At 66.4% G+C, this 56,974-nt stretch carries 53 protein-coding genes and 1 tRNA gene (1 of these 54 cut by a window edge); 16 read left to right on the forward strand and 38 right to left on the reverse strand.

Annotation, left to right across the window (positions count from 1 at the left end; translation table 11 throughout):
- Positions 1-1,073, reverse strand: a 1,073-nt coding sequence (locus E3O28_RS05515) for a hypothetical protein (protein WP_198411540.1), incomplete at its 3' end; no start/stop codon positions are given.
- A 198-nt stretch (positions 1,074-1,271) separates the two neighbouring features.
- On the opposite strand from E3O28_RS05515, the gene E3O28_RS05520 reads away from it, so the two are divergent.
- Complete coding sequence (locus E3O28_RS05520) at positions 1,272-1,709, forward strand: DUF1801 domain-containing protein (RefSeq protein ID WP_134342306.1); 438 nt, start codon at positions 1,272-1,274, stop codon at positions 1,707-1,709.
- A 111-nt stretch (positions 1,710-1,820) separates the two neighbouring features.
- Here E3O28_RS05520 and nrdF read toward each other — a convergent pair whose 3' ends face one another.
- The 4 genes from nrdF to nrdH all read right to left on the reverse strand — a co-directional run bounded on the left by nrdF (position 1,821) and on the right by nrdH (position 5,737).
- A complete protein-coding gene (nrdF, locus tag E3O28_RS05525) occupies positions 1,821-2,795 on the reverse strand; it encodes a class 1b ribonucleoside-diphosphate reductase subunit beta (protein WP_104099273.1) in 975 nt (324 codons plus the stop codon).
- A 79-nt stretch (positions 2,796-2,874) separates the two neighbouring features.
- Positions 2,875-5,007 (reverse strand): class 1b ribonucleoside-diphosphate reductase subunit alpha, encoded by a 2,133-nt coding sequence (gene nrdE, locus E3O28_RS05530; protein WP_104099283.1) that lies wholly within the window; start codon positions 5,005-5,007, stop codon positions 2,875-2,877.
- Positions 5,008-5,012: 5 nt separating this feature from the next.
- Positions 5,013-5,417, reverse strand: coding sequence for a class Ib ribonucleoside-diphosphate reductase assembly flavoprotein NrdI (gene nrdI / locus E3O28_RS05535; RefSeq protein ID WP_104099274.1), 405 nt, complete (start codon positions 5,415-5,417; stop codon positions 5,013-5,015).
- A gap of 86 nt (positions 5,418-5,503) precedes the next feature.
- Positions 5,504-5,737, reverse strand: coding sequence for a glutaredoxin-like protein NrdH (gene nrdH, locus E3O28_RS05540; protein WP_104099275.1), 234 nt, complete (start codon positions 5,735-5,737; stop codon positions 5,504-5,506).
- Positions 5,738-6,045: 308 nt separating this feature from the next.
- On the opposite strand from nrdH, the gene E3O28_RS16895 reads away from it, so the two are divergent.
- Complete coding sequence (locus E3O28_RS16895; protein ID WP_241973025.1) at positions 6,046-6,327, forward strand: hypothetical protein; 282 nt, start codon at positions 6,046-6,048, stop codon at positions 6,325-6,327.
- Positions 6,328-6,517: 190 nt separating this feature from the next.
- On the opposite strand, the gene E3O28_RS05550 is transcribed toward E3O28_RS16895, so the two are convergent.
- The 8 genes from E3O28_RS05550 to E3O28_RS05585 form a co-directional block, all read right to left on the reverse strand.
- The gene (locus E3O28_RS05550; protein ID WP_104099277.1) at positions 6,518-7,609 is read right to left on the reverse strand and encodes a sugar-binding protein; all 1,092 of its coding nucleotides are present in this window, start codon (positions 7,607-7,609) and stop codon (positions 6,518-6,520) included.
- Positions 7,610-7,658: 49 nt separating this feature from the next.
- Positions 7,659-8,993, reverse strand: a complete 1,335-nt coding sequence (gene mmsB, locus E3O28_RS05555; protein ID WP_134371968.1) for a multiple monosaccharide ABC transporter permease — start codon at positions 8,991-8,993, stop codon at positions 7,659-7,661.
- On the reverse strand, positions 8,990-10,540 hold the full coding sequence (gene mmsA / locus E3O28_RS05560; protein ID WP_104099279.1) for a multiple monosaccharide ABC transporter ATP-binding protein: 1,551 nt from the start codon (positions 10,538-10,540) through the stop codon (positions 8,990-8,992). Before mmsA ends, mmsB begins: the two co-directional genes overlap by 4 nt.
- Positions 10,541-11,017: 477 nt before the next feature.
- Positions 11,018-12,034 carry a LacI family DNA-binding transcriptional regulator gene (locus tag E3O28_RS05565; protein ID WP_104170404.1) on the reverse strand — a complete coding sequence of 339 codons (1,017 nt, stop codon included), beginning with the start codon at positions 12,032-12,034 and terminating at the stop codon, positions 11,018-11,020.
- A 97-nt stretch (positions 12,035-12,131) separates the two neighbouring features.
- On the reverse strand, positions 12,132-13,145 hold the full coding sequence (locus E3O28_RS05570) for a LacI family DNA-binding transcriptional regulator (RefSeq protein ID WP_134371970.1): 1,014 nt from the start codon (positions 13,143-13,145) through the stop codon (positions 12,132-12,134).
- Positions 13,146-13,164: 19 nt separating this feature from the next.
- Entirely contained in the window at positions 13,165-14,070 is a 906-nt protein-coding gene (locus E3O28_RS05575) for a carbohydrate ABC transporter permease (protein WP_134415384.1), read from the reverse strand.
- 2 nt (positions 14,071-14,072) lie between these two features.
- A complete protein-coding gene (locus E3O28_RS05580; RefSeq protein WP_134372054.1) occupies positions 14,073-14,942 on the reverse strand; it encodes a sugar ABC transporter permease in 870 nt (289 codons plus the stop codon).
- A 187-nt stretch (positions 14,943-15,129) separates the two neighbouring features.
- Positions 15,130-16,431 (reverse strand): extracellular solute-binding protein, encoded by a 1,302-nt coding sequence (locus E3O28_RS05585; protein WP_134415385.1) that lies wholly within the window; start codon positions 16,429-16,431, stop codon positions 15,130-15,132.
- 195 nt (positions 16,432-16,626) lie between these two features.
- Here E3O28_RS05585 and E3O28_RS05590 point away from each other — a divergent pair, with 195 nt between their 5' ends.
- On the forward strand, positions 16,627-18,657 hold the full coding sequence (locus E3O28_RS05590) for a beta-galactosidase (protein ID WP_134415386.1): 2,031 nt from the start codon (positions 16,627-16,629) through the stop codon (positions 18,655-18,657).
- Here the strand turns inward: E3O28_RS05590 and E3O28_RS05595 are convergent.
- From E3O28_RS05595 to E3O28_RS05635, 9 genes are all read right to left on the reverse strand, one after another.
- Positions 18,629-18,847 (reverse strand): hypothetical protein, encoded by a 219-nt coding sequence (locus E3O28_RS05595; protein WP_134415387.1) that lies wholly within the window; start codon positions 18,845-18,847, stop codon positions 18,629-18,631. The two genes, E3O28_RS05590 and E3O28_RS05595, sit on opposite strands and share 29 nt — an antisense overlap.
- A complete protein-coding gene (locus E3O28_RS05600) occupies positions 18,835-19,038 on the reverse strand; it encodes a hypothetical protein (RefSeq protein WP_134415388.1) in 204 nt (67 codons plus the stop codon). Before E3O28_RS05600 ends, E3O28_RS05595 begins: the two co-directional genes overlap by 13 nt.
- A 111-nt stretch (positions 19,039-19,149) precedes the next feature.
- On the reverse strand, positions 19,150-19,746 hold the full coding sequence (locus E3O28_RS05605) for an amino acid permease (RefSeq protein WP_166784754.1): 597 nt from the start codon (positions 19,744-19,746) through the stop codon (positions 19,150-19,152).
- A 346-nt stretch (positions 19,747-20,092) separates the two neighbouring features.
- Complete coding sequence (locus E3O28_RS05610; RefSeq protein ID WP_104100779.1) at positions 20,093-21,247, reverse strand: cystathionine gamma-synthase; 1,155 nt, start codon at positions 21,245-21,247, stop codon at positions 20,093-20,095.
- A gap of 23 nt (positions 21,248-21,270) precedes the next feature.
- Positions 21,271-22,635 (reverse strand): cystathionine beta-synthase, encoded by a 1,365-nt coding sequence (locus E3O28_RS05615; RefSeq protein WP_104100778.1) that lies wholly within the window; start codon positions 22,633-22,635, stop codon positions 21,271-21,273.
- A 10-nt stretch (positions 22,636-22,645) separates the two neighbouring features.
- Positions 22,646-24,586 carry an ABC transporter ATP-binding protein gene (locus E3O28_RS05620; protein WP_104100777.1) on the reverse strand — a complete coding sequence of 647 codons (1,941 nt, stop codon included), beginning with the start codon at positions 24,584-24,586 and terminating at the stop codon, positions 22,646-22,648.
- Between the two features lie 102 nt (positions 24,587-24,688).
- Positions 24,689-25,663, reverse strand: coding sequence for a carbohydrate ABC transporter permease (locus tag E3O28_RS05625; RefSeq protein ID WP_104100776.1), 975 nt, complete (start codon positions 25,661-25,663; stop codon positions 24,689-24,691).
- The gene (locus E3O28_RS05630; RefSeq protein WP_134415390.1) at positions 25,660-26,793 is read right to left on the reverse strand and encodes a sugar ABC transporter permease; all 1,134 of its coding nucleotides are present in this window, start codon (positions 26,791-26,793) and stop codon (positions 25,660-25,662) included. Before E3O28_RS05630 ends, E3O28_RS05625 begins: the two co-directional genes overlap by 4 nt.
- A gap of 155 nt (positions 26,794-26,948) precedes the next feature.
- The gene (locus E3O28_RS05635) at positions 26,949-28,265 is read right to left on the reverse strand and encodes an ABC transporter substrate-binding protein (protein ID WP_104100774.1); all 1,317 of its coding nucleotides are present in this window, start codon (positions 28,263-28,265) and stop codon (positions 26,949-26,951) included.
- 313 nt (positions 28,266-28,578) lie between these two features.
- Here E3O28_RS05635 and E3O28_RS05640 point away from each other — a divergent pair, with 313 nt between their 5' ends.
- Entirely contained in the window at positions 28,579-29,613 is a 1,035-nt protein-coding gene (locus E3O28_RS05640; RefSeq protein WP_104100773.1) for a LacI family DNA-binding transcriptional regulator, read from the forward strand.
- A gap of 136 nt (positions 29,614-29,749) precedes the next feature.
- On the opposite strand, the gene rplL is transcribed toward E3O28_RS05640, so the two are convergent.
- The 4 genes from rplL to E3O28_RS05660 form a co-directional block, all read right to left on the reverse strand.
- The gene (gene rplL, locus E3O28_RS05645; RefSeq protein WP_104100772.1) at positions 29,750-30,133 is read right to left on the reverse strand and encodes a 50S ribosomal protein L7/L12; all 384 of its coding nucleotides are present in this window, start codon (positions 30,131-30,133) and stop codon (positions 29,750-29,752) included.
- Between the two features lie 52 nt (positions 30,134-30,185).
- A complete protein-coding gene (rplJ, locus tag E3O28_RS05650) occupies positions 30,186-30,701 on the reverse strand; it encodes a 50S ribosomal protein L10 (RefSeq protein ID WP_104100771.1) in 516 nt (171 codons plus the stop codon).
- A gap of 430 nt (positions 30,702-31,131) precedes the next feature.
- Positions 31,132-32,640 carry a HAMP domain-containing sensor histidine kinase gene (locus tag E3O28_RS05655; RefSeq protein WP_241973026.1) on the reverse strand — a complete coding sequence of 503 codons (1,509 nt, stop codon included), beginning with the start codon at positions 32,638-32,640 and terminating at the stop codon, positions 31,132-31,134.
- Positions 32,637-33,386, reverse strand: a complete 750-nt coding sequence (locus E3O28_RS05660; RefSeq protein WP_104100770.1) for a response regulator transcription factor — start codon at positions 33,384-33,386, stop codon at positions 32,637-32,639. Before E3O28_RS05660 ends, E3O28_RS05655 begins: the two co-directional genes overlap by 4 nt.
- A 235-nt stretch (positions 33,387-33,621) precedes the next feature.
- Between E3O28_RS05660 and E3O28_RS05665 the strand changes: the two genes are divergently transcribed.
- From E3O28_RS05665 to E3O28_RS05675, 3 genes are all read left to right on the forward strand, one after another.
- Positions 33,622-34,239 carry a YqaJ viral recombinase family protein gene (locus tag E3O28_RS05665; RefSeq protein ID WP_233191382.1) on the forward strand — a complete coding sequence of 206 codons (618 nt, stop codon included), beginning with the start codon at positions 33,622-33,624 and terminating at the stop codon, positions 34,237-34,239.
- Between the two features lie 418 nt (positions 34,240-34,657).
- Positions 34,658-35,695 carry an NADP-dependent oxidoreductase gene (locus E3O28_RS05670; RefSeq protein WP_241973027.1) on the forward strand — a complete coding sequence of 346 codons (1,038 nt, stop codon included), beginning with the start codon at positions 34,658-34,660 and terminating at the stop codon, positions 35,693-35,695.
- Positions 35,692-37,119, forward strand: coding sequence for a deoxyribodipyrimidine photo-lyase (locus E3O28_RS05675; protein ID WP_134342290.1), 1,428 nt, complete (start codon positions 35,692-35,694; stop codon positions 37,117-37,119). Before E3O28_RS05670 ends, E3O28_RS05675 begins: the two co-directional genes overlap by 4 nt.
- Here E3O28_RS05675 and E3O28_RS05680 read toward each other — a convergent pair.
- Entirely contained in the window at positions 37,116-37,670 is a 555-nt protein-coding gene (locus E3O28_RS05680; protein ID WP_134415391.1) for a GNAT family N-acetyltransferase, read from the reverse strand. The two genes, E3O28_RS05675 and E3O28_RS05680, sit on opposite strands and share 4 nt — an antisense overlap.
- Positions 37,671-37,779: 109 nt before the next feature.
- The gene (gene aceB / locus E3O28_RS05685; RefSeq protein ID WP_134415392.1) at positions 37,780-39,462 is read right to left on the reverse strand and encodes a malate synthase A; all 1,683 of its coding nucleotides are present in this window, start codon (positions 39,460-39,462) and stop codon (positions 37,780-37,782) included.
- 186 nt (positions 39,463-39,648) lie between these two features.
- On the opposite strand from aceB, the gene E3O28_RS05690 reads away from it, so the two are divergent.
- A complete protein-coding gene (locus E3O28_RS05690; protein WP_134415393.1) occupies positions 39,649-41,139 on the forward strand; it encodes a helix-turn-helix transcriptional regulator in 1,491 nt (496 codons plus the stop codon).
- Positions 41,140-41,222: 83 nt separating this feature from the next.
- Entirely contained in the window at positions 41,223-42,653 is a 1,431-nt protein-coding gene (locus E3O28_RS05695; RefSeq protein WP_134415394.1) for an FAD-dependent oxidoreductase, read from the forward strand.
- 223 nt (positions 42,654-42,876) lie between these two features.
- On the opposite strand, the gene E3O28_RS16255 is transcribed toward E3O28_RS05695, so the two are convergent.
- Complete coding sequence (locus E3O28_RS16255) at positions 42,877-43,032, reverse strand: hypothetical protein (RefSeq protein WP_166784755.1); 156 nt, start codon at positions 43,030-43,032, stop codon at positions 42,877-42,879.
- Between the two features lie 135 nt (positions 43,033-43,167).
- Between E3O28_RS16255 and E3O28_RS05700 the strand changes: the two genes are divergently transcribed.
- Positions 43,168-43,353: a hypothetical protein gene (locus E3O28_RS05700; protein ID WP_134401025.1), complete on the forward strand. Its 186-nt coding sequence runs from the start codon at positions 43,168-43,170 to the stop codon at positions 43,351-43,353.
- An 84-nt stretch (positions 43,354-43,437) separates the two neighbouring features.
- A complete protein-coding gene (locus tag E3O28_RS05705) occupies positions 43,438-44,211 on the forward strand; it encodes an ATP-binding cassette domain-containing protein (protein ID WP_134415395.1) in 774 nt (257 codons plus the stop codon).
- 10 nt (positions 44,212-44,221) lie between these two features.
- Here E3O28_RS05705 and E3O28_RS05710 read toward each other — a convergent pair whose 3' ends face one another.
- From E3O28_RS05710 to E3O28_RS05720, 3 genes are all read right to left on the reverse strand, one after another.
- Positions 44,222-44,881, reverse strand: coding sequence for a GntR family transcriptional regulator (locus E3O28_RS05710; RefSeq protein WP_134415396.1), 660 nt, complete (start codon positions 44,879-44,881; stop codon positions 44,222-44,224).
- Between the two features lie 70 nt (positions 44,882-44,951).
- On the reverse strand, positions 44,952-46,148 hold the full coding sequence (locus E3O28_RS05715) for an acyl-CoA dehydrogenase family protein (RefSeq protein ID WP_233191377.1): 1,197 nt from the start codon (positions 46,146-46,148) through the stop codon (positions 44,952-44,954).
- Positions 46,145-47,398 carry a CoA transferase gene (locus tag E3O28_RS05720; protein ID WP_255409031.1) on the reverse strand — a complete coding sequence of 418 codons (1,254 nt, stop codon included), beginning with the start codon at positions 47,396-47,398 and terminating at the stop codon, positions 46,145-46,147. The genes E3O28_RS05715 and E3O28_RS05720 overlap by 4 nt, the downstream gene beginning before the upstream one ends.
- A gap of 208 nt (positions 47,399-47,606) precedes the next feature.
- On the opposite strand from E3O28_RS05720, the gene E3O28_RS05725 reads away from it, so the two are divergent.
- Positions 47,607-49,166: an amino acid permease gene (locus E3O28_RS05725; RefSeq protein ID WP_104100760.1), complete on the forward strand. Its 1,560-nt coding sequence runs from the start codon at positions 47,607-47,609 to the stop codon at positions 49,164-49,166.
- A 74-nt stretch (positions 49,167-49,240) separates the two neighbouring features.
- Here E3O28_RS05725 and rplA read toward each other — a convergent pair whose 3' ends face one another.
- The 5 genes from rplA to E3O28_RS05750 form a co-directional block, all read right to left on the reverse strand.
- Positions 49,241-49,930 (reverse strand): 50S ribosomal protein L1, encoded by a 690-nt coding sequence (gene rplA, locus E3O28_RS05730; protein ID WP_104100759.1) that lies wholly within the window; start codon positions 49,928-49,930, stop codon positions 49,241-49,243.
- 93 nt (positions 49,931-50,023) lie between these two features.
- The gene (rplK, locus tag E3O28_RS05735) at positions 50,024-50,455 is read right to left on the reverse strand and encodes a 50S ribosomal protein L11 (protein ID WP_104100758.1); all 432 of its coding nucleotides are present in this window, start codon (positions 50,453-50,455) and stop codon (positions 50,024-50,026) included.
- A gap of 103 nt (positions 50,456-50,558) precedes the next feature.
- On the reverse strand, positions 50,559-51,542 hold the full coding sequence (gene nusG, locus E3O28_RS05740) for a transcription termination/antitermination protein NusG (RefSeq protein WP_104100757.1): 984 nt from the start codon (positions 51,540-51,542) through the stop codon (positions 50,559-50,561).
- A gap of 134 nt (positions 51,543-51,676) precedes the next feature.
- On the reverse strand, positions 51,677-51,952 hold the full coding sequence (secE, locus tag E3O28_RS05745) for a preprotein translocase subunit SecE (RefSeq protein ID WP_104100756.1): 276 nt from the start codon (positions 51,950-51,952) through the stop codon (positions 51,677-51,679).
- A 42-nt stretch (positions 51,953-51,994) separates the two neighbouring features.
- Positions 51,995-52,067: transfer RNA gene (locus tag E3O28_RS05750), tRNA-Trp, on the reverse strand.
- Positions 52,068-52,238: 171 nt separating this feature from the next.
- Here E3O28_RS05750 and E3O28_RS05755 point away from each other — a divergent pair.
- The 4 genes from E3O28_RS05755 to E3O28_RS05770 all read left to right on the forward strand — a co-directional run bounded on the left by E3O28_RS05755 (position 52,239) and on the right by E3O28_RS05770 (position 56,237).
- Entirely contained in the window at positions 52,239-53,441 is a 1,203-nt protein-coding gene (locus E3O28_RS05755) for a pyridoxal phosphate-dependent aminotransferase (RefSeq protein WP_104170384.1), read from the forward strand.
- Positions 53,442-53,668: 227 nt separating this feature from the next.
- A complete protein-coding gene (locus tag E3O28_RS05760) occupies positions 53,669-53,929 on the forward strand; it encodes an ABC transporter permease (RefSeq protein ID WP_134415397.1) in 261 nt (86 codons plus the stop codon).
- 404 nt (positions 53,930-54,333) lie between these two features.
- Positions 54,334-55,665, forward strand: coding sequence for a PspC domain-containing protein (locus tag E3O28_RS05765; RefSeq protein ID WP_104100753.1), 1,332 nt, complete (start codon positions 54,334-54,336; stop codon positions 55,663-55,665).
- Positions 55,665-56,237 carry a hypothetical protein gene (locus E3O28_RS05770; RefSeq protein ID WP_134415398.1) on the forward strand — a complete coding sequence of 191 codons (573 nt, stop codon included), beginning with the start codon at positions 55,665-55,667 and terminating at the stop codon, positions 56,235-56,237. The genes E3O28_RS05765 and E3O28_RS05770 overlap by 1 nt, the downstream gene beginning before the upstream one ends.
- 65 nt (positions 56,238-56,302) lie before the next feature.
- Here E3O28_RS05770 and E3O28_RS05775 read toward each other — a convergent pair whose 3' ends face one another.
- Positions 56,303-56,974, reverse strand: partial view of a UDP-N-acetylmuramate dehydrogenase gene (locus E3O28_RS05775; RefSeq protein WP_134415399.1) — the 3' portion only. It continues 507 nt past the right edge of the window; 672 of the gene's 1,179 nt are visible here — the last part of the coding sequence; its start codon lies off the right edge, out of view; the stop codon is at positions 56,303-56,305.

Raw genomic sequence — 56,974 nt, forward strand, 5'->3', positions numbered from 1 at the left:
ATGTCGGCCGGGCAGGCGGCGATGCCGGACCCGCCGACATCCGTGCAGGTGAAGTCGACTGTGACGAAGCTCGTGTACCAGCCGTTGGCGTTCGCGTCGGCCGGGTCGAGCGTGTACGAAATCGTCGGGTCGACGGTGTCGACGGTGATCCCGGACACTGTCACGGACGCGGTATTACCGGCATTATCGGTCGCGGTACCCGTCACCGACTGGTCCGCACCGTCCATCAGGATCACGTCGGCCGGGCACGTGGCGATGCCGGATCCTCCGACGTCTTCACACGCGAAGTGGACCAGGACGCCCGAGTCCGTCGTGTACCAGCCATTGGTACCGTCGGGGTCTACCGGGTTGAGCGTGTACCCGATGGTCGGGTCGACCGTGTCGACGACCGTGTAGGTCACCGTCGCCGTTGGGGCGTTGAGCCCGCCGGCGTCGGTGTAGTCGCAGGTCGTGGTCTGGGTGCCGAGGCCATTCAGCAGCGCCCCGGTGGTCACGGAGGCGGCCGTGGGGTTGACGTCTTCGGCGTCGACCACCAGGCAGGTGGCGGTCGGCACGGTACCGATTTCATAGCTGGCCCCGTTGCTCACCCCGTTGACCGAGACCGAAGGCGCGGTGTTCGTCGGAACCGGCTGGGTGATGCTAATGGGGATACCGACCTGGTTCTTGAATTCTCCGCCGCCGGCCGGCTGCGCCAGGATGAGGACCGTCACGGTACCGCTCTGGGCAGCGGTGCCCGCTGTGAAACTGACCGGGAAATCGTCGGTGCAGTTCGTGATGACCACGGGGTTGGGGCTGGCCGTGACGCCGGAGGGTGCGACCACGGTGAGTTTCAGCGGGCTATCACCCGCATCGATGTTGCATCCGATGTCGCCGTCACTCTTGCCGTTGGCGTTGAGCCTCATCGTGGCGCTTCCGGCCGTTTCCGATCCCGCAACGAGGGTGACACTGGCCGAACCCTCGATGCTGTCCTGAATGATGTCCGCGTAGGCAACCCCACCGAAGGCCAGGACGCTCACCGCCGTGATGGCGGTGATCGTCGTTGCGATACCCGTTCGCTTCAATATTCGTTTCATGGTGGCTGCCCCTGCGCTCGGCGGGAAAACCCTCGGGTGGGCCATCCCTCCCACGAAGGTATGTCTGCGCCGGATCCTCGGGAACGGCGGGGGCGTTCAAACAGCTAAACGCATGGTCCCAGGACCGTTTGAATCCCTAAACGCGTCAGAACCTCGGCACACATGCCCGGTCAGGGGTGCCCGCGCCATAATGGCGCCATGGCCGAAATCAAGACGCAGCCGACGGATGCCTCCGTCGAGGACTTCCTGGATGCCGCGACGCCCGCCCGCCGCCGCGCGGACGGCAAGGCCCTCGACGCGCTCTTCCGCGAGGTGACGGGCGCCGACCCTGTCCTGTGGGGTCCATCGATCGTGGGCTACGGCAGCTACCGCTACGTGTCGCCCGCGAACCCGCGCACCCGCGGAGACTGGCCGAAGACGGGGTTCTCTCCGCGCAAGGCGCAACTGTCGATCTACGGGCTCAAAGACCTCCCCGAGGGCGCCGCGCTCCTCCCGCGGCTCGGCGCGTACACGGAGGGGGCGGGGTGCGTCTACGTGAAGAAGCTCGACGACATCGACCTCGGTGTTCTGCGTCGGCTGGTCGCGATCGCCTGGTCCCGGGGCGACGACCCCGCGCCGGCGGCGGCCACGGAGTAGGTGGCCGGCCCGCACCCCGTCGAAACAGACAGTTCCGGTCGAGTTCGCCCGGCATAGCGGGCGACCTCGACCGGAACTGTCGACGTCGGCGGTGCGGTCACACGATCGGGACTAGAAGTCCCAGTCGGCGTCTTCCGTGTTGACGGCCTTGCCGATGACGTAGGAGGAGCCCGACCCGGAGAAGAAGTCGTGGTTCTCGTCGGCGTTCGGCGAGAGCGCGGCCAGGATGGCCGGGTTCACGTCGGTGACGGTCTTCGGGAACATGGCCTCGTAGCCGAGGTTCATCAGCGCCTTGTTGGCGTTGTAGTGCAGGAATTTCTTGACGTCCTCGGTCAGGCCGTGCTCGTCGTAGAGGTCCTGCGTGTACTGGATCTCGTTCTCGTAAAGCTCGAACATGAGATTGAAGGTGTAATCCTTGATCTCATCGCGGCGCTCCTGCGACGACGCCTCGAGCCCCTTCTGGAACTTGTAACCGATGTAGTAACCGTGTACGGCTTCGTCCCGGATGATCAAACGGATGAGGTCGGCCGTGTTGGTGAGGCGGGCGCGGCTCGAGAAGTACATCGGCAGGTAGAAGCCCGAGTAGAACAGGAACGACTCGAGCAGAACCGAGGCGACCTTGCGCTTGAGCGGGTCGTCGCCCTGGTAGTACTTCATCACGATCTCGGCCTTGCGCTGCAGGTTGACGTTCTCCGTCGACCAGCGGAACGCCTCGTCGATCTCCTTCGTCGACGCGAGGGTCGAGAAGATCGAGGAGTAGCTCTTGGCGTGCACGGACTCCATGAACGCGATGTTCGTGTAGACGGCCTCTTCATGGGGCGTGATCGCATCCGGAATCAGCGACACGGCACCCACAGTGCCCTGGATCGTGTCGAGCAGGGTCAGCCCCGTGAACACGCGCAGGGTGAGCTGCTGCTCCGCCGGGGTGAGCGTGGCCCAGGACTGCACGTCGTTTGACAGCGGGACCTTCTCCGGCAGCCAGAAGTTGTTCGTGAGGCGGTTCCAGACCTCGACGTCTTTTTCGTCTTCGATCTTGTTCCAGTTGATCGCGTCAACGTGGGAGACGAGCTTGAGCTTGTCAATCATTGGTTGTTCCTTAGTCGGCGGTGCATAGGCGATTCAGCGTTCGGAGAGCTCGGGTTCGGGGAGCTCGGGGCAAACTCACTCAGAGAGCGCAGGAAACACAACCCTCGACCTCGGTGCCCTCGAGGGCCATCTGGCGCAGACGGATGTAGTAGATGGTCTTGATGCCCTTTTTCCACGCGTAGATCTGCGCGCGGTTGATGTCGCGGGTGGTGGCGGTGTCCTTGAAGAACAGCGTCAGCGACAGGCCCTGGTCGACGTGCTGCGTGGCAGCGGCGTAGGTGTCGATGACCTTCTCGTAGCCGATCTCGTAGGCATCCTGGTAGAACCCGGTGTTGTCGTTCGTCATGAACGGCGCCGGGTAGTAGACGCGGCCGAGCTTGCCTTCCTTGCGGATCTCGATCTTCGACGCGATCGGGTGGATCGATGCGGTCGAGTTGTTGATGTAGGAGATCGACCCGGTCGGCGGCACGGCCTGCAGGTTCTGGTTGTAGATGCCGTGCTCCACAACGGATGCCTTGAGCTCGGCCCACTCTGCCTGCGTGGGAATGTGCACGTCGGCCTGCGCGAACAGCTCGGCGCCGCGCGCGGTGGCCGGCTCCCAGATCTGGTCGGTGTACTTGTCGAAGAACGTGCCGGAGGCGTAGGTGGAGTCTTCGAAGCCGACGAACGCATTGCCGCGCTCGATGGCCAACTTGTTCGAGGCGCGGAGGGCGTGGAACAGCACCGTGTAGAAGTAGATGTTGGTGAAGTCGATGCCCTCCTCGCTGCCGTAGTAGATACGCTCCCGGGCGAGGTAACCGTGCAGGTTCATCTGGCCCAGGCCGATGGCGTGCGACTTGTCGTTGCCGTCTTCGATCGAGCGCACGGAGGAGATGTGGCTCTGCTCCGACACCGAGCTGAGGCCGCGGATGGCGGTCTCGACGGTCTTGCCGAAGTCGGGCGAGTCCATGGACAGGGCGATGTTCATCGACCCGAGGTTGCAGGAGATGTCCTTGCCGATCTGGTCGTACGACAGGTCCTCGTTGTAGGTGGTCGGGGTATTGACCTGGAGGATCTCCGAGCAGAGATTCGACATGTTGACGCGACCCTTGATCGGGTTCGCCGCGTTGACGGTGTCCTCGAACATGATGTACGGGTAGCCGGACTCGAACTGGATCTCGGCGAGCGTCTGGAAGAAGTCGCGGGCTTTCATCTTGGACTTCTTGATGCGCGGGTCGTCAACCATCTCGTGGTACTTCTCGCTGACGGAGATGTCGGCGAACGGCACCCCGTAGACGCGCTCGACGTCGTAAGGCGAGAACAAGTACATGTCCTCGTCTTTCTTCGCCAGCTCGAACGTGATGTCGGGCACGACCACGCCGAGGGACAGCGTCTTGATGCGCACCTTCTCGTCGGCGTTCTCACGCTTGGTATCGAGGAAGCGCATGATGTCGGGGTGGTGCGCGTGCAGGTAGACCGCGCCGGCACCCTGACGGGCACCGAGCTGGTTGGCGTAGCTGAAGGAGTCTTCGAGCAGCTTCATCACCGGGATGATGCCGCTGGACTGGTTCTCGATCTGCTTGATCGGTGCACCGGACTCACGGATGTTGCTGAGCAGCAACGCGACGCCGCCGCCGCGCTTCGACAGCTGCAGCGACGAGTTGATGCCGCGGGAGATCGACTCCATGTTGTCTTCGATACGGAGCAGGAAGCAGGAGACGAGCTCCCCGCGCTGCGCCTTCCCGGAGTTCAGGAAGGTGGGGGTGGCGGGTTGGAAACGCCCCGCGATGATCTCCTCGACGAGGGAGATCGCGAGCTGCTCGTCACCCTGAGCGAGGCCCAGCGCGGTCATCACGACTCGGTCTTCGAAACGCTCGAGGTACCGTTTTCCGTCAAACGTCTTCAGCGTGTACGAGGTGTAGTACTTGAACGCGCCGAGAAAGGTCTGGAAGCGGAATTTCTTCGAGTACGCCAGCTTGTTGAGGTCGGTGATGAACTCGAACGAGTACTGGTCGAGCACGGCCTGCTCGTAGTATTCCTTCTCGACGAGGTAGTCGAGGCGTTCGCGCAACGTGTGGAAGAACACCGTGTTCTGGTTGACGTGCTGCAGGAAGAACTCCCGCGCAGCCTCGCGGTCCTTCTCGAACTGGATTTCCCCGTTCGGGCCGTACAGGTTGAGCATGGCGTTGAGGGAGTGATAATCCATCGCCAGGCCGGGAGCCGGGTGAGCCATGGTCTTCACGGCTGTTGCTTCCAAAATGATTCCAATCCGTCGTGGACGATGCGCACATCATCCGGAGTTCCAAATACTTCAAAGCGAAACATGTGGGGCACCTTGCACTTCTGGGCGATGATGTCCCCGGCGAGGCAGTAGCCGGTGCCGAAGTTCGTGTTGCCCGCGCCGATGACGCCGCGGATGAGCGAGCGGTTCTGCTCGTCGTTCAGGAACGTGATGACCTGTTTGGGCACCGCTCCCTTGCTGTCGCCGCCGCCATACGTCGGCACGACCAGCACGTAAGGTTCGCTGACCTGGAGCGGCTCATCGCGCGCGTAGATCGGGATGCGAGCGGCCGGGCGACCCAACTTCTCAATGAAGCGGTGCGTGTTGCCCGAGGTGCTGGAGAAATACACGATATCGGTCATGGAACACCTCCTGTTGCTGAGAAGTCGGCACGCCAAACGACGCTTTTTTACGGACTGTTGCGACGCCACCCCCTGGCGCCGCGGTGCTACGCGAGGCGCTGCGCGAGTTCGTTGATCTTGTCGGGGCGGAAGCCCGACCAGTGATCTTCGTCGGTGATAACGACGGGAGCCTGCAGGTAGCCCAGGGCCTTGACGGCTTCCAGGGCGTTCTCGTCGAGCGAGAGGTCGAGGATTTCGTATTCGATGCCCTTGTTGTCCAGGGCGCGGTAGGTCGCAGTGCACTGCACGCAGGAGGGCTTGGTGTAGACCGTGATTGCCATGGAGGGCCTTTCTCGTCGTTCAGGGATCAGTATTCAAAATCGGTTCAAACATCAGTGCTCAAAATCGGTTTTCATGTGAAATCTGAAGTTCAAGGCGTGCTGTGTGTTGAACTTCAATACTACATCTAGTGATGCTCGAAGGGAATGGCCACTACATACAGTAGTTACAAGTATGTAGTTATCCACCGACATTCCACCGGTTGTGCACAGCCCCACGGATGCGAGTCGAGCCGAATCACGCGGAATGCGGCAAAGTTATCCACAGGCAGCGCAGGGGCAGAACTCGAGCCTGTGGAAACCCTGTCGGCGTGTCGCTCGCCCTGAGGCGCGCCGCGAACGCGGTCGCCCAATCCCAGCGGTCGAAGCTGCAGGGCATGGTCGATCATGGCGACGCTCACGAGAAAGCTCGTGCTTGCCGCGGACGCGTGCGACAGCACGAGCGGCCGGCCCGCGGCCGCGACCGTCGAAAGCACAAACGGGCGGTAGCGCTGATCGGGATCGGCGGAACGCCGCAACTCCCCCGAAACGTAGATGCCGCGGCGCGTGCGCACGAGTTCACCGCGGCGGATCAGGGCGTCGACGGCGTGTGAGTTGAGGCCGCGTTCCCGGAGCGCGGCATAGGTGACGAGCCCGTCGAAGCGGGCGCTGACGATGTCGAGGAGTTTGGTCTCACCTCACCCTGCGGGCGGCGGCAGCGAGCCGGACACGCGAGAGGGCCGGCCCCCGTGAGGAGCCGGCCCTGGTGTCGAGATGCTGTGATGCAGGTGTACTGCCGGGTTGTTACTCGGTCAGCGGGGCGAGATTCGGGTCGTTCGCGTATGCCTCGGACGCGTTTTCCTTGGTCACGATGACCGGGGGCAGCAGGTAGGCCGGGACGACGATCTTGCCGTTGTCGTAGGACTCGGTGTCGTTGACCTCGGGGGTGTCGCCCTTCTGGAGAACGTTGACCATCTCGATGGCCTTGTCAACGAGCACGCGGGTGTCCTTGTTGATGGTGGAGTACTGCTCGCCGGCCATGATCGACTTGACCGACTCGACCTCGGAGTCCTGCCCGGTGACGACTGGGATGTCCTTGCCGGCGGCCTTCACCGAGGTGATGATCGCACGAGCGAGGGTGTCGTTCGGGGAAAGAACGCCATCGAGCGTCTTGTCGCCGTACGTGCTGGTAAGCAGCGCGTCCATGCGGCTCTGAGCGTTCTCAGCCTTCCAGCCGGCGGTCGCCGTCTGCTTGATGTCGGTCTGGCCGGAGGCGACGACGAGGGTTCCGTCATCGATCTTCGGCTGCAGCACGCTCATCGCGCCGCCGAAGAAGACGGCGGAGTTGGCGTCATCCGAGGAACCGGAGAACAGCTCGATGTTGTACGGGCCTTCCGGCTTCTTCGTGGCCAGTCCGTCCAGGAGCGCCTGGCCCTGGAGTTCGCCGACATTGAAGTTGTCGTAGGCGACGTAGTAGTCCACGGCCTCGGTGTTCAGGATGAGGCGGTCGTAGGCGATCACGATGGCGCCGGCGTCGCGGGCCGACTGCACCTGGGTGGCGAGCTGGCCACCGTCAGCGGCACCGATGATGATGACCTTGGCACCGTTGGTGACCATGGCCGAGATCTGGTCCTGCTGGTCCTTGACCGTGGTCGAGGCACCGGCATACTGCACGTCGCCCTTGTAGCCGGCCTCCTTGAGGCCGTCTTCGAAGAGCCCGCCGGCGAGGACCCAGTTCTCAGAGGTCTTTGAGGGGAGGGCGACGCCGATGACCGAATCCTGGGCGAAGCCGGCAGCAGCGCCGTCTTCGCCGGCGGTGTCCGTGCGGGTGGAGCAACCTGAGAGTGCCATCAAGGCCACTGCGGCGATCGCAGTTGTCGCAAGAATCTTTCGCATTGTCGATTTCTTTCTGTTCGTTGTGGTTTGGTGAAGGGAAAAATCTGGGCTAGTTGGGCCGCGTGGCCTGCGGCCGCGCGCTCTCCGGGGTGCCCGTGTCGGGCACGACCAGGGGTGGCTCCGCCGGGAATTCGGCAGTCTTCTTCTTCTGGGTCAGGAGGCCGATGATCGAGGGACGACCCTGGCTCTTGTTCCACACGTCGACACCCACGGCCACCAGGAGCACCATGCCCTTGATGATCTGAACCCAGTCGGAGCCGACACCCAGCAGCTGCAGGCCGTTGTTCAGCACCGCCATGACGAGACCACCGATGATGGAGCCTACGACGGTTCCGATTCCGCCGGACACGGCAGCGCCACCGATGAACACGGCGGCGATCGCATCGAGCTCCCAGCTGAGGCCGTCCTGCGGGCCGGAGGCCACCGAGCGGGCCACGAAGATCATGCCGGCCAGGGCCGAGAGGATCGACATGTTCATCATGACGAGGAAGTTCACCCGACGGGACTTGACCCCCGAGAGTTCGGCGGCGAGCTTGTTGCCGCCGACCGCGTAGACGTGACGGCCGAAGATCGTGTTACGAGTGACGAACGCGTAGAAGAGAACGAGCACTCCGAGGATGATTCCGGAGACCGGGAAGCTTGTGCCGACGCGGCCACCGGCGAAGAGGACGGATGCGTAGACGATGACGGCACAGAGAAGGGCGACTTTCACGATGCTCACCCACAGCGGTGCGGGCGTCGAACCCATGATCTTCTGAACCCGGCGGGCACGCCATTCGGAGTAGACGACCGCGACCACGATGATGAGCCCCAGAAGCAGGGTCAGGTTGTTGTAGCCCGTGTTCGGGCCGACCTCAGGAAGGTAGCCGGAGCCGATGATCGTGAAGCCGTCAGGAACGGGGACCGTGTTGGCGTTACCGATGACCTGGTTGCCGCCGCGGAAGATGAGCATGCCGGCCAGGGTGACGATGAAGGCGGGAACCCCAACGTAGGCAACCCACGCACCTTGCCAGGCGCCGATCAGCATTCCCACAAACAGCCCGAGCAGGATGGCCAGCGGCCACGGGAAGTTCCAGTCCCGCATCGCGGTGGCCACCACGATGCCGACGAAAGCGGCAACGGATCCGACCGACAGGTCGATGTGGCCGGCGATGATCACCATGACCATGCCGATGGCGAGGATGAGGATATAGGAGTACTGGCTGACCAGGTTGATCAAGTTGCCGGACGACAGCGTCAGTCCGTCGGTCAGGTACTGGAAGAGCAGAATGATGGCGATCAGGCTGAAGAGGATGCCGAACTGCCGCAGGTTCGAGCTGCCGCTGCCGAAGATCTTCTTCAGATCACCAAGAGCGCCTCTGCGAGTACTCGTGTCTTCACTCATATGCTCTGAACCTTCTTCCGTGCGGAGGTCATACTTTTCATCAGGGTTTCGGGATCGGCGGACTCCGCCGGGATGCAGTCGGTGATCGCACCCTCGAAGACCGTGTAGATCCGGTCGGCGAGGCCGAGGAGCTCCGGGAGCTCAGAAGAGATCAGGATGACTCCCTTGCCCTGTTCGGCGAGCTGCTGGATGATGCCGTAAATCTCGTATTTCGCGCCGACGTCGATGCCACGGGTCGGCTCGTCCAGGATCAGCAGGTCAGGGTCCGTGAACATCCACTTGGCCAGAACGACCTTCTGCTGGTTGCCGCCGGAGAGTTTGGAGACGCCCGCATTGACGCTGGGTGTCTTGATCCGCAGGCTTTTGCGGTATTGCTCGGCGATTCCGAATTCTTTGGAGTCGTTCACGACCTGCCCGGCCGAGATCTTCGAGAGCTTGGCCGAGACGACGGAACGCTTGATGTCGTCGAGCAGGTTCAGGCCGAGTGCCTTGCGGTCCTCGCTCACGTAGGCGAGGCCGTGGTCGATCGCGTCGGCCACGCTCTTCAGGACGATTTCCTTTCCGTCCTTGTAGAGGTGGCCGGAAAGGAAATTGCCGTAGGAGCGCCCGAAGATGCTCATCGCCAGTTCGGTGCGCCCGGCGCCCATCAGGCCGGCGATGCCCACGATCTCACCCTTGCGCACGTTCAGGCTGGAACCCTTCACGACCATGCGCTCGGCGACCTGCGGGTGCTGCACGGTCCAGTCACGCACCTCGAAGAAGACCTCGCCGATGTGCGGTGTGCGGTCCGGGAAACGGCTCTCTAGGCTGCGCCCGACCATGCCCCGGATGATCCGGTCTTCGTTGACTCCGTCGGCCACGACATTCAGGGTTTCGATCGTCTTGCCGTCGCGGATGATCGTGATCGAGTCTGCGACCTGTTCGATCTCGTTGAGCTTGTGGGAGATCATGATCGAGCTGATTCCCCTGCCCTTCAGCCCGCGGATCAGGTCCAGCAGATGCATGGAGTCCGACTCGTTCAGGGCCGCGGTCGGCTCATCGAGGATGAGCACCTTGACCGACTTGTTGAGGGCCTTGGCGATCTCGACCAGCTGCTGCTTGCCGACGCCGATGTTCTTGATCAGGGTGTCGGGGTCGTCCCGCAGCCCGACGCGCGCCAGCAACTCGAGCGCCGTCTTCTTGGCGGTGATCCAGTCGATTGCACCCCACTTGGTCGGCTCGTTGCCGAGGAAGATGTTCTCGGTGATGGAGAGTTCCGGGATGAGCGCAAGTTCCTGGTGGATGATGACGATGCCCGCTTCTTCGCTCGAGCGGATGTCCTTGAAGTGCACGTTCTGACCCTGGTAGATGATGTCGCCCGTGTATGTGCCGGAGGGGTAGACCCCGGAGAGCACTTTCATCAGGGTGGACTTGCCGGCACCGTTCTCGCCGCAGATCGCGTGGATCTCGCCGCGATTCACCGTGATGGAGACGTCCGACAGGGCCTTGACCCCGGGAAACTCCTTGGTGATGGACCGCATCTCAAGGATTACGTGGTCAGTGGACATCGTTGGACTCCTCACGCCCGGGGGCCACTACAGGTATCCCATACCGACAACGGAATGGACGCGCGAAGGATCATCCCGCTCCCGCTCAGCAGGGCGGCAGCGGAGCTGCCGGGCAGGTGGAAAAGTGTGCTCACAAGCTTGACCTCAATGTCATGCGTTTGGAAAAAAGTGCTGGAGATCGAGTCCATGTGACCGATCACATTGACACTATAGACCCGGTGATAGTCCCGGTGTCAAGTTTCGTTTTGTCACGCTTGCGTAACAGGCTGTTGCTCCCCTGAGCGGGGTCTGAGGTCAGGACATTCCGCCGAGCCCAGCCGGCTCACGGACGGTCCCGGCGGGGCGGCTTACCACTTCTTTAGTGCTGTGCGGAAACAGGGAACTGCTCGACAATGCGCTCAAGGAACTCCGGAGAGAGTCGCGGGGGAGAGCGAACCCTTCACGGGTGATCGAGGCGAGGTCGCGCATGTGCCGAACTCAGAACGCGGGCGGTGCGGTCGAGCCGCGCACGATGAGCTCGGGAATGATCGGGTCGCTCCGCTCGATCGGTACCCCGCCGCTGAGGTTGCTGAGCAGAAGGGCGATGCACCGCCGCCCGAGTTCGGCAAAGTCCTGGCGCACTGTCGTGAGCGGTGGCCAGAAGTGTGCCGCTTCGGGAATATCGTCGTAGCCGACGATACTCATGTCGCGCGGCAGGTCGAGGCCCGCCTCGCGGCAGGCGTGCATGAACCCGAGCGCCATCAGATCATTCGACGCGAAGATGGCCGTGAAGTCCCGCCTCCGGAGCAGTTCTCGTCCGGCACGGTATCCGAAGTCGGCGGTCCAGTCGCCCAGAATCGGCGCCATGGTCGGCACATCCATTTCCCACATCTCGTCGAGGAAGCCGCGCATTCGGGCCTCGGCCTCAATCCAGTCCTGGGGTCCGGCAAGGTGGTAGATACTCCGATGGCCGAGGTCGATCAGGTGCCGCGTGGCCTGTCTGGCACCGGTCATCTGGTCGACGGACAGGGAATTGTCGAGGCGGCCGGTGGACTGCAGGGTGACGAACGGCACGTCGATGGACAGCTGTTCCAGGGCGTCGAAGACCCGCACCTGCGGCGCGATCACGACGATGCCCTCCACGGACTGGTTCATCAGGTGCTCCAGCGCCGCCTCGATCGACTCCGTGTCGACGGATGTGAGGTTCGCGGTGTTGACGTAATAGCCGGCTTCCTGGGCGGCGTCCTGGATGGCGGCGATGCTGCTCGCCGGCCCGTAGGCACTCTCCGCCGAGAGCAGGCCGATGGTGCGCGAACGCCCGCGCGACAGTGCGCGGGCCGCCCGGTTCGGCCGGTACTGCAGGTCTTCCATGACCTGCAACACCTTCGCCTTGGTGGAATCACGGATGCTGGGGTGGTCGTTGAGCACGCGCGAAACGGTCTGATGCGAGACCCCCGCGAGGCGCGCCACATCACGGATGCTCGGGGCACGCCCCTTGGGCAGATCGATAGTCACAGGAAGACCTTGTTGGCATGTGCACGGTCACAATTGTGAACGCAAATCAAGTATGCACTCCGGTGACGCCCGCTGGCGCACATTGCGCCTCGGTTGATCAGGCGCTCTCGCGCACCACCAGATCAGTCGGCAGAACCATGGCAGCGGGGCGTTCGCCCCCGATAACCTGCAGGAGCAAGCGCACCATTTCTTCGCTGATGCGGTCGAACGGCTGCCGCATGGTCGTGAGCGGAGGGTGCGTCGTGGCCGCGATGGGACCGTCATCAAAGCCCCCGACTGCGACGTCTTCCGGCACTCGGCGGCCCGACGCAAGAAGCACATCGAGTGCCCCGGCTGCCATCACGTCGTTGGCGGCGAACACCGCGTCCAGATCGGGGTGCCGTGTCAGGAGAGCCGTCATTGCCGCCGCGCCGCTCGACCGGCTGTAGTCGCCATGGGCCACATACGTCTCGTCGAATACATCGGCGCGTTCATCGACATACGCTTCGAAGCGACGCATGCCTCCGGAGGTATCTTCTGGCCCGGTGATGGTAGCGATGCGAGTGCGGCCGAGGCTGGTCAGGTAGCGCACCATTTCCCGAGCGCCTTCGTAGTCGTCGGCGGCCACATACCCCATCTTGTTTTCGAAGCCCAACGGCACCCCACAGGCAATCGCCGGCACGCCGGCCGCGATGATCTCGGACAGTCCGCGGCGACCACTGTGCGAGGAAACCAGCAACACACCATCGACGTGGCCCGCCGTGACGAACTCCGTGGCCCGGCGCTGTTCGTCCTCATTGCCCGCCATGATCAAGACCAACGAGATGTCGTGCACGGAGAGCGCCCGCGACGCCCCGCTCATCAGTACAGCGAAGTTCGGGTCTTCGAACAACCGCTCGTGGGACTCGGTGAGAAGGAAGGCCACCGAGTTGGCGCGGCTGGTGGCGAGGCTGCGTGCATGCGGGTTGACCCGGTAGCCCGTCTTCTTGATGGCCGCGTTCACTGCCGCCAGAGCATCCGGACCCACCCAGTGACCGCCGTTCAGCACCCGAGAAACCGTTCCCCGGGATACGCCGGCGGCTGCGGACACATCATCGATGGTCGGCCGGCGCTTCGAAGGGGGCGGGGTCACGTCAGAATTCTATCCATCCTCAGGCTTTGACCGCGCCCGCAGCAAGGTCGACCTTCCAGTAGCGCTGCAGCACAAGGAACAGTATTACCAGAGGGATGATCGACAGTAAGGCGCCCGTGATTACGAGCGTGTACATGGACGGCGCGGTCGCACCCTGATTGAGCAGGCCGCTCAGGCCGACCGTGACCGGGAAGAGCCTGTCATTGCCGAGCATGATGTAGGGCAGCATGAAGTTGTTCCAGACCGCCACAAACTGGAAGAGGAAGATCGTCACGAGCCCGGGGCCCATCATCGGCAGGGCGATGCGATTGAAGATGTAGAGCTCACCGGCTCCCTCGGTGCGGGATGCCTCGACAACCTCTGTGGGCACCGACGCCGCCGCGTAGATGCGCGCCAGATAGATGCCGTAGGGGCTGATGATCTGCGGCAGCAGCACGGACCAGATCGTGTTGGTCAGGCCGACCTCGGCCAGCAGGAAGTATTGCGGGATGGCGAGGATGACGCCGGGCACGAGCACTCCCATCAGCAGCACCGCGAAGACCGCGCGCTTGCCGGGGAACTCGAACTTGGCCAGAACGTAGCCGGAGATCGCCGAGACCCAGGTGGAGGCGAGGGCGCCGACGCCGGCGTAGATCGCCGTGTTGAGCACCCAGCGCCAGTAGAGGCCGTCGCGGTACCGGCTCAGCTCCACGATGTTGTCCCAGAGGTGCGAACTCGGCATCAGCGTGAACGTGGAGAAAAGCTCGGAGGCATCCTTGCTCGAGGCCATCAACACCCAGAAGACAGGGAAGAGGCAGTAGATGGCGCCGAGGAGAAGGATGCCCGTAGAGACCGGGCTGGCCTTCTGGCGGAAGGTGCGGGCGGCGACGCGCTCTGCCTTGAGCAGGGCGCGGCCTGGACGGGTCACGGTGGATGAGGTGGTCATGGTCAGTCCTCCTGACCGAATGCGCGTTTCTGCACAACGCGCAGGAACAGGAATGAGAAGGCGAAGGTCACGACGGCGATGACGATCGAGGTTGCGGCCGCCGAGTAGATGTCGTCACGGGTGAAGGCGTCCCGGTAGACCAGCATCAGCGGTGACCAGCTGGTGGACAGGGAGTTCGTGAGTGGTCGCAGGGTGGTCGGCTCGGCGAAGACCTGCAGCGTGGCCACCATCGAGAACAGGGCGGTCATCACGATGGCGGGGGCAATGATCGGGATCTTGATGCGCCGTGCGATCTGCACCTCGGTGCAGCCGTCGAGCTTCGCAGCCTCGTAGATGTCGGTGGGCACCGACTTCAGCGAGGTGTACATCACGATCATGTTGAAGCCGACGCCGCCCCACAGGGCGATGTTGGCGATCGCGAAGATGACGCCCGACGAGGAGAGCAGCGACGGGACGTCCCAGCCGAACCGTTCGAAGAGAAAGTAGAACGGGCTCACGGCGGGTAGGTACAGGAATCCCCAGAGGAGGGAGCTGATCACGGCCGGCACGGCGAACGGCAGGAAGATCGCGGTGCGGGAGAACCCGGTGGCCCGCGTTCGCCGGGAGTCGAGCAACAGGGCGAACAGCAGGGCCAGACCCAGCATCACGGGGATCAGGATGAGGCCGTAGAGCAGGACGCGCCCCACACTGGCACCGAATTCGGCGTTCGTGAGGGTGGCGGCGTAGTTGTCGATGCCCGCGAAGACGGTCGAGCGTGCGCCGGCGCCCAGACCCAGTCCGGAGACCTTGGTCTTCTGGAAACTGAGAAAGAGTGTGTAGACGATGGGTGCGGCCATGAAGACCACGAACAGGATGATGCCCGGCGCCAGCATCGCGTAGGGCACGAGCACCCTCGAGCGGAACTTGCCCTTCTCCCTACGCTGCTGCGGAGGCGGTGTGCTGCTCCTGGTGGCCACGGGGGCCTCTATCACTGTCACGGATTGTCCTCAATCGACGCGGTCACGGTGTTCGGTGTGAACGGGCCGCCCGCGCGGCGGGCGGCCCGGATGGTGCTGGGTGTTACTTGACGGTGAAGCCGCTCTTCTTCATGTCGGCCGTGGTGATCGTCTGCATTGCCGCGATGGCGTCGAGGAATGCACTCTTCTTCCTCGCGTCGGCAGCCTTGGCGAATTCGTCGTTGTACGCGCTATAGGCGACGTTGACGTTTGGTCCGTAGCTGAACGGGGTCACGGTCTGGGCGACCTCGGCGGCCACCTCATAGAAGTCGGGCTGGTTATTGAAGAACTCCGGCGGCGCCGTGAGCGCGGAGGCGGCGGCATCGACGTTGGCGGGGTAGATGCCCGTCGCGGTGACGAGCGCCTGCACTGCGTCGGGGTCGGTGTTCAGCCAGGTGGCGAACTCGGTGGCGGCTTCCTGGTGTTTCGACTGCGTGGTAACCGCGGTCGAGGAGCCACCCCAGTTGCCCGTGGCGGGCGCCGAGGCGTCCCACTGTGGCATGGGTGCGGCCATCCAGAGACCGGCGGTGTCCGCGGCGTTGCCCGCCAGGACGCCGGGTGCCCAGATGGCGCTCAGCCAGCCGACCTGTTCGCCGCTGTTGAGGCCGGCGTTCCACTCGGGCGTGTACATCGGCTTGTTGTCGATGACTCCCTCTTCCACGAGGCCGCCCCAGTAGCCAGCGACCGTCTTGGTGGGGGTCTCGTCGATGTTGACGCTCCAGGACTCGCCATCGATGCCCCACCAGGAGGCACCGGCCTGCTGCGCCATGCCGGTGAACCAGCCGGCGTCATTCGACGAGAAGGTGCCCAGGTACTTGGCCGGGTCGGAGGCGTGCACGGCGCGCGCCACTTGGGCGTATTCGTCCCACGTGGTGGGAACGGCCAGGCCGAGCTGCTTGAGGATGTCGGCGCGGTAATAAAACATCATCGGCCCGGTGTCCTGCGGGATGGCGTAGACGGCGTCGGAGCCGAGAGTGACGGAGTCCCAGACGCCGACGGCGAATTCGTCCTCCACGTCATTGGCGCCTAGCTCGGAGATGTCGGCGAGGGCGTCGGAGGAGACCAGGGTCGGGATCTTCTGGTACTCCGCCTGGATCAGGTCGGGAGCTCCGCTGCCGGCCTTGATGGCCGTGAGAAGTTTGGTGATGGCCGGGTCGCCGCCGTCCTGCTTCTGAACCGTAACCTGGATGTCCGGATTCTCGGCGTTCCAGGTGTCGACGACCTGGTCGAGGTTCGGGGCCCAGGCCCAGTAGTTGAGCTCGACCGGCCCGGAGTCACCGCCCGCGGCATCCGTTAAACAACCTGCCATGAGCAGTGTTGCGGCGGTGGCCAGGGCCACCGTCCCGATTCGTATCGACGTGCGCATTCGTCCTCCTTGAAGAAAGCTGGTGCTGTGAGTTGGCGCCCGCGGCATCGTCGCGTCAAAACTCGACTCTGACTGTGAGCGGTACTAGTCACGCACACAATCATATTCGTTGTCAACACGCAGATAAATTTACGCATCCCAGATGTTCCTGTGCTAAAACTGGGAGCGCACACAGTAAAAAGGAGATCCAGACCAATGCCGATCGAGACCGCAGTACCCACGCTCCCGTCAGCGACGAACCGCTGGCTGAAGGGCACGAACCGACTGCGCTACGGCGGCGATTACAACCCGGAGCAGTGGCCGCGGGAGACCTGGCTCGAGGACGTGGCGCTGATGCAGCAGGCCGGCATCAACCTCGTCAGCGTCGGGATCTTCTCCTGGGCGCTGCTCGAACCGCGCGAGGGGGAGTACGACTTCGGTCTGCTCGACGACATCATCGGGCTGCTGCACGAGGCCGGAATCGACGTCGACCTGGCCACCCCCACGGCCGCGCCACCGGCCTGGTTCTGGAAGAAATACCCGGATTCCCGGCCCGTCACCCGCGACGGAATCACGCTGGGCAACGGCTCGCGTGGCCTGGTCAGCCCGTCGAGCCCCGACTACCGCCGGGCAGCGGCGGCGATCACGGAACAACTCGCCCGCCGGTACGCGAACCACCCCGCGCTCGTGCTCTGGCACGTGCACAACGAGTACGGCGCCCCGATCAGCGATTCCTATGACGACCACTCCGTCGCGGCCTTCCGGGTGTGGCTGCGGAAGCGCTACGGCACCCTCGAAGTACTCAACGAGCTGTGGGGCACCACGTTCTGGGGACAGGTCTATGGCGAATGGGACGAAATCGACGCCCCGCGCCAGTCGGCCTCGGTGAGCAACCAGGCCCAACGCCTCGACTTCCACCGGTTCACCTCCGACGCGCTGCTGGAGTGCTACATCGGCGAGCGCGACGTCATCCGCCGGTTCACGCCCGATATTCCCGTGACCACCAACTTCATGGCAACTAATTGCCTCTCTGCCGACTATTGGCGGTGGAGCAGGGAGGTGGACATCGTCTCGAATGATCACTATCTGGTCGCCGAGCGCGCCGACAACCACGTGCTCCTGGCGATGGATGCCGACCTCACTCGGTCGCTGGCTGGCGGAGCGCCGTGGATCCTGATGGAACACTCAACCGGGGCTGTGAACTGGCAGCCGCGCAACATCGCCAAGCGGGCGGGTGAACTAGCCCGAAATTCGCTCTCCCACCTCGCGCGTGGTGCGGACGGCATTCTGTTCTTCCAGTTCCGGGCCTCACGCTTTGGCGTGGAGAAGTTCCACTCCGCCATGCTGCCGCACGCCGGCGCCGAGACCCGGCTGTGGCGCGAGGTCCTGGCGTTGGGCCAGACCCTCGGCGCGTTGGAGCCCGTGCGCACCTCCCGCGTGCGCGCTCGGGTCGCGTTGCTCTGGGACACCGAATCGTTCTGGGCGCAGGACTTGGAGTGGCGCCCCAGCGTCGAGCTGGGCCACCGCGAGCGCGTCGAGGCCTTCTACACAGCGCTGTGGGACCGCAATGTGACGGTGGACTTCGCTCACCCGACCGCCGACCTCGGCAGCTACGACCTCGTGATCGCCCCAAGCCTTTACCTGGTTGGCCCGACGGCCTCCGCCAACCTCACCGCGTACGTTCGGGCAGGCGGCCACCTGGTCGTGTCGTACTTCTCCGGCATCGTCGACGATAACGACACGGTCTACCTCGGCGCCGCTCCCGGCGCCCTGCGCGAGGTGCTCGGCCTGTGCATCCCCGAATTCCTGCCACTGCACGAGAACGAAACGGTTACCCTCAGCGACTCCCGCACCGGCACCCTGTGGGCCGACGACATCGCGGTCTCCACGGCCGAGGTGCTGGCCCGGTATCTGGACGGCCCGGCCAAGGGCGGACCGGCCATCACCCGCAATGCTTTCGGGGCCGGCTCGGCCTGGTACATTTCGACCCGGCTCACCGGCGCCGACCTCGATTCCCTAATGCTCGACGTGCTCGACACGGCAGGTGTCGATGCCGCCCCCGGCATCGACGGCGTCGAGAGGGTCACCCGGTCGAACGACACCGGCGATTTCCTATTTCTGATCAACCACACGGATGCCGACCGGCCATGCCCGGCCGTCGGCACCGAGCTCCTGACTGATGCAGTCGTGACCGGAACCGTACTGGTCCCCGCCGGGCTCACCCGGGTTGTACACCACTCCCGGTAGCACGGCGCGACAGCTGCCACCGCTTCACCAGCCGCACGGCCACGGCCACACTGGCCAGTACCGCGGGAACGAGCAGATTGAGACCGGCGAGAATGAGGAGGCCGACCGTGAGCACGACCGACACGACGGCCAGCCACCAGCCCAGCGTGTGGCGGTCGAGCAGACGCACGGCCGCGATCATGCCGAGCACATGATGGCCACCATCGAACTCGTGTGGATCAGGATGAACGCCCCGAGGTAGACGTTGAGCACTCCGACGGCCGCGACAGCGGCAATCACGGCGACGAAAACCGGACCGACGCCGGGCGCGTTCGTTGCGACCAGCTCGAGCGGCGCAACCTGCCCCCGCCCCGCGGCCCGGCCCAGAACGGCGACGGTCACGTACTGCAGGGCCAGGTAGGCGATGCCGACCAGGACGAGGGCGACCGCCGTGGCGAGGGGGGTGACCCCTCCGGGGTTCGTGAACTCCGCCGCGATGTGCGTGCCGACCTCCTAGCCCGCGAAGGCCCACACGAACAGGCTGATCGCGGTGCCGACGCCGCCCCAGCCCTGCGGCAGGAACGGTACAAAGTTGCCGGGGTCGGCAACCGGGAACGCCAGTACCACCACGCCGACAACGACGAACAGGAGCGCTCCGGTGAGAAGCAGCTGCACCGCACCGGAGGCGCGCAGGCCGAGGTAGTTCGACCAAAAAGCGGAATGAGAATCAGGAACACGACCCACGGCACCGCCGATGGCCACGACGTACTCGGCCCCGAGCACCGCGACCACCGGCCCGCCGAAACCGACGCCGAAGAAGAACGAGTACCCGGTCGTCCGTGCCCAGGTCGGGCCGAGGGCCCGGCGCACATAGCTGGCGACGCCGCCAGGGTCCGGATAGCGGGCCGCCGGGGCGGCGAACGTGCTGGCCACCGGGATCGACAGAAGAGAGACGAACACCGCGACCAGCGACGCCGGCCCGGCCGCAGTGCCGGCCAAGCCCGGCAGCGCGAGAATGCCGGCGCCGAGCACCGCCGCGATATACGGGGCCGTGCCCTGTACCAGGCCGAGGCTGCCGGCTCGGGCCAGCGCGGCATCCGTCGCCGGCACAGCCGGTTGCAGGAACAGCCGGTTGCAGGAACAGCCGGTTGCAGGAACAGAGCCTGAGAGGAAGTGGTCATCTGACCGTGCTGCCGCACCGGGGGTACGGCGGAAATGGCAAAGAAAAGACACACTCCGTGCAAAAACCGTCAGGCTCGAGGAGTGAGTCCCAATCGGAGCGCGGTGTCCTGTTCCGAACCAATTCGACGGAGATTGTGGTGTAAAACCGTCTTCTGGGCGTGTTTCCTGCTGATCCTGGCAAAATCTCCGTCGAATTCGTTCGAAGCGGAGGTAATCTCCCTGAGCCGCGATGCCGCATCAGCCAGGGCCGCCGCGGCTGTACGGACCTGTCCGCCTAGACGGCCGCGAGCGCCCGGTCGATGTCGTCGATGAGGTCGGCAACGCCTTCGATGCCCACGGACAGACGGATGATGTTGTCCGCCACTTCGAGTTCGGTGCCGCGAACCGACGCGTGGGTCATCTCGGAGGGGTAGTTGACCAGCGATTCCACGCCGCCGAGCGATTCAGCCAGCTGGAACAGCTGCGTGGCCTCGGCGAAGGAACGCGCAGCGGCCGCGCCGCCCGCGAAGGAGATCGACAGCATGCCGCCGAAGCCGCTCATCTGCTTCTTCGCCAGCTCGTGGCCCGGGTGCGTCGGCAGGCCGGGGTAGTAGACCCGGTCGATCGCCGGGTGGCCCTGCAGGTGCTCGGCGATCGCCTGGGCGTTGCTGCAGTGGCGGTCCATCCGCACCGAGAGGGTCTTGATTCCGCGCACGGTGAGCCAGGCATCCATCGGGGCCGAGACGGGGCCGGCGGCGAACTGCAGGAACTGGGCCTTCTCGGCGAGCTCGTCGTCGTTGATGATCAGGGCGCCGCCGAGCACGTCGGAGTGGCCACCGAGGTACTTCGTGGTGGAATGCACGACGACGTCGGCCCCCAAGGCCAGCGGCTGCTGCAGCGCGGGCGAGGCGAACGTGTTGTCCACAATCACGGTCACGCCGAAGCGGTGGCCGATCCGGGCCAGAGCGGCGATGTCGCAGACCTTCATCAATGGATTGCTGGGCGTCTCCACCCAGAGGATCTTCGTCTCGCCCGGGATGATGGCCTGTTCGACGGCGGCGAGGTCGCTCATCTCCACGGTGGAGTTGAGGATGCCCCAGGCACCGTGCACCCGGTTGATCAGCCGGTGCGTGCCGCCATAGACGTCGTTGCCGAGCACGATGTGGTCGCCCGGTGCGAGCAGCGCGCGCAGGATGGTGTCCTCCGCGGCGAGCCCGCTGGCGAAGGAGAGGCCGTGCTTTCCGCCCTCCAGCGCGGCCAGCAGGGTCTCGAGCACGGTGCGGGTCGGGTTGCCGCCGCGGCTGTACTCGTAGCCGCCGCGCAGGTGGCCGATGCTCTCCTGCACATACGTGGACGTCTGGTAAATGGGCGGGATCACGGCGCCGGTCGTCGGGTCGAATTCCTGCCCCGCGTGGATGGCGATGGTGTCGAAGTTTCGTGTGCGAGCCATTGATTCGTCCTTAGTCATGCTGTTCAGGCGCTCAGGTAGGTGAGCAGGTCGTGGCGGGTGATGACGCCGAGGGGTTTGCCGCCGTCGGTGACGAGGAGCGCATCGTGGTCGGCGAAGGCGGCGCGCGCGGCCGCGACGGGCTCGTTCACCCCGATCAGCGGGAGGGAGTCGGCGACGAACTCGCCGACGCGGTCGGCCAGTTTCGCTTCGCCGGAGAAGACGAGTTCCATCAGCCGGCGTTCGTCGACCGCGCCGACGACCTCGCCCATCACCACCGGGGGCTTTTCGGTGAGCACCAGCACCTGGGAGACGCTGGCCTCGGTCATGACTCCGATGGCGTCGTGCACCGTGGCGCTGGGGTGCACGTAGACGAACGGCGGCAGGGCGCCGGTCTTGGACGAGAGCAGGTCGCCGACCGTGTGCCCGGCGGGCGCGTTGCTGAAACCGTAGCTGCGCATCCAGCCGTCATTGAAGATCTTGCCCAGGTAGCCGCGCCCGCCGTCGGGCAGCAGCACGACGATGGTGTCGTCGGCGCCGAGGGTTTTCGCCGCGCGCAGGGCGGCGACGACGGCCATGCCGCTCGAACCTCCGACCAGAATGCCCTCTTCGAGGGCGAGCCGGCGGGTCATCGCGAAGGAGTCGGCGTCGGAGACGGCGATCACCTCGTGCACGACCTCCGGGTCGTAGGCGCCCGGCCAGAAGTCCTCGCCCACGCCCTCGACCAGATACGGCCGGCCGGTGCCACCGGAGTACACCGAGCCCTCCGGATCGGCGCCGATGATGCGCACGCTCTCTCCCGAGACCTCGCGCAGGTACCGTCCGGTACCGGTGATGGTGCCGCCGGTGCCGACGCCCGCGACGAAGTGGGTGATCGTGCCGTCGGTGTCGCGCCAGATCTCGGGCCCGGTCGTCTCGTAGTGGCTGAGCGGGCCGTTCGGGTTGAAGTACTGGTTGGGCTTGAAAGCCCCCGGGATCTCCCGGGCCAGCCGGTCGGACACGCTGTAATAGGAGTCAGGGTGGTCGGGGGCGACGGATGTCGGGGTCACCACAATCTCCGCGCCGTAGGCCGTGAGCACGTTGCGCTTGTCCTCGCCCACCTTGTCCGGCAGCACGAACACGCACTTGTAGCCGCGTTGCTGGGCAACGAGAGCGAGGCCGACGCCCGTGTTGCCCGAGGTCGGCTCGACGATGGTGCCGCCGGGAAGCAGGAGGCCGTCCCGTTCGGCGGCATCGATGATGCGCACCGCGATGCGGTCCTTCGCGGAGCCGCCCGGGTTCAGGTACTCCAGCTTGACCAGCACGGTGGCGCTGACGTCAGCCGTCACCTTGTGCAGCCTGACCAGGGGGGTGTCACCGATGAGGTCGAGAACGGTGTCGGCAATTTTCATCGAGAGTCCTTCATCGAGGGTTCTTCGTCACGGATTCGAGCCGGGTCAACTCTATCGGCGTGAGCGGAGTGGGTGCCGTGGGCGTCGGCGAGGTGACCTGCTCCGAGTACAGCCGCGCGTAGACGCCATCGTCTTTGAGCAGTTCGGCGTGGGTGCCCCTCTCTACGATCCGGCCGGCGTCGACGACGAAGATGACGTCGGCGGACACGATGGTCGACAGCCGGTGCGCGATGGCGATGGTCGTACGCCCGCGGGAAGCGGTGTCCAGGGCCGCCTGAACGACGCGCTCGGAGATGGCGTCCAGGGCGCTGGTGGCCTCGTCGAGGATCAGCACCTCGGGGTCCTTGAGCAGCACCCGCGCGATGGCGATGCGCTGCTTCTCGCCGCCGGAGAGCCGGTAGCCGCGCTCCCCCACCAGGGTGTCGTAGCCGGCGGGGAAGGATGCGATCGTGTCGTGGATACTCGCCGACCGGGCCGCGGCCTCGAGCTCGGCATCCGTCGCCTCCGGTTTCGCGTAGCGGAGGTTCTCGGCGATGGTCGCGTGGAAGAGGTAGGTCTCCTGGCTGACGATGCCGATGTGGGAGACGAGGGACTGCTGCTGGAGGCCCTGCACCTCGACGCCGGAGAAGAGTACCCGCCCGGCCGAGGCCTCGTAGAAGCGCGGGATGAGATAGGACACGGTGGTCTTGCCTGCCCCGGACGGGCCGACGAAGGCCGCGAACTGGCCCGGCTCGATCGTGAAGGAAACGTCGTCCAGGGTGGGGCGCGATTCCGCGCCGGCATCCGGGTAGGCGAAGGTGACCCCGTCGAAGGCGACCCGGCCGACGGCCTCGCCGCGGGCCGGCACGGGGGCGGCGTCGGGGGCGTCGCGGATCGCGGGCCGGAGGTCGAGGTACTGGAAGATGCGGGCGAACAGGGCGCTTGAGGTCTGCAGGTCGAGGGCAACGCGCATCAGGCCGAGCAGCGGGAACAGCAGCCGTGACTGCACGGTCGTGAAGGCCACGATCGTGCCCGCCGTGATGTCGGTCGTTCCACTGCCCATCAGCAGACCGGCCACGAGGTAGACGATCGCCGGGATGCTGGAGAGGAAGATGCTCACCGTGGCGAAGAACCACTGGCCGCTCATCTGCTGGCTGATCTGCAACTCGACCTGGTTGGCATTCTCGTCGGCATACCGATGGATCTCGGTCTTCTGGCGGGTGAAGCTTTTCGAGAGCAGGATGCCGGATACGCTCAGCGTCTCCTGCGTGATCGCCGTCATATCCGAGAGCGACTCCTGCGTCCTGGACGCGATGCGGGCCCGCACCTGGCCGACTCGGCGCTGGGCAAAGACGAGCACGGGCATCAGGATGATGGCGACGATCGCCAGCTGCCAGCTCAGCAGGAGCATCGCGACGAGCGCCGCGATCACGGTCACGACGTTGCCGAGCAGACTGGAGATGGTGTTGGTGAGCACGCTCGCGACGCCGCCGACATCGTTCTGCAGCCTGGATTGGATGACGCCCGTCTTCGTTCGAGTGAAGAAGCTCAGCTCCATCGCCTGCAAGTGGGTGAACAGCCGCACCCGCAGGGCACCCATCACCGAGTTGCCGACCGTGGCGGTGAGCCAGGCCTGCCAGACGCCGAGCAACTGCGTCCCCAGGTAGATGGCGATCATCACCCCCACGAGCACGGCGAGACGCTGCACGTCCGGGCTGCCGCCGGGCGGGAAGAGCCCCTCGTCGAAGGCCCGCTGCACGAGCAGGGGCGGCACGACGGAGAGCGCCGCGCTGATGAATACGAGAACCACGGTGACCGTGAGCTTCGCGCGGTGCGGCGCGAACAGGCCGATGATCCGGCGAAGCAAATTCGGGATGCGCGGGGCCTCGGCGTTCTCGGCCCGCTGCGCCACGACATCCGCGCCACTGACCCGCCCCCGTCGACCGCCGCCGCCACCGTGCATTCCACTCATGAATTCACTCTAAACTCCCGCGCGGCACACAAATGTGCCCGTTCCGAACACCGGCGGCCCGGGTGGGCGCCAGCGGCGGAACGGGCACAGTCGCTGATGCGGCTAGCCCTTCGTCGAACCGGCCAGCAGGCCGCGCACGAAGTAGCGCTGCAGGGAGAAGAACACGATCAGCGGAACCAGGATCGAGATGAACGCGCCGGCCGTGAGCAGGTGCCAGTCCTGGCCTCGGGTACCGGTGATCTCGGCTAGCAGCTTGGTCATCGGCGCCACCGCACCGTCGGCGAAGATCAGCGCCACGAGCAGGTCGTTCCAGACCCAGAGGAACTGGAAGATGGCGAAGGATGCGATCGCCGGCATGGTCAGCGGCAGCACGATGCGGAAGAAGATCTGCCCGTGACCGGCGCCGTCGACCCGCGCCGCCTCGATGACGTCGGCGGGAATCTCCGACACGAAGTTGTGCAGCAGGTAGATGGCGAGCGGCAGGGCGAACATCGTGTGCGCGATCCACACCTGCGAGTAGCCGCCGGCGTCGCTGATCGAGGAGACCACCGGGAAGCCGAAGACCTCACCCCGCGAGAAGAACTGCAAGAGCGGCACGAGGGCCATCTGCAGCGGAACGATCTGCAGCGCGAAAACCGCGATGAACAGCACGTTCTTGCCGCGGAAGTCGATCCAGGCGAATGCGTAGGCCGCGAGGCTGGCGATGATCAGCGGCAGCAGTGTGGCCGGCAGGGTGATCGCGATCGAGTTGATGAACGCACCGGCCAGATTCAGCTGACTGTTGCCGGCCTGGAGCACATCGCTGTAGTTGTCGATGGTCAGACCCCAGTTCGAGAAGAGCGTCCACCAGCCGGTGGTGCGTACTTCCTGCGCCGGGCGGAAGGAGGAGACGAAGAGCCCGAAGGTCGGAACGGTCCAGAGCACGGCGATCACGAGCGCCGCGATCGTGGCGCCTCGGCTGGTCAACCGCTTCTTGGTGCGCTTGGCCGCCGCGAACTCCTGACGGCGCTCGCCTCGGCGAGTTTGGCTCTTGGTGTTCTTGTCGACGGGGAGCTCAACCGGAAGAATCGCGCTCATCGGATTTCCCTCTGCTTCTGAATCTGGCGGGCGTTGTAGACGACGATCGGGAGCACGAGCAGGAACAGGATCACGGCGAAGGCGGCGGACCGGCCCTGCTCGAAGTTCTTGAACTGCGTGTACATCTCGTTCGCGATGACGCTGGTGTCGTTGGCGCCTGCGGTCATGGTCCGGACGATGTCGAAGACCTTGAGGGAGGCGATGGAGATCGTCGTCAACACGACGACGAGGGCGCCGCGGATGCCGGGCACCGTGACGTTGGTGAACTTCTGCCAGGCGTTGGTGCCGTCGAGTTCGGCGGCCTCCATCTGCTCGGCAGGCACGCCCTTGATGGCGGCGGAGAGCACGACCATGGCGAAGCCGGTCTGCACCCAGATCAGCACGACGATCAGGAAGACCGTGTTCCAGGGTGCGTTGGCGAGGAAGTCGACGGGCTGGCCGCCGAACCACACCACAACCTGGTTGAGCAGGCCGATCTGGTTCTGGTCGGCCGGCCGGGCCGTGTAGACGAAGCGCCAGATGATGGACGCCCCGACGAAAGAGATGGCCATGGGCATGAAGACCATGATCTTGAAGTACTTCTCGCCGCGGCTCTTGTCGATGAAGACCGCATAGGCCAGGCCGGCGATCGTAGACACGAGCGGAGTGATGAGCACCCAGACGATCGTGTTGAGCACCGTGCGGATGGCCTCCGGCTGGGTGAACACCCAGACGAAGTTGTCGAGGCCGATGAACTCGGTTCCGCGGGAGTTCATGAACGCCTGCACCGTGGTCTGGATGGTCGGGATGATGAGTCCGACGATGAGGAGCAGGATGGCCGGAGCGAGGAAGCCGAAGAGCTGGAAGAGGTAGCCGGCGCCGGAGCGTGAGCGGTAGTCGACGATGAAGAAGACTCCGCCGAGCACGGCGGCCGCGGCGATGGCCCACCAGTATGATCCCGCGGCGAGCAGGATGAGCAGCGGGGCGGCGACGCAGACGGCGAGACGGATGACGGTGTAGCCGGTGCCCTTGCGCGGGGCTATCTCGACGACGAGCAGGATCGCGGCCACCAGGGCGACGAACGCGAGGATGATGATGGGGACTTGGACCAGGGGCGGCAAGTCAGCCAGCCAGGCAAGGAACGCCGACATATGAAACCTCTCGAATACGACTGCGGGCTCACAGTTTGCTGGTGGGGCGGAAAACTACCGCCACGGTACACCAGCAGGGGAGTGCGGGTCGCCCCTTTTCAGGAGGACGACCCGCACGGTTGTGGTGCTGTTAGATGAGCTGGTTCCGAATTGAACTAGCTGGAGGGCCAGCCGGCTTCGATGCTGGTGAGAACCTCGTCGGTCGGGGCTCCGTTGATCCAGTTGACCATTCCCTTCCAGAAGGTGCCGGCGCCCACGGAGCCGGGCATCAGGTCGGAGGCGTCAAAGCGGAAGGTGGTCTCCGGGTCCTGAAGGATCTTGATGGCTTCCTGCAGGATGGGGCTCTTCGCGTTGGCCGGGTCAAGACCCGAGTTGGCGCTGATGACTCCACCGAGGCTCACCCGGCTATTAGCCCAGTCGTCGCTGGAGAGGTACGTCTGAACGGCCTGGGTGTCGGCGTCATCCGCGAATGCGGCGACGATCTCGCCACCACCGGTCACGGCCTGGCTGCCGGCCTCTTCGGCCGGGGTGATGAAGGCCCAGACGTCACCGTCGGGACCGACCTCTCCGCCGGCATCCGTGATGAAGCCGTCGAAGAAGGATGCCTGGTGGTGCAGCGCGCAGGTTCCTGCGGCGAGCGGCGTGGCCACGTCACCGAACGGGGTGCTGTTGATCGAGCGGACATCACCGAACGTGGCGTTGACGTTGGCAGGGTTCAGCAGGATCTCTCCGACGGAGTCGAAGGCGGCCTTGATTGCGGGGTCCGTGAACGGGATCTCGTTGGCAACCCACTTGTCGTAGGTCTCCGCTCCGGCCTGACGCAGGACGAGGTCTTCGACCCAGTCCGTGCCCGGCCAGCCGGTGGCGTCGCCCGAGCCGAATCCGGCGCACCACGGGGCGCTGCCGGTCTTCTCCTGGATGGTCTTCGTCACGGCGAGGAGTTCGTCCCAGGTCTCGGGAACTTCGACACCCCACTCGGTGAACTTAGCCGGGGAGTACCAGATGAAGCCCTTGACGCTGGCCATCAGTGGCGCGCCGTAGAACGTGTCCCCGACGGTGCCGTAGGCCTTCCAGTCCTTGGACCAGAACTCGTCGACGTTGTCTTCGACGGCTTTCGGGGCAGGCTTGAGGAAGTCGCGGCTGGCAAGGTCGGCCATCAGTCCGGGCTGCGGGAAGATCGCGATGTCGGGAGCACTGCCACCCTGGGCGCGGATGGCGATCTGAGCCTCGAACTCCTTCGACGCCTCGTACTGGATGTCGATGTTGTTCTCTTCTTCCCAGGCAGCCCAGGACTTCTCGAGGAGCTTGGCCTCGGTGTCACCGATGGTGCCGTAGACGGAGACGACGCCGTCGCCTTCAGCTCCGGAGTCGGTGTTCGTGCTGCCGGGGCCACCGGAACAGCCGGCCAAGGTCAGACCGGCGATCGCCGCAATGGCAATGGGTGCTGTGATTCGGCGGTGGAATGACCGCATTTTTCCTCCTCGTTGAGTTTGATGAAGATGCGCCGGGGATATCCCCGGACAAACACCCAGGTGCTGCAGGAACAGCTTCTGTACCGAAAACGATCAGATAAGGAACCGGTTCCACACCACAAGGTACGGTACGCCGGGCCGAATCGCAAGACCAGATTTGTCACGGAATGGCAAAGATCGCACTCCCGCCACGACACCTTCGAAAGTTCGTCCCGCGGGACGTGTCGCATTCCGGCGGATATAATGGAACCGGTTCCAGCGGGCCTGCCAGAGCTGTACAGTGTTGGAAACGGGTCCAAGGGCGGAGGCTGGAATGAGCGCAATTGCGGATGTCGCACGCCTCGCCGGCGTCGCGAAGGCCACAGCCTCCCGTGCCCTGAGCGGTCGTGGCTATGTGTCGGAGCAGACCCGGATCAAGGTCATCGCTGCAGCCAGGGAGATTGGTTACGTCGCTTCACCCAACGCGGCCAGCCTCGTCACCGGCCGAACCAAGAGCATCGGCGTGATCATCCCGTTCATCAGCCGCTGGTTTTTCTCCGAGGTTCTGGAGAGCATGGAACAGGCGCTGCTGGACAAGGGGTACGACATGACCCTCTACAACCTGCCGGCACCCTCACCCGAACGGGAGAGGGTCTTCGAGTACTTCCTCGCGCGCAAACGCTTCGACGGAGTGATCTCGGTCGGTGTGGCGCTCAGCGATGAGGAGGTCACCCTGCTGCACCGTCTGGGCCGCCCGCTGGTCGGAATCGGCGGACCCATCCGCGGCGTGGACACGATCGCCATCGACGACGTTGCCGCGGCCCGGCTCGCCACCGAGCACCTGCTCAGCCTGGGGCACACGGACATCGTGCACATCGGCGGCAGCAAAGAAGACGAGATGGACTTCCAGGTGCACAGCAACCGGCTCACCGGTTTCTACGCCGCCATGAGCGCCGCCGGCCTGCCCACCGAACGCTCGGGCCTGTTCTACGCCTGCGAGTTCACGATGCCGGGCGGCTACGAGGTGGGCCTCGCCGTGTTCGGCGACCCGCGCACCCGCCCCACCGCGGTCTTCGCCGCGAGCGACGAGATCGCGATCGGTTTGATCGTCGCCGCCAGGGAACTGGGCATCCAGGTGCCGGCCGACCTGTCCGTGATCGGGATCGACGGACATCCGTATGCCGATATGTTCCGTCTGACCACCCTCGAGCAGCACCCGCGCACACAGGGCCGGCTCGCGGTGCAGGCCCTCCTGACGGAATTGGAGAACCCCACTCAGCACGGCGACGAGGATCACCTGACCCGGCTGCCCACGAACCTGGTCATCCGCTCGAGCACCAGCGGCCCACGGCTCACCCACGGGGGCTGACACCGTGCGTCGGGCCTGACGGAACGGGCATAACGACAGAAGGCGCCGCATCCGATGGATGCGACGCCTTCTCTGTGTGGACGGCTTGCGCCGTCACGCCTCTACGAGAAGCAGAGAACCCGTCGCGGCGCCCCGACTACTTGAGGACGGCGGTGGCGCCGGCAGCTTCGAGAGCAGCCTTGCCCTTTTCAGCGGCTTCCTTGGAAACGCCTTCGAGGACGGCCTTCGGCGCGCCATCGACGACGGCCTTGGCCTCGCCGAGGCCCAGGCTGGTGAGCTCGCGCACAACCTTGATGACCTGGATCTTCTTGTCGCCGACAGCCTCGAGGATGACGTCGAAAGCGGACTGCTCTTCGACCTCTTCAACGGGGGCGGCGGGACCGGCAGCGCCGGCAGCGGCGACCGGTGCAGCGGCGGTGACCTCGAAGGTCTCCTCGAACGCCTTGACGAACTCGGAGAGTTCGATGAGGGTGAGGCCCTTGAACTGTTCGAGCAATTCCTCGGTGGAAAGCTTTGCCATGATTTTTCTCCCTATAGTTTCTTAGTTACTCACCGCGATGCCAGGCAGATGCCTAGTTCGCGGACTCCTGCTTCTCACGCAGCGCGTCGATGGTGCGAACAGCCTTCGACAGCGGTGCGTTGAACAGATATGCGGCTCCGAACAGCGAGGCCTTGAATGCGCCGGCCAGCTTGGCCAGCAGCACTTCGCGGGACTCGAGGTCGGCGAGCTTGCCTACCTCTGCGGCGGTGAGCGGGTTACCGTCGAAGTAACCACCCTTCACTACCAGGAGAGGGTTTGCCTTGGTGAAGGCACGCAGGGTCTTCGCAACGGCGACAGGGTCTCCGTGAACGAATGCGATTGCGGACGGACCGACAAGCTCGTCGTCAAACGACGTGATGCCGGCGTTGTTCGCCGCAATCTTGGTCAGCGTGTTCTTCACCACGGCGTACGTGGCGTCCGCACTGATGGAAACGCGCAGCGACTTGAGCTGCGCAACAGTGAGACCGCGGTACTCGGTGAGCAGAACGGCGGTCGAGCTCTGGAATTTCTCCGTAAGCTCGGCGACCGTTGCTTCCTTGTTCGCCATGGCGCTCCTCTTGGTTTCATGTGCCGGTAGCCCGGGGAGCAGACACGAAAAAAGCTCCGGCGCAGGCGCCGGAGCTGGGAACGCATTCCGAAAGAATGCAGTCTGACTTCGAATCCTGCGCGGGCCGTTCACGTGAATGAACCTTCGATTGCCAGTGCATTTCTACACGGCAATAACCGGCGGTCTTTGGCTTTCTCCAACGATACGGGATGGTGGAGGCCGGTGCAAATCGGCATCCGTTCACTGCATCCCCGAACCCGCCTCCCGCTGCCCGCTGCCCGCCTGCGACTCCTGAACCCGACCCTGAACCAATTCGACGGAGATTTTGCCCGAAATGGCCGGTTTCGGGTTCAAAACCTTGTTCTGGAGCAAAATCTCCGTCGAATTCGCATGGCGAACCGGGCAGACCACGCACCGGCACGGGACGGGGTCAGGCGAGCGCGACGGGGAGGGAGACGCGGAAACACGTGAAACCGGGGCGGCTCTCGACCTCGATCTCGCCCTGGTGCGCGGCCACGACCGCGTGGGCGATGGCCAGGCCGAGGCCCGTGCTGCCCGTTCCCCGGTAGCGCGTGCTGTCGCCGCGGGCGAAACGCTCGAACAGTGTGGCCCGGAGGTTCTCGGGGACGCCGGGGCCGTCATCCGTCACTGTCAGGATAACGCGGTCGTTCTGGCGTGCGAGGGCCACGTCGACCGTGGTCTCGGGGGGCGTGTGGATACGCGCGTTGGCGAGCAGGTTGGCGAACACCTGGTGCAGCCGCGCGGCATCACCGACGATTTCCACCGGCTCGTCGGGCAGCTCCAGGCCCAGCACCCGTCCCGGGCCGGCGGCGTGGGCGTCGCTGACGACGTCCACGATCAGGCTGGTCAGGTCGACCGGGCTGCTGACCAGCTCCCGGCCTTCGTCGAGACGGGCGAGGAGCAGCAGGTCTTCGACCAGGCCGGTCATCCGCACCGATTCCGACTCGATCCGCCCCAGGGAATGCAGCGCGTCCGGCGGCAGTTCCTGGTCGGAGCGGCGGGTGAGTTCGGCGTAGCCGCGGATCGACGCCAGCGGCGTGCGCAGCTCGTGGCTGGCGTCGGCGACGAACTGGCGCACCTTGCGCTCACTGGCCTGACGTGTTTCGAGCGCCACGTCCACGTGGTCGAGCATGCGGTTCAGCGCCGATCCCACCCGGCCGACCTCGGTGCGGGGGTCGGTGTCGGCGGCCGGTACCCGGTCGACGAGCGAGACCTCCCCACGGTCCAGGGGGAGCTCGGACACCCGCGCCGCCGTCTCGGTCACGCGCACCAACGGGCGCAGGGCGAGCCGCACGATCCAGGTGGCCAGAATCGCGACGATGAGGATGCCGACCAGGGAGACCACCGCAATGATGATGCCCAACTGGGTGACCGTGTTCTGCACCCCGGAGAGCGGCAGGCCCACCAGGTAAAGGGTGCCGTTGCGGGTCGTGTCGGCCCTGACCCGGTAGCTGCCGGCGTCTTCGCCGAGATGCACCGTCACCGCGGTCGATTCCCGCATCTGTTCGGCCAGCAACTGCACCTGCTCACCGGTCAGCTTGGCGATCTCGCCGCTCTCCTCCTCCGTGTAGCCGGCCGTGACGGTCGAGCCGTCGTAGACCAGGGCCAGCGTTCCAGGCTGCTGGGCCGGACCGGACAGAATCATCTGCGCCGTCGGTGTGAAGAGTGCCCCGTTGCCGCCCTCGTCGTCCGCATCCCGGCGCACGTCGATCACGGCGCCTGACCGGTCCGACGCGCTTTGCAGCTGCTGGTCGAGGCCGTCGATCAGGGAGGCACGGAGAATGGCGACGCTGACCATCCCGATACCAATACTGACCAGGGCGAGGAGGCCGACGACGGCGAGCACCAGCCGCCGGCGCAGGGTCCACGGCGCGCGTCGCCGGCGAGCGCCCGGCTCGCGGGGAGAATTCGGGGTCACGAAGCGGTCTTCAACATATAGCCGGCGCCGCGCACCGTGTGGATCATCGGCACGCGGCCGGCGTCGACCTTCTTGCGCAGATAGGAGATGTAGATCTCGACGACGGAGGACTTGCCGCCGAAGTCATAGCTCCACACCCGGTCGAGGATCTGGGCCTTGCTGAGCACCCGCCGGGGGTTGCGCATCAGGAAGCGCAACAGTTCGAATTCGGTGGCGGTCAGCTCGATCGCGTCTCCCCCGCGGAACACCTCGTAGCTGTCCTCGTCGAGGGTGAGGTCGCCGACCGAAATGCGGGGATCCAGGGAGTCGGCCACGGTGAGGGTGGACCGGCGGATGAGCCCGCGGAGCCGGGCGACGACCTCTTCAAGGCTGAACGGTTTGGTGACGTAGTCGTCGCCGCCGGCCGTCAGCCCCTTGAGCCGGTCGTCGAGGGAGTCCTTGGCCGTGAGGAAGAGCACGGGCGTCTCGTGGCCGTCCGACCGCACGCGTTGCAACACCTGCAGGCCGTCGAGGTCGGGCAGCATGATGTCGAGCACGATCGCATCCGGCCGGAATTCGCGGGCGATCGTGAGCGCCTGACGCCCCTCGCCGGCCGTGCGCACCTCCCAGCCCTCATAGCGCAGCGCCATCTGGAGCAGATCGGTCAGCGTGGGTTCGTCGTCGACCACGAGCACCCGGATGGCGCTGCCGTCCGCCCTGGTCAGGCGCGGTGCGCGGACCACTCGCTCGTTCTCGCTAGTGCTCATGATTACCAGTATCCGAGTGTTGGCTATGAATCGGCTATGCGCAGTCTTGGTCTCTGCTGTGACGCGAAACCGTCATCCGTCCGCTGTCGCCCCGCAGCCATAGCGCGACGGCTGATGCCGCCCGGCGTGGGCAGGCCCGGCGAACAGGCACAATGGAACAGTGACGAACCAGCTGCTCTCCCTGTTCGATGAGGAGGTGCATCCGTCGCCCGTCGATGCCCGGCCGGTGGCGCCCCTGGTCGCCGCGGCGCACCTCCGGCGCATCGTTGCCGATTCCACCGACCGGGTGACCTGGCTGCGGGCCCGCGCCCAGGGGATCACGGCCACGGATGTCGCCAAGCTCGCCACCCCGAAATCGCTGCAGACCGCCGTCTACGACAAGCTCAACGGCAGCAGCTTCAACGGCAACAGCTTCACGGACCACGGGCGCGCCCGGGAGCCCGAGATCGCGGCCTGGGTGCTCGGCCGCTACGGCATCGAGCCCAGCACGGCCCTGTTCCACGCGGCCCACCACCGGCGGCACCTGGCCACCCCCGACGGCGTCGGCACCGGTTCAGGCCAGGGTGCCGGCGGCCTTGAACTGGCCGAGATCAAGACGACGAGCAAGGCCTGGCGCAGCATCCCGCGCTCGTACTTGCGTCAGGTGTGGTGGCAGCAGTACGTGCTCGGCGCCGAACGCACCCTGCTCGTCTGGGAACAGCACCAGGACTTCGTCCCCGTGAATGCCGAGCCCGAGTGCCGGTGGATCGACCGTGACGAAGACCAGATCGCGATCCTGGTGGGGTACGCCAACAACCTGATCGCCCTGCTCAACCAGCAGACCACCTCGGGTCCACCGCCCGCGCAGGCCTGACCGGTCGTCCACCGGTCGTCCACCGGTTTCGCAGCGCGCGGATGCCCGCGGGAAAGCCGCTTGCCGGGTGTCGCAGGCGGCTTTCCCCTCGGCGTCACGCCACTACTGATTGAGCAAGTTCGCGCCGCTTCGGGTGCGGTACGACTTTTTCAGATGAGCCGGGCGGAGTGCTGAGTACTGGCTCGGTGGGGGGATGATCCGAACCCAAGAGAGACCGGATGCGGGAAACCAGGGACTCTTCCACACACCGGGGTCGGTCCCCCTTTATGTGGACAGACTATGCGCCTGGCCCCCCTTCCAGCCAGACCTCGCCGCCACCAGATTCGGCCTCTTGCACCCCCAATTCGAGGGACACCGGGATGTGCCGGTTTGTCCCGGTTGTGCCCCGGCGGCGCGCAACCCACGAGAGAATGGGCAGATGGGAAACGCCACGAATCACTCACCGACCATGCGCGCCCTCGTGATCGACCGCCCCGGCCCGGCCGACGAGCTGCACCTGGCCGAGGTGGACGCCCCGATCGCGATTTTCGATGAACTCCTCGTGCGGGTCGTCGCCGCCGGAGTCAACCCGATCGATGCCAAAACCAGGGCCGGCGGCGGCGTCACGAAGGCCATCCGCGGCTACCCGACCGTGCTCGGACTCGATTTCAGCGGCGTCGTGGTCAGCGCGCCCTACGAGGCGTTCCCGCTGCAGCCCGGCGACGCGGTCTTCGGCATCGCCCGCGTGCCCCGCACCCCCGGCAGCTACGCCGAGCTGGTGACCGTCTCCAGCCTGAACGTCACCCGCAAGCCCGTGCAACTCAGCCACGTCGAGGCGGCCGCTGTACCGGTAGCGGCGCTCACCGCGTGGGGCATGGTCGTGGACCTGGCCGCGGCGGCTCCCGGGCAACGGATGCTCATTCACGCCGGCAGCGGCGGGGTCGGCCATTTCGCCGTGCAGTTTGCCAAGGCCTTCGGCGCCCACGTGACCGCGACCGGGTCGACCCGCAACCTTGATTTCCTGCGAGAGCTCGGCGCCGACGTCGTCATCGACCACACCCAGACCCGGTTCGACGAGGTGCTCTCCGGGCTGGACGCGGTGATCGACCTGGTCGGCAATGTTCACGACAACACCGGCACTCGGTCGCTCGGCGTGCTGCGCCCCGGCGGAATCCTGGTGAACGCGCCGACCGGAAGCTGGCCGACCATGGCGGAGGAGGCCGCGGCCGCGGGCATCCGTGCCACCGGATTCAAAGTGGCGCCCTCCGGGCACACCCTCGACGTCATCACCGAACTCATCGACGACGGCGCCGTGCGGGTGCACGTGGACCGGGTGTTCCCCCTCGCAGACGGCGCGGCGGCGCACCGCCTGATCGAGGAGGGACACACACGCGGCAAGATCGTGCTGCGGGTGACGGATGACCCGACCGGCTCCTCTGCGGACTCCGGCTCCGACTCTGCCGGGCCTCGCTCGTGAGCGGCGACGGCCCGTCCCTCGTCTGGTTCCGCGACGACCTGCGCCTCGCGGACAACCCGGCCCTGCAGGCCGCGCTCGAACGCGGCAAGCCGATCGTGGCCGTGTACGTGCTGGACGAGGAGTCCCCTGCGGTCCGGCCGCTCGGTGGCGCGGCCCGGTGGTGGCTTCACGGGAGCGTGACAGCGCTGGCCGACTCGCTGGAACGCCTGGGCGGCCGGTTGACGCTGCGCCGGGGGCCGGCCGAGGACATGATCATGGCGCTCGCGGCATCCGTCGGCGCCGACGCCGTATTCTGGAACCGTCGCTACGGCGCCGCCGAGCGCGAGGTGGACACCCGGATCAAGTCGGGCCTCACCGCGGCCGGAACGGAGGCCCGCAGCTTTGCCGGCGCTCTCCTGTTCGAGCCATGGACGATCCAGACCGGCCAGGGGGGCACCTACTCGGTGTTCACCCCCTTCTGGCGGGCGTGCACGGCCGGCCCGCCGCCGCGCGCACCCTACCCCGCACCCGAGTCGATCCCCGGCTTCCCCGGAGAGATCCCCTCCGACGCGCTCGCCGGCTGGGGCCTCCTGCCGACCCGGCCCGACTGGGCGGCCGGGCTGCGGGGCGCCTGGCAGCCCGGCGAGGACTCCGCTCACCGCCTGCTCGAGACCTTCCTGAGCGAGTCCCTCACTCGGTACGGCGACGAGCGCGACGAGCCGGCCCAGGCGGTCACCTCGCGTCTGTCGCCGCACCTGCGCTGGGGCGAGATCAGTCCATTCCAGATCTGGCATGCAACCGAGCGGGCCAGGATCGGCCTCACCGGGCCCGCCCAGGCCAGTGCGACCCGATTCCTTACCGAGATCGGCTGGCGGGAGTTCAGCTACCACGTGCTGTTCACCAACCCCACCCTCGCCACCGTCAACCTGCGGCCCGAATTCGACGCTTTCCCCTGGCCGAAACTTGACCAGCGCGTGCTCGAAGCCTGGCAGCGCGGCCGCACCGGGATCTCGCTCGTCGACGCCGGCATGCGAGAACTCTGGCGCACCGGCAGCATGCACAATCGAGTGCGCATGGTGACGGCATCGTTCCTGATCAAGAACCTGCTGATCGACTGGCGGCTCGGAGAGCAGTGGTTCTGGGACACCCTCGTCGACGCCGACGCCGCGAGCAACCCGTTCGGCTGGCAGTGGGTGGCCGGGTCCGGCGCCGACGCCGCCCCCTTCTTTCGGGTCTTCAACCCGGAGCTGCAGGCGAAGAAGTTCGATCCAAACGCGGAGTACATCCGTCAGAACGTGCCGGAATACGGCACGGATGCCTACCCGGCCCCGATCGTCGACCTCGGCGAGACGAGACGGGCGGCCCTCGCCGCCTACGAACAGATCAAGGGGATGAAGGAGCAGTCGATCGCGGCCCGCGCGGCCGGGGCGGAGGGCACCGGTTAGAGCGCCCGCTCCAGCACGAAGTCGTCCTCGTACCGTTCGCCCACCAGGAAGCGCTTCTCGCCGACCGTGACGAACCCGTTCTTCTCGTAGAAGCGAATGGCCCGCGCGTTCTCCTGGTTCACGCCCAGCCAGCTGCCGGCCGCGCCCCGCGCCCGGGCGGCGTCCAGGGTCGCGTTCATCAGGGCCGCCGCCACCCCGCGGCCGTGCGTCTCGGCGCGCAGGTAGCACTTGCTCAGTTCCGCCGTGGGTCGGATCGTGGCCGCCGCCCGCGCATCGTCATCGGCCGGCTCTGCGAATACGAGCATCGTGTAGCCGAGCATGACCCCGGCCGCCCCGGCCGCCCCGGCCTCCCCGGCCACTTCGGCCACGAGAATCAGCCGGTCCGGGTCGGCCAGGTAGGCGTCGAAGTTGCCCTCCGCGAGCACGTCACGCAGGAACGCGGCGATGGCCTCGGCCGAGGTGTGTGGCGGGCAGGCGAGCGCGAAGGTGGCGACGGCCAGCTCGGCCAGCGCCGCGGCATCCGTCGCCGTCGCCGTGCGAATCTCGATCACCGATCCAGCTTATCGACGCCCCCACCATCCCACCACTGCATGCGAGAGCGCGCACGATGCCCCCTCAGTAGTGCTGAACGGGCTGAGTGCGCGCTTTCGCGGCCAAGGGCTACAGGTAGCGGGCGTACGCTCCCACGGTGAGGAACGTCGGGAACTCGGGCTCGAGCGCGCATGCCCGGAACACCTCGAGCGCGTCGTCGAACCGGTCTCCGGGCGTGCGCTCGAGTGCCTCGTACACGTCGACGAGCTGTTCCTCGACCCAGGTTCCGTCGATCCGGATGCCCTCGGCGGTGATCGAGCCCAGGTGGATCCACTGCCAGATCTGTGAGCGGGAGATTTCCGCGGTCGCGGCGTCCTCCATCAGGTTGTCGATGGCCGCCGCGCCGACGCCGCGCAGCCAGGACTCGATGTAGCGCAACCCGATCGTGAGGTTGTCGTGAACGCCGGCCTCGGTGATCTGCCCGCCGACGGACTCCACGTCGAGCAGCTGGGCGGCCGTGACGCTCACCTCGACGCGGGTGCGGTGCAGCTGGTTCGGCTGGTCGCCGAGCACGCGGTCGAACTCGGCTTGGGCCGTCGGGATGAGGTCCGGGTGCGCCACCCAGGTGCCGTCGAAGCCGTCGGTGGCCTCGCGCTTCTTATCGGCGGCCACCGCCTCGAGGGCACGCCGGGTCACCTCCGGGTCGCTCCGGTTCGGGATGAACGCGCTCATTCCGCCGACGGCATACGCACCGCGCCGGTGGCAGGTCGACACCAGCAGCTCGGTGTAGGCGCGCATGAAGGGCACGGTCATCGTGATCTGCTTGCGGTCGGGGAAGACGAACCGGCTCCCGCGGGTGCGGAACGTCTTGATGATGCTGAAGATGTAGTCCCAACGTCCGGCGTTCAGGCCTGCGCAATGGTCACGCAGCTCGTAGAGGATCTCCTCCATCTCGAAGGCGGCCTGGATCGTCTCGATCAACACGGTGGCCCGGATGGTGCCGTACTCGATGCCGAGGCGGTCCTCCGAGTGACTGAAGATATCGTCCCAGAGACGGGCCTCGACGTGGCTCTCGAGCTTCGGCAGGTAGAAGTACGGTCCGCTGCCGCCCTCGATCAGGTGCTGCGCGTTGTGGAAGAAGTACAGCCCGAAGTCGACGAGGCTGCCGGACGCGTTCGTCCGGCGGTTCGCGCGGTCGACGAACGTCAGGTTCTTCTCCACCAGCTGCCAGCCGCGCGGGCGCATCACGATGGTGGGCGTGGCGCCGGTGGCGTCGCCGGTGACGGCGTATTGCTTGCCCTCCGGGCTGGTGAAGCTCAGCTGACCGCGCACCTGGTCGAACAGGGTCAGCTGGCCCTCGACGACGTTCGCCCAGGTGGGGCTGGTGGCGTCTTCCTGGTCGGCCAGCCAGACCTTCGCGCCCGAGTTCAGCGCGTTGATGGCCATCTTGCGGTCGGTCGGTCCGGTGATCTCCACCCGGCGGTCGACCAGCCCGGGACCCGCACCGGCAGCCGTCCAGGTGAGGTCACGACGGATGTGCGCGGTCTCGGTGAGGAATCCCGGGTCGCGCCCATTGGAGGCATCCACGCGCTTGCGCAGTCGAGTCGCCAGCAAGTCCTGCCGCGTACCGGCGAACCGGTCGTGCAGCTCGGCCAGGAATACCAGCGCCTCCGGCGTGAGGATCTCCTCATAGCGCGGACCGAGATCGCCGGTGATCTCGAGGTGCGGTTCGATGGTGGCAAAACTGCCGGTGTTCGTGGTCAGACTGGCGGCCTGGACCTGGTCGGATGTCGCCAGGGGCGGGGTGTTCATGGGCTGAGCTCCTTCGGAAGTTGAACGGGGAGGGCTGCGTGACTGGCGCCGCCTGGGGAAAGCGCCATTGCTTGCCTGATTTCCACTGTGGACCAGGGGACCCGGTCACGCCGTCGCCGGCATAACAGAAGAACAGCATTTCTTCTGGCTACGAGAAGTTATCCCCGGAGTATGTGAGCATGGGGCATGGTCACCGTCGATCCCGCCTTCCGCTCCTCCCTGTCCGCGGCTCCTCCCGAGGAGGCAGGGCTCGATGCGCTCACCCTGGGGCGGCGCATCCGTGAACTGCGCACGAACCGGCGCATGACTCTGGACGCCCTTGCGGCCGCCATCGACCGGGCACCCTCTCAGGTGTCGATGATCGAGAACGGCAAGCGCGAGCCGCGCCTGTCGATGCTGCGCACCATCGCGACCGCGCTCGGCACCACGGTCGACGACCTGTTGAAAACGGATGCCCCATCCGAGCGGGCGGCGCTGGAAATCGCCGTCGAGCGCGCTCAGCGGGGCCCCGTGTTTACCGCCCTCGGACTGCCGCATATCCGCGTTGGCCGGGGAACGAGCGACGAAACATTGCAGACACTGCTCAGCCTGCACAACGAGATCCTGCGCCTGCACCGGGAGCGGGCGGCGACCCCGGAGGAGGCCCGGCGAGCGAACGTGGAGCTGCGAGCCACCATGCGGGCCCGGGACAATTACTTCCCCGAGCTCGAGGCACAGGCGCAGCGCCTGCTCGCCGCGGTCGGCCACACCGGCGGGCCGGTTTCCCACCAGGTGGTGGCCGACATGGCGACCCATCTCGGCTACTCGCTGCACTACGTGGGCGACCTTCCGAACTCGACCCGCTCGGTGACGGACAAGCGCAACCGGCGCATCTACCTGCCCACCGAGCAGTCGGCGTCCCGCGACTCCCGCTCCCCCATTCTGCAAGCGTTCGCCACCCTGCTCTGCGAACACGAGGAGCCCGGAAACTATGCGGAATTTCTGTCTCAGCGGGTGGAGACCAACTATCTGACCGCGGCCATCCTGCTGCCCGAAAAAGACACCGTGAAACTCCTCACCGAGGCGAAGAACCTGCGACGTATCTCGATGGAGGATCTGCGGGACGCCTTCGCGGTGTCCTATGAGACGGCGGCGCACCGGTTCACGAACCTCGCCACCGCGCGGCTCGACGTCCCGGTGCACTTCATGAAGGTGCACGAGTCCGGCACCATGATCAAGGCGTACGAAAACGATTCGGTGCGCTTCCCGAGCGACGCGCTCGGCGCGGTCGAGGGCTCGACGGTCTGCCGCAACTGGACCGCGCGCACCGTCTTCCACGTCGCCGACCGGTTCAGCCCCTGGTACCAGTACACCGACACCCCGAGCGGTACCTTCTGGTGCACCTCGCGCATCGAGAAGGCCAAAGAGGGCGACTACTCCGTCAGTGTGGGCGTGCCGTTCACGCACGTGAAGTGGTTCCGTGGCCGCGAAACCAACAACCGGGCCGTGTCCACCTGTCCCGACGAGTCGTGCTGCCGCCGCGCGCCCGAGGAGCTCTCGGAGCGCTGGTCCGGGCAGTCCTGGCCGGCCGCGCGCACGCCCACCAGCCTGCTCGCGGCCCTGCCCACGGGCACCTTTCCCGGCGTCGACCAGACCGAGGTGTTCCAGTTTCTGGAGTCGCACGCGCCGGTGAGATGAGAGCGGGGCGGGCACATGGCCGACGGGGACCGCGCCTGAGATGATGAACGAGTAGCAGAGCCGCGCCGAACAAAGGACGATCCGTGGGCACGACCATTTTCGAGCGGGCCAGGCCCGCCGCATCCGTCATCGCGGGCGCCCTCGCCGACACCCGCTCCGCGCCGTTCTGGCTGGACGACGTGTCTCCGCAGACCGGCTACCCGACCCTCACGGCCGACCTCGACTGTGATCTCGCCATCGTCGGCGGCGGCTACCTCGGACTCTGGACCGCCGTGCTCGCTCAGCAGGAGAACCCGGGCGCTCGCGTGGTGCTGCTCGAAGCGCGCACGATCGGCTGGGCTGCGTCGGGCCGCAACGGCGGTTTCTGCGAGGCCAGCCTGACCCACGGCGAGGAGAACGGCCGACGCCGCTGGCCGACGGAGATCGACCGGCTCACCGAACTCGGCCTCAAGAACCTCGACGAGATCGAGCGGGCCGTCACCGAGCTCGGGCTGAAGTGCGACTTCGAGCGCACCGGCGCCATCGACCTGGCCGTCGAGGAGCACCAGGTCGACTGGCTGCGCGAGGAACCGACCGGAACCGACAGCGTGTTCCTGGATGCCGCGGCCCTGCGCGCCGAGGTCGGCTCCCCCACGTACCTGGCCGGCATCTGGCACAAGCGAAGCAACGCGCTCGTGCACCCGGGTCGGCTGGCTACCGAGCTCGCCCGGGTCGCCACCGAACTTGGGGTCGAGATCTTCGAACACACCCCGGTGAAGAACCTGGACACGCAGGGACTCACTCCGGCGCAGGGCACCCGGCTCCGCACCGAGTCGGGTGTGGTGCGGGCGACGAAGACCGCGCTGGCGACCAACGTGTTCCCTTCGCTGCTGGCCCGCAACCGCCTGTCCACGGTGCCGGTCTACGATTACGTGCTGATGACCGAGCCGCTGTCGCCCGATCAGCTCACCGCCATCGGCTGGCAGAAGCGGCAGGGACTGAGCGATCTGGCCAACCAGTTCCACTACTACCGGTTGAGCGCAGACAACCGCATACTCTTCGGCGGCTACGACGCGATCTACCACTACGGAGCCCGAGTGCGGAGCGGCTATGAGAACCGGCCGGAAAGCTTCCAACAATTGGCCGGCCACTTCTTCACCACATTTCCGCAGCTGGCCGGGCTGCGTTTCAGCCACCAGTGGGCCGGCGCCATCGACACGTCGACCCAGTTCTGCGCGTTCTATGGCACGGCCCGCGGCGGACGGATCAGCTACGCCGCCGGGTTCACCGGTCTAGGCGTGGCCGCGACGCACTTCGCGGCGAAGGTCATGCTCGACCAACTGGCGGAGCGCAGGACCGAGCGCACGCAGCTGGAGATGGTGCGCGGGCGGCCACTCCCGTTCCCACCGGAGCCCCTCGCTTCGATGGGCATCCAGACCACGCGCTGGTCACTCGACCGCGCCGACCACAACCGAGGCCGCCGCAACATCATCCTGAAGACGCTCGACGCGCTGGGCCTCGGCTTCGACTCGTAGGGCTCGATAGCGCTCGGGGCGCTCAGCGCGCTCGGAACCCTGGCAGCGTCCGCGGCCCGAACGAATTCGACGGAGATTTGGCTCAAAACGGTTTAAACCACGTTGGGAGAGCGCTCCATCCTCAAAATCTCCGTCGAATTGGTTCGACGGGCGGGGTGGGTGAGCCACGGCATCCGTGGGTCCGAGGCAACGGATGCCGCGGCGCGGCTCAGGCCTCCCCGGTTCAGGTCGGGACGGCGCTGATCAGGAGATAGCGGTCGCCGATGACCTCAAAGGCCGTGCTGGTGGCCTCCTGCACGATGTCCATCTGATTCGACAGGTCGTTCAGGAGGTCCATGATCGGCCGGTATTCCAGCTGGCTGCGGATCTGACCCAGCACCCGTTGCGACCCTCGGTCACACCGACGCGGTCGGTGTGCGGTTCCATCTCGCGCAGGCATTGTTCCGCCCGCGAGATGAACAAGGCCACCGACCGCGGAAACAGCCGGCCTCGTAGGCCCCCGACGGAGCGCCGGATGGTCGTCCCCGAAGGCCCGCTGGCCTCGGTCAACGACCGGGTTGGCCAGCAACCGTGCGGTCATGTCTCCCTGCTCCAGGCTGCAGAAGTGCCGCGCCTCGCCGCGGCTGACGCCGGACTCGACCGTGGGCCGCTCCTCCTGCTCGATCACGCGGGGCACCGCGGCCAGCGGGACGGGCCGTGAGCGAGGTGAGCTCGGGGAACATCTCATCCCCGGCCCGGGGCGCGCCCCGTCCAGCGCGTCCAGCCACTCAGCCCGCAAGACGACGTGCGCGGTCTGCAGATTACCGAGAGCACCCAGACGGGTGCCCCGGTGCTGGCCACGGGCATCTCCCTCTCGGTGGCGCGGGGTGAGGTCATCGGCCTGGTCGGTGTCACCGGTTCCGGGGCACGCGAGATCGCTCTGGCCATCCCGGGCCGGCTGCCCGAACCGGCGGTGATCGCGGCCGGCTCCATCCTGATCGACGGTATCGAGCTCGTCCGGGCATCGCGGCGCGCCCTCAACCGGTTGCGCGACACGAAAATCTCTCTCACTTCCCCTGCCGCGCCGACGGGCCTGGCCCCGGACCAGGTCATCGGCCGCTTGCTCGCCCGAACCCTGCGCCGGACAGGGGGTCTGTCCCGAACGGATGCCGCTCGGCGTGCGTTGGAACTCCTCGAGAAGGTCGGGCTGCCGGATCCGCAGGCGACGTCGCTGGTGGTTCCGACCCAGCTCGAACCGACCGCGCTGCTCCAGGTGACGATCGCGGCCGCGCTCTCACAGCCCCCGGACGTCCTGATCCTGGACGAGCCGACGCGCGCCGTCGAGGCTGCGGGCGAGCCCTCCGCACTGGTGCTCTGCCGCGGGTTCCTCCAGGAGTTCGGACTGTCGATCATCGTGGTCTCCCGGAACCTCGGCCTGGCGGCCGCCATCTGCGACCGAGTGGCGGTCGTGGAGGCGGGACGGGTCGTCGAGCAGGCTTCGGCGGCCGAGATCCTCGCTTCACCGCGGCATCCGCACACCCACAGCCTGCTCGAGGCGGCCCGCTACGCGCGCGGCTGACCGGTTCCGGTTAGGCCGGTTCCGTCCCCGATCCGGACCGACCCGACGACACCGCGTTGCGCGCTGCGAGAATGTGCGAGCGCATGGCGACCTCGGCCCAGAGTGCGTCTCCCGACCATAGCGCCGTGAGGATGTCGCGGTGGTGGTGGTTGCTGCCGGCCCGGAAGACGGCGGCGTCGCGGCGGAAGAGCGAGGCCATCATCGGGGCGCGGCCGACGGACGCGGCCAGGGCCATCAGCTGGGTGACGCCCGACGCGGCCACGATGATGCGGTGGAATTCGGCGTTGAGCACGCCCAGCCGGCCGATGCCCTCGGCGTCGGTTGCGCGCACGAACTCCTCCATGGCGTCAATCAGGATGGCCAGCCGGTCGAGGTCGGCCGGCTCGATCCGCGCCGCCGCGAGGCCCGCCGCCCTGCTCTCGAGAGCCGCGCGAAGAAAATACGTCTCGCAGATCTGCTCGGTGGTCCATTCCACGACCGTGGCACCCCGGTTCGGCACGAACTCCACCAGGCCGGCCTCGTCGAGCCGGCGCAGCGCCTCGCGCACGGGGGTGCGGCTGACGCCGAGTTCCTGGGCCAGCGCCGTCTCCCGCAGCGTGGCCCTGGCGGGCAATTCCCCCGAGAGGATGCGCGCACGCAGGTTCGCGAACACGGTCTGTCCCCCCGTCACCCCCACTGTGCTCCTCCCCCGTCGATCGGACTGACGGCCAATCTGCTTGCCACTATGTCACATCGCGGCCTCAGGAGAACGCGTTCAGGCCGGTCAGGGCCCGCCCGAGCACGAGCTGGTGGATTTCGTCGGTGCCCTCATAGGTGCGCACCGATTCCAGGTTCGCCAGGTGGCGCATCACTGGGAATTCGCTGGTAATGCCGTCGCCGCCGAGGATGACGCGGGCCTCGCGGGCGATCTGGATCGCCTCGCGCACGCTGTTGAGCTTGCCGATGCTGATCTGGGTGGGGGTCAGCGTGCCGCGCTCCTTGAGCCGACCGAGGTGCAGGGCCAGCAGCACCCCCTTCTCGTATTCCACGAGCATGTCGGCGAGCTTGGCCTGGATCAACTGGGTGGCCCCGATCGGTTTGCCGAACACCTCACGGGTCTTCGCGCGCAGGATGGCGGCGTCGAGGCAGCTGCGGGCGGCGCCCATGGCCCCCCAGACGATGCCGAAGCGCGCCTCGTTGAGGCAGCCGAACGGCCCGGACAGCCCAGCGGCACCGGGCAGGATCGCATCGAATGGCACCTGCACGGCGTCCAGGTGCACGTCGCACTGGATCGACGCACGCATCGAAAGCTTCTTGCCGATGGGGATGGCGGTGAAACCGATACTGTCGGTCGGAACCAGGAAGCCGCGCACACCGGCATCCGTTTGGGCCCAGACGATCGCGACGTCGGCGATGCTGGCCAGGCCGATCCAGCGTTTGGCACCCTCGATCACCCAGCCGTCGGCGCCCCGGGTGGCGGTGGTCGCCATCGCGGCCGGGTCGCTGCCGCCGGTCGGTTCGGTCAACGCGAAGCAGCCCACGAGCTGGCCGGCGGCCATGCCCGGCAGCCAGCGCTGCTTCTGCTCCGCAGACCCATACTTGTGGATGGCCGACATCGCCAGCGAGCCCTGCACCGAGACGAAAGTGCGCCAGCCGCTGTCAGCGGCCTCCAGCTCGAGGCAGACCAGCCCGTAGCTCACCGCCCCCGCGCCGGCGCAGCCGTACCCGGTGAGGTGCATGCCGAGGAACCCGGCCGCCCCGAGTTCAGGGATCAGCTCGGCCCGGAAGTGCTTCTCCTCGAAGTCGTCCTCGATGGTCGGCAGGATGCGGTTGGTCGCGAAAGCGCGCGCCGCGCGCGCCCAGACGATCTCCTCCGGCTCGAGCAGGGCATCGAGGTCGAAGACGGTGTCGACCAGCGGGCTGGGCACAAGCGGGGTGGGGCGGCCTGCGGCGGTCACGAGAGTCCTTTGGGGGTCGGCGGAACACGATAGAGATCTGTGGCTGGTACGGGGGCTGGTACGGGGGCTCGCCCTGGGGCAGCGGTCGGGGACGGGGCGAGCCAGTCGGCGCCCTCGTGCTCGCCTAGCCGCGGCGGGCACAGGCGGTAGGCGGCCGGGCGGCCGGCGAGGTGGATGGGGTTGGCAACCTGGCGGCTGGTGCGGCCGGCCGCACCCAGTTCCACCACCGGGTCGAGCCCCAGCGCGGCGGCGAAGGCGAACGCCTCGTCGAGGGTGTTGACCTGGCCGGCCGGCACACCGGCATCGGTCAGAACGCCCACCCAGTGCGCCGCGGGCTCGGGCCGGAGCCGGTCCTCAATCAACTTTTTCAGCACCGTGCGGTGCCGCACCCGGTCAGCGTTACCGCGGAACCGGTCGTCGTCGGCCAAGGCGGGAGCCCCGAGCAGTCGCACCAGGGTGCGGAACTGGCGATCGTTGCCCACCGCGATCACCAGCGGCCGGTCGGCGGCGTCGAACAGCTCGTACGGCGCGATGCTCGGGTGCGCATTGCCCATCCGGGTCGGTGACTGCCCGGTCGCGAGGGTGCCCGCGGCCTGGTTGGTCAGGGCGGAGAGCAGGGTGGTCAGCAGGTCCACCTCCACCCGGTGGCCGGCGGTCCCGCTCGCGTCGGTCGCGTCACGCGCACGCAGGGCGAGTAGGACGCCGCTGACCGCGTTGAGCCCGGAGAGCACGTCCACGAGGGCCACCCCCACTTTGCTCGGCTCTTCGTCTGGGCGACCGGTGACGCTCATCAGCCCGCCGACAGCCTGTACGAGCAGGTCGTAGCCGGGCAGGCGGGCGCCGGCCCCCGCGCCGAAGCCCGTGATCGAGCAGTAGACCAAGCTCGGATTGACGGCCCGCAGCTGCTCGAAGCCCAGAGCAAACCGGTCCATCACGCCGGGCCGGAAGTTCTCCACCACGACGTCGGCGGTCTCGGCGAGTCGCCGGGCCACGGCCAGTCCCGCATCGGTGCCGAGGTCGCAGACGACGCTGCGCTTGTTGCGGTTCACCGACCCGAAGTAGGTGGAGTCCCCCTGCGCGTCGACCGGCGGCAGCCACTGCCGGGTGTCGTCGCCGGCCGGGCTCTCGATCTTGATCACGTCAGCGCCGAAGTCGGCCAGCATCATGGTGGCGTAGGGGCCGGCCAGTACCCGGGAGAAATCCGCGACCCGAAGGCCCGCCAACGGCTGCCCGGTTGCGTCCTGCGGCACGACCACCTCTGTCCCCGTCGACTCGGACCACAGGACTCCGCCAGTGGCCGCTTTAACTCCGATCCTACCGGGCGGGTCGTGACCCGGAGGCAGGAACTGCAAACGGGAACTCTCGGTGAAAGTTGAATCCATCGGTTCCGTGCGTTTGCGCGCGCACAGCACTATGGTGAGCACATTCTCGCTCTCCGGCTCGATCGGAAAGGTTCCCATGTCATCACACGCGTCATCCCAGAGGAAAGGGCTCGGCGACGCCGAGCACCTCGAGGCCCTCGGCTACGAAGACACCTTCCATCGTTCGATGTCGCTCTGGGGCAATTTCGCCCTTGGCTTCACCTACCTCTCGCCGCTCGTCGGCGTCTACTCGCTGTTCGCCCTGGCCCTGAGCACGGGCGGGCCACCCTCGATCTTCTGGCTGGTGATCGTGGGCACCGGCCAGCTGCTGGTGGCACTGGTCTTCGGCGAGGTGGTGTCCCAATACCCGATCGCGGGTGGTATCTACCCGTGGACACGTCGTCTCTGGGGCAAGAGGTACGCATGGATGACCGCCTGGGTCTACGTCTGGGCGATGCTCGTCACAATCACCGCCGTCGCGGAATTCGGCAGCGGGTTCCTCGCCAGCCTGATCAACGCGCCCGTCACCAAAGAGGTCACGCTCGGGCTCTCGGTGCTCTTTCTCGTCGTGGCCTTCGCGTTCAACTTCTCCGGCACAAAGATGCTGGCCCGCGCGGCCCGGATCGGACTCGCGGCCGAATTGATCGGCGTGATCGGTCTCGGCCTCTACCTACTCCTTTTCCAGCGCAAGCAGGAGTTCAGCGTCTTCTTCGACACCCTGGGCGTCGAGGGTGACGGCAGTTACGCCACCGCGTTCCTCGGGGCCGCGCTTGCCGGACTGTTCCTGTTCTACGGCTTCGAAGCCTGCGGCGACGTGGCCGAGGAGGTGCCCGACCCGGCCAGAGGTATCCCCCGGGCCATGATCCTCACCATCCTGGTCGGCGGCGTCTCCGCCCTGTTCTCGTTCGGCGGGTACGTCCTGGCCGCGCCGGACCTGCAGGCCGTGGTCGACGGGACAGACATCGACCCGATCCCCGCGATCCTGGACGCGACCCTCGGCACGGTCGGTGCCACGCTGTTCCTCATAGTGGCGATCACGGCCTTCCTGTCCTGCGTGCTCAGCCTGCAGGCCGCGGCCAGCCGCCTGATCTTCTCTTTCGCACGAGACGGGATGGTCCCCGGCAAGACCTGGCTGGGCCAGGTGTCCCCGCGCACGGCAGTGCCGGTCAACGCACTGATCGTCGCGTCCACGATCCCGCTGTTGCTCTGCGTTGTGATCTACCTGGGCGGCAGCACGATCCTGACCCAGATCACGGCCTTCGCGGTGCTCGGCATCTATGTCGCGTTCCAGGCCGTGGTTCTGGCCGCGCTGCGCCAGCGTTTCAAGGGGTGGCGTCCGGCCGGGCCGTTCAGCCTGGGACCTCTCGGGTTCATCGTAAACATCATCGCCCTGGCCTACGGGATCTCCGCCATGATCCTGCTGGCGCGCCCGGGCACGACCGGGGTGTTCCTCGACGACTGGATCGTGCTGATCGGTTTGGCTGTAGTGATGGGCAGCGGCCTGCTCTACCTCTTCATCGCGAAGCCGCACACCACCTCGCACCAGCCGGAGGGCGACGCGATCGCGGTCGCCGCGATGCTCCGCGCGCACCCGCAGAACACCGATCGGGACGACCCCGCACGCAGAGACGCACGCCCCACGATGGCCAGCGAGTGAGCATCCGTTAACGAGGGAAGGGCCCAGTCTTTCGACGGGCCCTTCCTGGTGCAGCCGGGCTGCGGTGGAACTGACTAGATGCTGTTCACATCGAGAGCGATGCCGGGGCCGAACGTGGTCGAAACGGCACCCTTCATGATGTAACGGCCCTTGGAGGAGCTGGGCTTGAGGCGGACGATCTCCTCGAGAGCGGCGCTGATGTTCTCATTCAGCTGCTCGGCGGTGAAGGACACCTTGCCGACGACGAACTGCACGTTGGCGTGCTTGTCGACGCGGAACGCGATCTTTCCGCCCTTGATGTCGGACACGGCGCGCGCGACGTCAGGCGTCACGGTTCCGGTCTTCGGGTTCGGCATGAGGCCGCGCGGGCCGAGAACCTTACCGAGACGACCGACCTTGCCCATGAGCTCCGGGGTCGAGACGGCGGAGTCGAACGAGGTGTAGCCGGCGGCCACCTTCTCGATGAGCTCGTCGCCACCGACCTCGTCGGCACCGGCAGCGATTGCCGCTTCGGCCGCGGGGCCCGTTGCGAAGACGATGACGCGGGCGGTGCGACCGGTGCCGTGAGGAAGAATCACGGTACCGCGAACCATCTGGTCAGCCTTGCGAGGGTCGACGCCGAGCTTGAGGGCGACCTCGACGGTCGAGTTGAAGTTCGCGGAGCCGGTCTCCCGGGCCAGAGTGACGGCCTCGGTCGGGGTGTAGAGCTTGTCTGCGTCGATCTTCTCGGCCGCGGCCCGGTAGGCCTTTGACTTCTGTGCCATGTTGAATCTCCTGTAAAACGAAATTGAGAGTGTGGTGCGAGCCTGGCTGGCTCTTCCACGTACTGCTGGTGGCGGGATGCCTGGGGGAGGTGGTTAGGCCTCGACCGTGATGCCCATGGAGCGGGCGGTGCCGGCGATGATCTTCGACGCTGCGTCGAGGTCGTTCGCGTTGAGGTCAACCATCTTGGCCTCGGCGATCTCGCGGACCTGGGCCTGGGTGAGCTTCGCAACCTTGACGGTGTGCGGGGTTCCACTGCCCTTGGCGACGCCGGCCGCCTTCTTGATGAGCTCCGCCGCCGGCGGAGTCTTCAGGATGAAAGTGAATGAACGGTCGTCGTAGACGGTGATTTCCACCGGGATGACGTTGCCGCGCTGGGATTCCGTCTGAGCGTTGTACGCCTTGCAGAATTCCATGATGTTGACGCCGTGCTGACCCAGCGCCGGCCCGATGGGCGGTGCGGGGTTGGCGGCGCCGGCCTTGATCTGAAGCTTGATCAGACCGGTTACCTTCTTCTTCGGTGCCATTGTTCTTCCTTACTTTGTAATGACGAGCAGCCAGGGGCCGCTCTCCCGGTGGCCCGGACGGGCCCCGGTGAACTTGAATCCGTGGGGAGGGTGTTCAGTCCCTTTAGAGCTTGGTGACCTGGTCGAAGCTGAGCTCGACCGGGGTTTCGCGCTCGAAGAGGGAAACCAGCACGATGAGCTTGCCGCTTTCCGCCTTGATCTCGCTGATCGATCCGGGCAGACCCGCGAACGAGCCTTCCTTGATCGTGATCGTCTCGCCGATCTCGTAGTCGATCTCGGCCGGGAGGGCGCGGGTCGGGACCTTGCCGCCGTGTCCGCCGGTCTTGGCGGTGGGGACGTCCTGGATCTCGACGAGGCTCTTCAGCATGCCGAAGGCTTCCTCGAAGCGAAGCGGCGTGGGGTTGTGCGCGTTGCCGACGAATCCGGTGACGCCGGGCGTGTGACGCACCACGGACCAGCTGTCTTCGTTGAGGTCCATGCGAACGAGCACGTAGCCGGGGATGCGCACGCGGGTGACCATCTTGCGCTGGCCGTTCTTGATCTCGACGACGTCTTCCATCGGAACCTCGACCTGGTAGATGAAATCTTCCATGGCCATCGACTGCTTGCGGTTCTCGATGTTCGACTTCACGCGGCGTTCGAAGCCGGCATAGGAATGAATGACGAACCACTTGCCGGGCTGGAAGCGCAGTTCCTTGCGGAATTCTTCGTAGGGGTCTTCGGGGGTCTCGTCCTCGGCGGGCTCGGCATCGACATCCGTTGCCTCTTCAGCCTCGACTGCCACTTCGTCTTCGTCTTCCACGGCCTCGACGGCGGCCTCGGCCTCGTCGTCGGAATCGATGTCGAGGGCCTCGTCGACGAGAGCGTCGGCGTCGGGGTCAGCGGGCTCGGCCAACGCGTCGAGCGCGGCGTCGAGGTTGACTTCGACGCCCATGCTCGGATCGAACACGTGCACGGCGACCTGCTCGGCAGCCTCTACGGAGTCTTCTTCAGCGGCGAGGGTGTTGCCCTCCTGCGCCTCGTCCTCGGTGGAGGACTGCTCGGCGGCGGTGGCCCAGTCGACATCGTCGTGATTCGTGTCAGTCACTAAATTTCAATCCTTTTCTATTGCGTGGGCACGAAACCGTGACCCAAACAGCGTTTGCCCTGAATTCTGCAGTGACTCTTCTTGATTGATGCGTGGCTGCGGCCGCTGGGAGCGGATGCGGCACCGGAAGCTGCCTACCCGCCCGGCGTTCCGAACACGTACGTGACGGCGAGCGCGAACATCCAGTCGAAGGCGGAAACGATGGCCATCATGATGACAACGAATACCAGCACCACACCCGTGTAGCTGAGGAGTTCTTTGCGGGTGGGGGTGACGACCTTGCGGAGCTCCGCCATGACCTGCTTGATGAACAGGGACATCCGAGCGAAAGGACCGCGCTTGGAATCGAGCGCAAGTTTCGCGTTTGCGACGATTTCCTCACTGGGTTCGTCGACAACTTTTCGGGCCACCTGATTACACCTTTCATGTGCCGACGGAATGCCACCGACTTGCAGGGCGGACAGGACTCGAACCTGCAACCTGCGGTTTTGGAGACCGCTGCTCTACCAATTGAGCCACCACCCTATGGAACGAAATTCAAACTACCTCGTAGCACTCGGACCCCGGAACGAACCGACAAGCGGGCGCAAAAAAGATTGGCAGAATTGAATTACCTCGTCGAGTCTAGGTCACCCGGGGGCCACTGTAAAGCCGAGACAGCCCCAGCAGAACGAGGCAGCCCCGTATGCTCGAAGCGTGGCCCACGAATCCAAGCGCATCTCTACCCGAATCGGCTCCATTGCGGAGTCCGCGACCCTCAAGGTGGACGGCAAGGCGAAGGCCCTGCAGGCCGCCGGCCGGCCGGTCATCAGTTTCGCCGCGGGCGAGCCTGATTTCCCCACCCCGGAGCACATCGTCGAAGCCGCCCTACTGGCGGTCCGCGACCCGAAGAACCACCGGTACACTCCGGCGGCCGGGCTGCCCGACCTGCGCGAGGCCATTGCGGCCAAAACGCTCCGTGACAGCGGCCTGGCGATCTCACCCAGCCAGGTGGTCGTCACCAACGGCGGCAAGCAGGCCGTCTACCAAGCTTTCGCCACGCTGCTCGACCCGGGCGATGAGGTGCTCGTGCCCACGCCGTACTGGACCACCTACCCGGAGTCGATCCGGCTGGCCGGCGGCGTGCAGGTCGACGTCTTCGCCGGCAGTGACCAGAGCTACCTCGTCACCGTCGAGCAGCTCGAGGCGGCGCGCACGCCGCGCACCAAGGTGCTGCTGTTCGTGTCGCCGTCCAACCCCACCGGAGCCGTCTACTCCCCCGAGCAGACGAAGGCCATCGGCGAGTGGGCCGAGGAACACGGCCTCTGGATCGTCAGCGACGAGATCTACCAGAACCTCACGTATGACGGCGTGCGTGCGATCTCGATCGTCGAGGCCGTCCCCGCGCTGGCCGACCGCACCATCCTGGTCAACGGCGTCGCCAAGACCTACGCGATGACCGGCTGGCGGCTCGGCTGGATGGTCGGCCCGCAGGACGCGATGAAGGCCGCCGCCAACCTGCAGTCGCACCTGTCGTCGAACGTGTCGAACATCTCCCAGCGCGCCGGGATCGCCGCACTCAACGGCCCTCAGGATGCCGCGATCGCCATGCGGGATGCCTTCGACCGTCGCCGACAGGTCATCGTCGCCGAGCTGAACACGATCCCCGGCATCGTCACGCCGACGCCGCAGGGGGCGTTCTACGTCTACCCCGACGTCACCGGCCTGCTCGGACGCACCTGGGGCGGCGTCACCCCGACCACCTCCCTGGAGCTGGCCGATCTTATCCTGGACCAGGCCGAGGTGGCCGTCGTGCCCGGCGAGGCGTTCGGCCCCAGCGGCTACCTGCGCTTCTCCTACGCGCTCGGCGACGCGGCCCTGCTCGAGGGCGTGCAGCGCCTCCAGCGGCTGTTCGCCTAGCGCAGCGCGCCAAGCGGCTCGCCGATGAACCGACAGCTTGGGGGGTCAGGGGCACTTCTGCTCCCCCCTTCCTGTCGGTTCGGCCGGGGCTGTGGACAATCTCCGGCACCCTGTCCACGCTCGAGCGCCGCACCGCCATCCTGCGACGGATACCACCCGGCGCCTTCCTCAGTCATCACACCGCCGCCCTGATCGTCGGCATTCCGCTGCCGCTGGTCATCCCCATCGTGCCGATCCTGCAGTTCATCTCCGGCGTCTACCTGCAGTTCTACCTGCTGCCCGACTGGATGCAGAACGCGGCCAGCGTATTCCCACTGAAGTGGATGGCGCAGGGCATGCGCGGAGTGTTCCTGCCCGACAGCTTCGCGAACCTTGAGCAGAGCGGTTCCCGGGACTTTCCGCTGATCGCGCTGAGCCTGCTCATCTGGCTGGTGGTGGGGCTCGTGCTCAGCCGGGTCACGTTTCGCTGGATCCGCAAGGACACCTAGGAGCGTGACTCCTGAATGGCTTGTTGTGTCGCTCACGGAAGGTCAGAGCTGACCGCACCGCGTGGACACTGTTCATCACAGGATGAGCACCGGGCCCGGCGTCGAACCAATTCGACGGAGATTTTGGGCCAAACACCCATTTTTGAGCCCAAACGCGCTGTTCAGAGTGAAATCTCCGTCGAATTCGTTCGGGACGAGTTGCGGCAGGGCCCAGACTCGACCGACATGGCGTTTGCAGCGCACGTCCATCCCGCGTCGCGGTCCACTGCACGCCTGCGTCGGCCTCCAGAACAACGACCTCGGAACCCCGAGCCGCGAACCCCCATCGCCCGCAGCCATCAGGGCTCACTCACCGAACGACACCCGGCATTGTCGGCTCGGGCCACCGCGAGCACACTGGCAGCATGACCGACGCACCCGAGAGCCAGACGACGCCGTCGGCCGCGGGGCCCGGCACTCCCCCCACCCCCTCCGACGGGAGCAACGACTTCTTCGCCGCAATCCGTTCCACGGGGATCGTGCGCGGGAGCGACCGTTGGCTGGCCGGCGTCTGCGGCGGAGTCGCACTGCGAGCTGGGCTGAACCCCACGCTGGTGCGAGTTGTGACCATCGCGCTGGGCGTCCTCGGCGGTCCGGTTCTGTTCACGTGCGCGGTCGGCTGGGCTCTCCTGCCCGGCCCGACCGGTCGCATCCATGCCGAACAGGCCGTTCGCGGCGTCTTTCCGCCCGTCATGATCGGGATCATCGCGCTGGTGGGCATCAGCTCTGCCTCCTACACGCGCAGCCTGTGGTGGCAGAGCCCGGCGGCCGTGCTGCCCGACTGGCTGGCGACCACACTCGCGGTGGGCTGGAGCGTCGGGGTGACGATCGGGCTCATCTGGCTGGTGTTCTTCCTGGCCCGACGCACCACGGCGCCGGCCGGCGGGTACCCGCACAGCACCGCCGCGGAAGGCATCGGGGCCGGTGTCGCTTTCGGGGCCATGCAGCCCGCCGAAGCAGCGGGCAGCTCCGGGACAGCCGGCACAGCCGGCGGCGCCGTCACCGTCGGCGGCCCTGCCGCGCCACCACCCGGACGCGGCTCCTGGCGCGACCTTCGCCCCGGGGCCGGCTTCAGCGCGATCGTGCTCGGGTCGGCATTGCTCTGCGGCGCGGTCGCCGCCGGTGTGTGGTCGGGCGGCAACTGGTCGGATGCCGCACTGGTGCTGGGCCTGGCCGTCACGCTGGGGGTGCTGGCCGTTGGCATCATCGTGTCGGGCATTCGCGGAAAGCAGAGCGGCGCCCTGGGTGGGTTCGCCTTCCTTGCGGCGGTGGCCCTGGTGCTGCTGGGCCTATTCCCGAGCGGCACCGCGTTCTTCCTGGTCGGCATCCCGGTCTGGACGGTCAGCGCCGATGCCGACGCTGCTCCCCCGGGGTATGCCGTGCTCTCCGGCCGGGCCACCATCGATCTCACGGCCCTCAACGCGGCGAGCGTGGAGGACCGCACGATCGATATCTGGATGGGCGTGGGCGTCACCGAGCTGATCCTCCCCCGCGGCCGGGCCGTGCTGGTGGAGACGAATGCGCTGGCCGGCAGGATCGACTACGTCGGCGGCTCGGTCGCCGTGCAGCAGGGCGGTGCCTTCTACTCTGACTCGCGTACCTTCAACGACGACGGCACCGGCACCGTGGCCCGCGTCCGCGTCTGGACGGCGCTCGGCCAGGTCACTGTCGTCGGCCCCTCGCGTCTGGAACCCTGATGACCACGACCCCCGACCCGAACCAGCCGCCGAACGAGCCGCCGAACCCGCCGTTCGCCCGGCCGCTCGACGATCAGCCCACGGATGCCGTCACGTCCGTGACGGCATCACCTGACCCCGCGCCCGCCGAGCCCGAGGGCCATGGGGAGAGCGGTCACGAGGTGGAGGTTGAGACCACCCGTGCAGCCCCGGCTCACACGGTCGCCTGTCCGAGCCCCATCCCTGACTACGCGATGGAGCCCTCCGTCGAGCCGCCAGCGACGGCACCGGCGTTTCTCGCCTCGGACCCGCCGTTTCCGGTCGCGCCGGTGCCGACGGCCCGCGCCGCGGCCCCGACCGCCGCCGCCGCCGAACCGGCGTACCCCGAGGCATCCGTGCGACCCCTCCGCCGACCCCTGTTCAGCACGATCGTCTGGGGAGTGATCCTGCTCGCCCTGGCCGGCTACGTGCTGATCGGGGTGCTGGCGCCTGCTCCCGCCGATCCCACGCTCTGGCTGCTCGGCGGCGTGATCGTGATCGGACTCCTGCTAATCGTGGTCGGCATCATCGCAGCGCTCCGCCGCGCCGGCTGACGCCCCCGCCCGCGCTCACACCCCGGTTTGACGGCTTCAGGCCCGCGAGAGCGGCGCGGGCCGCGCTAGGCGTCGAGGCCGACGAGCACGGGCTCGGGCTGCAGGATCACGCCGAACTCGGACTGCACGCGAGCCTCCACCAGCCGGGCGAGCTGCGCGATCTCGTCGGCGGTGGCCCCGCCAGTGTTGGTCAGCGCAAGGGTGTGCTTGCTGGAGATCGCGGCGCGGGAGCCCGGCAGCCGGAAGCCGCGCGAGATCCCGGAGTGCTCGATCAGCCAGGCGGCGCTCAGCTTCACCAGCGGCACGGACCGCTCCCCGGGGATCGGTCCGACGCCGGCATACTCGTCGAGCGGGATCACCCGGTCGGGCAGTTCCTGCTCGCCGAGCGGCCAGCGGGGCACGGCGTCCGGCAATGTGCGCGAAAACGCCAGCGACACGATCGGATTGGTGAAGAAGGAGCCGGCGCTGCGGGTATCGGCGTCATTCGGGTCGAGCACCATGCCCTTTCCGGCGCGCAGGGCCAGGACGGCGCGCCGCAGCTGCGCGAGCGGCACCCGATCGCCCAGCTGCACGCCGAGTGCGGTCGCGAGCTGCGGGTAGGACACCGGCCGGCTGAGCGCGCCGCCGAGAACGGATGCCTCGCTCTGCGTGTCGTGCAGGTTCAATTCGACCGCGATCACCAGACCGCGGAGCCCCTGTTTCAGAGCCGAGGTGCGGTAGCCCAGTTCGAGCTCGCC

It is taken from the genome of Cryobacterium sp. TMT2-14, from assembly GCF_004402465.1.
GTDB lineage: Bacteria > Actinomycetota > Actinomycetes > Actinomycetales > Microbacteriaceae > Cryobacterium > Cryobacterium sandaracinum.

Excerpts from the sequence above, each read along its gene's own strand:
- E3O28_RS05520 (WP_134342306.1), top strand. The coding sequence starts at position 1,272 with ATGGCCGAAATCAAGACGCAGCCGACGGATGCCTCCGTCGAGGACTTC.
- nrdF (WP_104099273.1), bottom strand. The coding sequence starts at position 2,795 with ATGATTGACAAGCTCAAGCTCGTCTCCCACGTTGACGCGATCAACTGG.
- nrdE (WP_104099283.1), bottom strand. The coding sequence starts at position 5,007 with ATGGCTCACCCGGCTCCCGGCCTGGCGATGGATTATCACTCCCTCAAC.
- nrdI (WP_104099274.1), bottom strand. The coding sequence starts at position 5,417 with ATGACCGATATCGTGTATTTCTCCAGCACCTCGGGCAACACGCACCGC.
- nrdH (WP_104099275.1), bottom strand. The coding sequence starts at position 5,737 with ATGGCAATCACGGTCTACACCAAGCCCTCCTGCGTGCAGTGCACTGCG.
- E3O28_RS05550 (WP_104099277.1), bottom strand. The coding sequence starts at position 7,609 with ATGCGAAAGATTCTTGCGACAACTGCGATCGCCGCAGTGGCCTTGATG.
- mmsB (WP_134371968.1), bottom strand. The coding sequence starts at position 8,993 with ATGAGTGAAGACACGAGTACTCGCAGAGGCGCTCTTGGTGATCTGAAG.
- mmsA (WP_104099279.1), bottom strand. The coding sequence starts at position 10,540 with ATGTCCACTGACCACGTAATCCTTGAGATGCGGTCCATCACCAAGGAG.
- E3O28_RS05575 (WP_134415384.1), bottom strand. The coding sequence starts at position 14,070 with ATGACCACCTCATCCACCGTGACCCGTCCAGGCCGCGCCCTGCTCAAG.
- E3O28_RS05580 (WP_134372054.1), bottom strand. The coding sequence starts at position 14,942 with ATGCTGGCGCCGGGCATCATCCTGTTCGTGGTCTTCATGGCCGCACCC.
- E3O28_RS05585 (WP_134415385.1), bottom strand. The coding sequence starts at position 16,431 with ATGCGCACGTCGATACGAATCGGGACGGTGGCCCTGGCCACCGCCGCA.
- E3O28_RS05590 (WP_134415386.1), top strand. The coding sequence starts at position 16,627 with ATGCCGATCGAGACCGCAGTACCCACGCTCCCGTCAGCGACGAACCGC.
- E3O28_RS05610 (WP_104100779.1), bottom strand. The coding sequence starts at position 21,247 with ATGGCTCGCACACGAAACTTCGACACCATCGCCATCCACGCGGGGCAG.
- E3O28_RS05615 (WP_104100778.1), bottom strand. The coding sequence starts at position 22,635 with ATGAAAATTGCCGACACCGTTCTCGACCTCATCGGTGACACCCCCCTG.
- E3O28_RS05620 (WP_104100777.1), bottom strand. The coding sequence starts at position 24,586 with ATGAGTGGAATGCACGGTGGCGGCGGCGGTCGACGGGGGCGGGTCAGT.
- E3O28_RS05625 (WP_104100776.1), bottom strand. The coding sequence starts at position 25,663 with ATGAGCGCGATTCTTCCGGTTGAGCTCCCCGTCGACAAGAACACCAAG.
- E3O28_RS05630 (WP_134415390.1), bottom strand. The coding sequence starts at position 26,793 with ATGTCGGCGTTCCTTGCCTGGCTGGCTGACTTGCCGCCCCTGGTCCAA.
- E3O28_RS05635 (WP_104100774.1), bottom strand. The coding sequence starts at position 28,265 with ATGCGGTCATTCCACCGCCGAATCACAGCACCCATTGCCATTGCGGCG.
- E3O28_RS05640 (WP_104100773.1), top strand. The coding sequence starts at position 28,579 with ATGAGCGCAATTGCGGATGTCGCACGCCTCGCCGGCGTCGCGAAGGCC.
- rplL (WP_104100772.1), bottom strand. The coding sequence starts at position 30,133 with ATGGCAAAGCTTTCCACCGAGGAATTGCTCGAACAGTTCAAGGGCCTC.
- rplJ (WP_104100771.1), bottom strand. The coding sequence starts at position 30,701 with ATGGCGAACAAGGAAGCAACGGTCGCCGAGCTTACGGAGAAATTCCAG.
- E3O28_RS05660 (WP_104100770.1), bottom strand. The coding sequence starts at position 33,386 with ATGAGCACTAGCGAGAACGAGCGAGTGGTCCGCGCACCGCGCCTGACC.
- E3O28_RS05670 (WP_241973027.1), top strand. The coding sequence starts at position 34,658 with ATGGGAAACGCCACGAATCACTCACCGACCATGCGCGCCCTCGTGATC.
- aceB (WP_134415392.1), bottom strand. The coding sequence starts at position 39,462 with ATGAACACCCCGCCCCTGGCGACATCCGACCAGGTCCAGGCCGCCAGT.
- E3O28_RS05690 (WP_134415393.1), top strand. The coding sequence starts at position 39,649 with ATGGTCACCGTCGATCCCGCCTTCCGCTCCTCCCTGTCCGCGGCTCCT.
- E3O28_RS05700 (WP_134401025.1), top strand. The coding sequence starts at position 43,168 with ATGGTCGTCCCCGAAGGCCCGCTGGCCTCGGTCAACGACCGGGTTGGC.
- E3O28_RS05725 (WP_104100760.1), top strand. The coding sequence starts at position 47,607 with ATGTCATCACACGCGTCATCCCAGAGGAAAGGGCTCGGCGACGCCGAG.
- rplA (WP_104100759.1), bottom strand. The coding sequence starts at position 49,930 with ATGGCACAGAAGTCAAAGGCCTACCGGGCCGCGGCCGAGAAGATCGAC.
- rplK (WP_104100758.1), bottom strand. The coding sequence starts at position 50,455 with ATGGCACCGAAGAAGAAGGTAACCGGTCTGATCAAGCTTCAGATCAAG.
- E3O28_RS05765 (WP_104100753.1), top strand. The coding sequence starts at position 54,334 with ATGACCGACGCACCCGAGAGCCAGACGACGCCGTCGGCCGCGGGGCCC.
- E3O28_RS05770 (WP_134415398.1), top strand. The coding sequence starts at position 55,665 with ATGACCACGACCCCCGACCCGAACCAGCCGCCGAACGAGCCGCCGAAC.